Here is a 57,671-nt window from a genome sequence, read left to right as displayed (position 1 = left end):
CAACACAGCCTGCACATCAGGAGCATTTAATCTTCCAGTGCCTGTCTTAAATCTTCAATAATGTCATCCGCATCCTCAATTCCAACGCTGAGCCGGATCAGGGACGGATCAACTCCCGCCTCCACGAGCTGCTCATCGGTAAGCTGACGGTGGGTATGGCTTGCCGGATGGAGAATACAGGTTCTCGCATCGGCAACATGTGTGACGATGGCAACGAATTTCAATTTATCCATGAACTCTCCTGCCGCCCGTCTTCCTCCCTTTAATCCAAAAGAGATCACGCCGCAGCTTCCGTCCGGCATATATTTTTCAGCCAGAGCATGGTACTTATTCTCCTTTAAGCCCGGATAGTTGACCCAGGCCACGTCCTCTCTCGCAAGCAGCCACTCCGCAACCTTCTGGGCGTTCTCGCAGTGCTTCGGCATTCTGAGGTGCAGGGTCTCAAGACCAACATTTAAAAGGAAGGAGTTCATCGGGGACGGGATCGAACCCAGATCACGCATAAGCTGCGCGGTCACCTTTGTGATATAGGCTTTCTTACCGAAACGCTCGGTATACACGATTCCGTGATAGGAGTCATCCGGTGTGGTAAGTCCCGGGAATTTATCCGCATGAGCATTCCAGTCGAAGTTTCCGCTGTCAACGATGCAGCCGCCGACAGTCATCGCATGTCCGTCCATATATTTTGTGGTAGAATGGGTCACGATATCCGCGCCCCACTCGAACGGCCGGCAGTTGATCGGTGTCGCAAACGTGTTATCCACGATAAGCGGCACCCCATGTCTGTGGGCAAGCCGCGCAAATTTCTCAATATCGAGAACGACAAGAGCCGGGTTCGCGATCGTCTCACCGAATACCATTTTTGTATTCGGACGGAACGCCTTCTCGATCTCCTCCTCCGGTGCGTCCGGATCCACCAGAGTCACATCAATCCCCTGTTTTTTCATTGTCACTGTAAACAGGTTGGATGTTCCGCCGTAGATCGTCGCTGCGCTGATAATATGGTCACCCGCATTGCAGATATTGAAGGCCGCATAGTAGTTCGCCGCCTGTCCGGAAGATGTGAGCATCGCAGCCACTCCGCCTTCCAGCTCACAGATCTTTTCCGCTACCGCATCATTCGTCGGGTTCGCAAGTCTTGTATAGAAATACCCATCTTCCTCCAGATCGAACAGTCTTCCCATCTGTTCGCTCGTCTCATATTTAAAAGTTGTGCTCTGATAAATCGGAAGAACTCTCGGCTCTCCGTTCTTTGGTTTCCATCCGCTCTGGATGCAGATCGTTGCCGGTTTTCTCTTTTCTCCCATGATCGTTTCCTCCATTATGTCTGACATATGGACTGCGCAGGAAGCGCAGACCTGCTGAATGCTTCTATCATAGCACACTTTATCTTTCGCATCAACCTACTAAAGTCCTATAATTGTTCTGCGTTTACTGTACGCGGGCAGGAATTTTCTGAACTGAAAATTCCGTATGATACCGTTATGAACTTTGTTTTTTCCGCTGTTTCATGAATCTGGTGTTAGAAATTGACTTTTCCTTCTAAAAAGATTAAAATAAAGATAATATATCGCCGCCTTTTAAGGCGGTCATACCAATCTACTTTTGAAAGGAGTCTATTGCTATGGCATTTTTTACAGATATGAAACGCAGCCTCACCGAAACCGGGAAACAGGTTGCCCAGAAGACAAAGGAGCTTTCTGACACGGTCCAGTTAAAGACGCAGCTCTCAAGGGAGAAGGAGGCGCTGAACCGCCAGTATGCACAGATCGGCAAAAAGGTATTTGAAGCCGCAAATGGAGCGGACGAGGAGACCTACACCGCAGAATTCACCCTGATCCGTGAAAGTTTAAAGACCATCGACGAACTTCAGGACAAGCTCTCTACCTTAGAAGGATTTATCCACTGTCCGGAATGCGGTGCAAAGATTGAAAAAGCTTCTGCCTTCTGCAGCAAGTGCGGCGCAAAGATCGCGGAGACAAAACCGGAGGATGACGATATCGATGTTGTCGATACAGCCGAAGCGTCCGAAACCACCGGAGAAGAAAAAGCTGATGGGACCTGCACTTGCGAGGCCGTACCGGATGAGAGCTTTGAGACCGGATCTGCTGAGACGACCGGGAACATTACAGAGGACCGGGAATAAGCCATTTTCGCAATGGCGGAATCAGTCCTGTGGGACCGAAACTAAATAAGCAATGCAAAAAGACCGTCTGTGGGCATACGATATCTTTCCTATCGTTTCCCGCAGACGGTCTTTTTTATTTACCGCTCGCCCACAAATACCGTAATGAAAGCCCCGGCAGCCATGAGGACGATTCCAAATAAGATCTCCCACAGTGACAGGGAGCCGAGCTTCGATACAAGTCCCGTGTTGATAAAGATTGCGATCGGGGACGAGATCACGAGGCCTAAGATCGCGCAGAATGTCTGCACGCCGTACTTTTCAAAGAGGAACGTGATCAGCTTTGCGATCAGAAAGATTCCCAAAACCACGCCGATCCCGAACGGCGCCAGGAGCAGGATCCCCTCCTTCATGCCCGCAAGGTCAAAGGCGCGGAGATTGTCAAGGAATGTCTTGATCGTATTAATGATCGCGTAATAATAGCCGAAGATCATCAGCATCATGGAGCCGGAAACACCCGGAATTACCATTGTGGCAGAAGCCACAATACCGAGGATAAATAAGATCACCATATTCCCCGGAGTCACCGCGATCACCGTGAGGGCGTCCTTGCTTTCCTTCAAAAGTGGCATGCCGCCGGAGATCGCAAAGGCGATCACAAAGGCAAGGATTCCAAAGACACCGATCCCGCCCGAAGATACCTTTGCCCTCATGGACGAAAAGATCGCCGGAAGTCCGCCGAGGATCAGGCCCACAAATGCCATACAGGTAACGAAGGTATGCTTATCGAGCAGGTATTCGATGGCGTAGGTAAAACCCACAATGCCGATTCCGGCGCCGATAATGATCGGGATCAGAAACAGGATACTCTTTTTGAATTCCCGAAACAGGCCGGAGATCGAGCCGATGAGCCGGTCATAGATACCGAGAGACACCGCCATTGTTCCTCCGGAAACGCCCGGAATGATGTTCGCAATGCCGATCATGATCCCCTTTATGATATTTCCAAAAAATTCCATGATAAACCTCCGATTTCTCTATCCATATTTCAGATTCAGGAAACGGCAAAACCCGGCAGTTCCCTGCCAGGTTTTTCCTCTCCTATTCAGACTTGTTCGATTATACATGATATTCGTTGATCTATCAATCGTTTTTCATCACTCCGATGCCTTTTCTAACATATTTTGTACTGATTTTACTGTAATTTAACGCTTTCTCAATACACTCCGGAACCGTATCTCCCATGATCCGGTAGACCCGTTCATCCACAGTTCCATTTCCGAAGGAAAAGGCGCTGTCGGGTTTTATGGACACATCGATCTCGATTCCCATCTCATAGGTGCAGAGGCGGTTTCTGTCAAGCATGATCTCCGGCGCACTGGCGGAAAGAATCTCCTCGATCTTCCTTCGGTTCTCCTCCGACCCGTCATTTACGATGGTGAGCATCTTCTGACCGCCATAAGAAACAGCCTTCAATTCCGTTTCTGCCGTCACTCCCCCGCTTTTTTCGCTGATCGGGACGTCCTCTCCTGTGACCGCATTCTCCCCGGCTGCAGTACTCTCATACTCCGTCGGATACAGGATCTTTACCTGTGTGACATCATCCGCAGAGAGCTTCGCTGTCACATCCGTGCCCGCCTGCTTTAAGAGGGCAATCGTCTTTGTAAAGGACGGATAGACCGGAACAAAGTTCACTATCTGCATATCTTCCATCTGGAATCCCTGGGAAGTATAGCCTCTCTGGCTGCTGATCGCGCCGAGATACTCATTCTCCGCCTTTGTGAGAAATCTCAGTGCTGCCACCGGAACCTCGACGGCTCTCTCATTGATGGTGAGCCCTGCCAATTCCTCCTGATACGCCGCGAGGATCTCCGCGCGAAGTGTGTCATCCGCACTCACTTCAAGGATACCACGGTCTGACAGCCAGTAGATCCCCGTGATATTCTCCGGCTGATAGGACATCACCGGATATGTGCCGTCCTTGTACTCCTTCGTCGCATAGATCTCATCCAGGGTACTGCCAAGAACGGAACGGGTGATCCGGTAAGAACGATAAACCGTCTTTCCGTTTTTCTGCCGGTAGCCTGCCTTAACATAGATCATATAGCCGCCGTCATCGCGGTAGCTGTAGGAGCCGTCGCCTTTTATCTGCTGGTTTCTCTGCTGCTTCGCGTTCTCTACCGCCTTTTCCGCAAAGGCACGGACAACAGCGTAATCGGTAAGCTTCATATTTGCGTCCGCGTAATCACTTGAATTCATATAGCGCCAATTATAAGAATCACCGCTCCGGTACGGAAGCCCGCAGTCCGGCTCATTGTCAAGGTTCAGGTCGATGGATGCGGATACGAAGTCCTTTTCGTCCGGAATATAGGAATCATATCCAAAAACGTCCATCCAGAAGGCCCCCACCACCAGAATAGCTATGGCACCTCCGATCACCGTCTGGACCGGATTTGCAAAAAGCTTCGTGAAATCAAAATGATAAATGATCTCGATGAGGCAGCTCGTAAGTACAAGTCCAAGTACAAAGCCGACCGCTGCCCATACGCCGCTGTAGTAGATGCTCCATAAGAATACTGTCGTGGTCACGGTCATCGGAATGAGAAGCAGAATCTTGATCGGCGCCTGAGTCTTCTTAAATGACATGGCCTTTCCCGCCGCCTCCGACGGTCGGATCCTATAGAGGACCAGTGCGATCCCGGTGAGGATCACCGCCGCAAAGATCCCGAGCCCGCAAAGCTTTAAGAGCTCTGCGCCGCTGTCAGCGGTACTCTGCAGCTCCATCTGGATCCTGGAAAATCCATAGTCGATATCGTCATAAAACTGGTCTGAGTGGAACGCATCAAGCCCCGCGCCTGCCAGTTTTGTGAAATAGCCGATGGGGGAACCGTATTTTGCAAGCCAATACACATCGCCTTCTCTTCCCCGTGTCACAAAGAACAGGGATTTTAAGCCCTCGATCAGCAGGGAGACCGCCGGCAAATATCCGTACAGGACGCCTGCGCCGAGGATCGAGATAAAGAGATTCCCTGTGAGAAGCACCGCGATCACCATCACCACATAGATCAGGAGAAATCCGATCATATTGACCGCGAAGGAAGCAAACATCACCTTGAAAAGATCGCCCGCCGCGATCCCGTTTCCGCAGAAAACTCCAAACGCCGCAAACATATTGATCAGGTAAGCGGCCAGGATGATCAGAAATCCGTCAAAGAATTTCACGGTAAACAGCATCTCCCTCTTCACAGGGAGGCTGTTGTAAAAATCGATCTGTTTCTTTGAGTGGAGATACAAAAATCCTGTGAGTCCGAGAATCATCGCCGCGGCTCCGACCACCATGAAGAGGGCATAATTTTCAAAACCCAGGATCTCACCGGCAAGCCGCAGGATCTTCGTCTGACGCAGTGCCTCCGGCACCATATTCTCGTATCCGGTTCCGGAGATCAGCCATTGCTTGTACTGGTTTCCGATCTCTCCGATCCCCATGGCTGCCGCCATCGGCATCGCAAAAAACAGCGCCAGAACCGAAAAACCAATGGCCCAGAGTCGCCGCTTCAGGTCCTCCTTCATAAGTTTAAAAAATAAGTTTCTTGATGTCATATCCTGCCACCTCCGTTTCACTGATAAAGATCTCCTCCAAAGACAGCGGGATCAGCTCGAAGAACAGCGGTTCGCACGCCGCCATCTGCCGTTCTACATTCTCCCTCGAACCGCGGACGGTGATCGTCGCAAGACTTCCCCTGTATTCTGTCTTTAAGATATCAAGCTCCGTAAGATCTTCCACTTTTATGCCGGGTTTTAAGACACACTGGATCTTGTGAATGTTTAACTTCATATCGTCCAGATCCTTAGAGAGCAGGATCCCGCCTTTGTGTAAAAGGCCGACATGATCACAGATATCCTCCAGCTCTCTCAGGTTGTGGGAGGCGATGATCGGAGTCAGATTCCGCTCCGCCATATCGCTCGCGAACAGGCTCTTTACCGCCTGACGCATCACCGGATCCAGACCGTCAAAGGTCTCGTCGCAGAAGATATAGTCCGTTCCCGCGCAGATTCCGTAAATGATGGAAAGCTGTTTTTTCATTCCCTTTGAGAATGTGGAGATCTTTCTCTTTTTGTCCAGATCAAAGGACTGTAAGAGATGGAAAAATCTTGGCTCATCAAAAGCCGGGTAGATAGACTTATAAAATTTCATAAGCTCCAACGGGGTTCCGTTGGCGAAAAAATACTGGTCATCTGAGATATAAAAGAATCTCGATTTCACCGCCGGGTTCTCGTACACGTTTTCACCATCGATCAGCACTGCTCCCTCATCCGGTTTTAAGATTCCGCTGACCATGCGCAGAAATGTACTTTTTCCGGCACCGTTCGTTCCGATCAGTCCGAACACACTGCCGTCCCTGATCTTCGCGCTGATGTGATCGACCGCCAGAATATCATCAAACCGTTTTGTCAATCCACTTGTCTCAATCATGCTTCTCCACCTCCGTTCCTCTTTGCCGCTTTATACTGGATCTCTACCATATTTTTGATCTCATCGCCGGGAATTCCCACCCGGATCGCCTCATCGATCATGTCACTCACCTGAAGGAGAACTTCCTTCTTCCTGTTTTCCTTCATCACTGTATTATCTGCCACAAAACTTCCCTTCCCCTTCACTGTGTAAATATACCCCTGCCGCTCCAGTTCCACATAGGCGCGCTGGATCGTATTCGGGTTGATGGACAGGTCCATCGCAAGAGCCCGCACCGATGGCAGCGGTTCATTCTCTTTCATGACACCGAGCAGCATCAGCTCCTCGAGCTTTGAAACCACCTGTTCGTAGATCGGGCGGCGGTCTTTGTAATCTAATAGAATCATAGGCATCCTCCTTTCTATGCAGCTTGCGACTTTGATGTGCAGCCCTGTACAAAAAGCGCTTATGCAAGCAAGCTTACAGCACACTTTTTCGCACATGTCCGTTCATGTCTCAACTGTATGAATACTCTTAATACACTTAATATAGTAAAAAAGACCCGTAATGTCAATGAACATCACCGGTCTTTTCTCTTACGGAATTCTTACGATACAGTACAGTCTCGTACATGCACAAATTTTCACCAGCTGCCCACCGGCAGTTTCTTCCGGGCACACCGCAGCGCAAAAAGACCCCGGCCACAGCTGAAGCTGTTCCGGGGTCTTTCATGATTCTGTTAATTATTTCTCATCGTAGAGTGTAACTAACTTCTCAAGGTAAGCGTACTTATCCTTAGCATTCTGCTCTGCCTTAGCAAACAGCTTCTCAGCTCTTGCCGGGTTCTTAAGTGCGAGGGATGTGTAACGAACCTCACCCTTGATGAACTCCTGGTAGTCAACGGTAGCCGGCTTGCAGTCAAGGCTGAACTTCTTGCCCTCAGCTGCCGGGTTGAATCTGAAGAGGTTCCAGTAACCGGACTGAACAGCAAGCTTCTCCTCTGTCTGAGCCTTTGCCATACCCTTCTTGATACCATGGTTGATACACGGAGCGTATGCAATGATCAGGGACGGTCCCGGATATGCCTCAGCCTCAGCGATTGCCTTGATGGTCTGGTTCATATCAGCGCCCATGGAGATCTGTGCAACGTATACATAGCCGTAGCTCATAGCGATTGCAGCAAGGTCTTTCTGCTTAACTTCTTTACCGCCTGCAGCGAACTGAGCAACAGCACCTGTCGGAGTAGCCTTGGAGGACTGTCCGCCTGTGTTGGAGTAAACCTCAGTGTTGAATACCATGATGTTGATATCCTTGCCGCTTGCAAGTACGTGGTCAACGCCGTTGAATCCGATATCGTAAGCCCAACCGTCACCACCGAAGATCCACTGGGACTTCTTAGCCAGGAAATCTTTGTTCTTGACGATGTCCTTGCATGTCGGGCAGTCAACGTTCTCAAGAGCAGCTACGAGTTTGTCAGTTGCAGCACCGTTTGTAGCACCGACACCGAATGTGTCTAACCACTCCTGGCATGCAGCTTTTACTTCTGCTGTTGCGTTCTCGTTTGCAGCAACTTCCTCAACTTTAGCCTTTAAGCCATCGCGGATTGCCTGCTGAGCGAGTAACATACCATAACCGAACTCAGCGTTATCCTCGAACAGGGAGTTAGACCAAGCCGGTCCTTTGCCTGCCTTGTTTGCTGTGTAAGGTGTAGACGGTGAAGAGTTACCCCAGATAGAAGTACATCCTGTTGCGTTTGCGATGTACATTCTGTCACCGAATAACTGTGTGATCAGTTTTGCGTACGGCGGCTCACCACAGCCTGCGCATGCGCCGGAGAACTCAAGGAGCGGCTGTTTGAACTGGCTGCCCTTTACAGTTGTCTCTTTGAATTTATCGATTACATCCTGCTTGATGTCAAGTGTCTGGCCGTAGTTGAATACTTCCTGCTCTGCAGCGTTTCCTTCAAGCGGAACCATGGTAAGAGCCTTCTCACCCTTCTTGCCCGGGCATACGTTCGCACAGGAACCACAACCGGTACAGTCAAGAGCGGAAATTGTCATAGCGAACTTGTACTCCGGCATACCAGTCATCGGGATTGTCTTTGTGCCAGCCGGTGCCTTAGCAGCCTCTTCCTCTGTCATAGCTACCGGACGGATAACTGCGTGCGGGCAGACATAGGAACAGAAGTTACACTGGATACAGTTGTCCGGATTCCAAACCGGTACGTTAACTGCGATACCACGTTTCTCGTATGCAGCGGAACCGGACGGAGTTGTACCGTCAACGTAATCCTTGAACGCGGATACCGGGAGGTTGTTACCTTCCTGAGCGTTTACAGCAGCCTGGATGTTGTTAACGAAGTTGATAACATCCTCGCGGCCCTCTGTAGCGTGAACCATGTCAAGGCCTTCGTCTTCACAGTTCTTCCAGCTCTCCGGAACCTGAACCTCTACGAGTCCCTTAGCGCCGGCATCGATCGCTGCCCAGTTCTTCATAACAACGTCTTCACCCTTACGGCCGTAAGTAGCCTTTGCAGCTGCTTTCATAAGCTCGTTAGCCTTATCAGCCGGGATGATCTTTGTTAACTCGAAGAATGCGGACTGAAGGATCGTGTTGATACGGGTCGGACCCATACCTGTCTCGATACCAAGTTTAACACCGTCGATGGTGTAGAATTTGATGTTGTGATCAGCGATGAACTTCTTAACCTGTCCCGGTAAGTGTTTCTCAAGGCCCTCAGCATCCCACGGGCAGTTGAGAAGGAATGTACCGCCGTCAACAAGCTCCTGAACCATGTTGTACTTGCGGATGTATGCCGGGTTGTGGCATGCAACGAAGTTTGCTTTGTGGATCAGGTATGTGGACTTGATCGGAGTATGTCCGAAACGTAAATGGGACATTGTAACACCGCCGGACTTCTTGGAGTCATAATCGAAGTAAGCCTGAGCGTACATGTCTGTGTTGTCACCGATGATCTTGATGGAGTTCTTGTTAGCACCTACAGTACCGTCTGCGCCAAGACCCCAGAACTTACAGTTTGTAGTTCCTTCCGGAGTTGTAACAAGCGGAGCGCCTAACTGTAAGGAAAGGTATGTCACATCATCGTTGATACCGATTGTGAATCTCTTCTTCTCTGTGTTCTCGTATACAGCAACGATCTGTGCCGGTGTTGTATCCTTGGAACCAAGACCATAACGGCCTGTGAATACCGGAACCTTATCGAACTTGGAGCCCTTTAATGCTGCAACAACATCAAGGTATAACGGCTCGCCGATGGAACCCGGCTCTTTTGTTCTGTCGAGTACGGAAATCTGCTTAACAGTATCCGGAATTGCCTCGATCAGGGCTTCTGTGCAGAACGGTCTGTACAGACGAACTTTGACAACGCCGACCTTCTTGCCCTGTTTTGCAAGGTAGTCGATTGTCTCCTCGATTGTATCGTTAACGGAACCCATAGCGATGATAACATGCTCAGCGTCAGCAGCTCCGTAGTAGTTGAACAGCTTGTAATCTGTGCCGATCTTAGCATTTACTTTATCCATGTACTCCTGTACGATTGCCGGAAGAGCATCGTAGTACGGGTTACATGCCTCTCTTGCCTGGAAGAAGATATCCGGGTTCTGAGCGGAACCTCTCTGTACCGGATGGTTCGGGTTCAGAGCGTTCTTACGGAATGCATCAATGGCGTCCATATCAGCCATTTCTTTTAAATCCTCGTAATCCCATGTCTCGATCTTCTGGATCTCGTGGGAAGTACGGAAACCGTCGAAGAAGTTGATGAACGGAACTTTACCCTTTAATGCTGCAAGGTGTGCAACCGGTGTTAAGTCCATAACCTCCTGTACGCTGGATTCGCAGAGCATTGCGCATCCGGTCTGACGACAGGCGTAAACGTCGGAGTGGTCACCGAAGATATTTAAAGCGTGAGTTGCTACACAACGAGCGGATACGTTGAATACGCCCGGAAGCTGCTCACCAGCGATCTTATAGAGATCCGGGATCATAAGAAGAAGACCCTGAGAAGCTGTATAAGTTGTTGTTAATGCACCTGCTGCAAGGGAGCCATGTACGGCGCCGGCAGCACCTGCCTCGGACTGCATCTCGGTGATCTGTACCGGCTGTCCGAACATGTTTGTTCTTCCATCAGTTGCCCATTCATCGGTAGCTTCCGCCATCGGAGAAGAAGGGGTAATCGGGTAGATGGCTGCTACATCCGTAAATGCATAGGAAGCATGAGCGGCTGCATGGTTACCATCCATGGTTTTCATTTTTCTTGCCATAGTTGATTTCCTCCTGTAAAGTGTATAAATATGTAAATATTTATTTAACTAGCTTGTGTCCTGCATACACAGAACATCTATAGATTATTATAGCAATTTTTCCCTAAAATGCAAATCAAAAACACTGGAATCATGTACCAAATCATAAACAATATTAAAATTTCCGTATCATCTTTCCACATTATGGAATATTATCCGCATTGTGAGAATAGTTATTTGGTTAGTTCTAAGAAACTAATATTTCAGCTCCGAGTTAGCTTTGGCAAACCAATACATCAATAAAGACCTTTCATTTTGATATGTATTTCCTTTAAATAAAAAGTGGCGATCCAGGAAATGTATTTTATTCCTGTTCACCACTTTTTTATATAAAGTAAGGATTTAATTTTCCATGCACTCAGCTGACCAGTTTTTTCAGCCACGGATAATCCGTTCTATGTGACAGACTCGATCTCTTACCGGCAAGTGAAATCCTCTTCTGTCTCTTACTGCCCATTCGGAGAAATCAGCCCCATGTCAGATGGTGCCTGGTTCGTCTCCGCCGCAGCCGCCGTCGTGGCCTCGTTCACATATCCTGGACCATAATTCTCGCCCAGGGATGGCACTGCCGTTGTCGGCGGAGCTGTTGTCTCCAGTGCCGTCGTCGCCGCTGCTGTTGTCTCTGCAGGTGCTGCTGCCGTTGTCTCTCCCGCTGCCTCAGAGGACGCAGCCGATGCATCGGCAGATGCAGATTCTGTCGCTGCCACAGTACCGGAAGTGTTGCGCTTGATGGTCGCCGCCTTTCCGGTGTAGGTGCTGTTGTGGAGAAGCACATCGCTCACAACCTGTCCGTTCTTCTTCGTGATCAGCTTTGTCTGCCATCTGCTGCCCGGAGTTGCCGCTTTCGCAACGACCTCTACACCCGGCTCCAGTGTTGGATCCTCGACGTAGGTCGGTGTCGGCGGATCCAGCTCCTTAATCTTCTCAGAATGCATGGAAACAGTCACGCCGTCCTCCAGAATCGGATTTCCATAGATGGATACCGTCAGTGTCTGGTTGGAGTATGCCGCCTTGATTCCCACTGCAGTCTTTGAGTTGTTTACAAACCGCAGATCCGGACCGGCATAGCCGTCGTAGCTGACCATTGCATCCTCACCGGGAGTTACATAGGACGGCTCGTAGGTATGGGCATGGCGCTCAGTGGTCTTGAGACCTGCGAATACGACCGCATTGTAAAGAGTCGAGGACACCTGGCAGACACCGCCGCCCGGTTCCTGTACCACAACGCCGTTTGAGTAGGCGCCCGCCGGTTTGTAACCTTTTTCCGTTGTACGGTTTCCCGTCATCTTATTGAAGGAGAATTCCTCGCCAGGCTTAATGATCGTTCCGTTGATCGCCACGCAGGCAAGACGGATATTCTCATTTCTGTCCTTGTTTGTCGTTGTCTTTGTCGTGTAGGTTCCGATGCGCTTAAAATTTTCCCGCGCCTGGGCCTCCGTGATCTCCGGCTGGACCTCGTCTGCTGTCGCCGTGATCGTCTTATTGTACTCTCCCGCCTTCATAGCAGAGAGAATATCGGATGTGAGTTTCTCCTGATCGATCTTCTTTCCGGTCTGGGCACCGGCAAATGTGAATTTATCGGATGCCTTATCATAAGTAGAGATCGATCCATTCTTCGGCTCCACATCCCATTTTGCGGCAAGCGCTTTTACTTCCACCTGAACCGCGTCATCGAGACCGTCAGTCTCCACGGTATAATCCCCGGATTCCTTCTTCGCAAATGCTTTTTCGATTACAGCGTCCACATTCGCTTCCATCAGGTTCGGGAGATCCGCGGTCTCATCGCCGAAGGAGACCTTCATCTCCCAGCCCATATCTTCCAGGACCTTCTTGATCGCCTCTGTTTTTGTCAGACCATGGACCTGGACTCCGTTCACAGTGATCTCCGCTGCCATCTCTGTCTCAGGCTCTGTCGTCTCTGTCTCCGATTCACTTTCCACGCTGGTTTTATCGTCTTCGGACCGCGCGCAGCTCTGAAAGCCCACCGCCGCACAGATCAGTAAGATCAGAACTCCGGTCACGATCAGTACGATCTTTGCCATATCCGGTCCCTGGCGTCTTCCGCGCCGTCTTCCGGAACCTCCTCTTCTGGATCCGGTTCCCCGGCTTCTCGCATTCTGGACTGCCATGATGCGGTCCGCGCTGCTTGACTGGCGGGAACGTCTTCCGCCCGCTCTGCTGTTTCTGTATGTGTCACTCATTTCTTCTCACCTTTTATCTTAAACCATTGATGTTCTCTGCTCCGTCAGTTCAGTATTTCAAGGGTGCAGATATGCAGGTACTAGTATAGCATAATTTATAGAAAATGGAATAACAGAAATCTTAAATTTTATTCACAATTTTGTCTCAAATATGTTAAACTAGGTAACAGTTGGAAATTATTTCGGAAAGGATATTATTATGAAATTAATAGATCTTCACATACACTCCACTGCCTCCGACGGCTCCTTAACTCCCACGGAGGTCGTAAACCGCGCCAACGATCTCGGTCTCACCGCAATGGCCCTCACGGACCATGATACCGTCGCAGGAATCGACGAGGCCCTTGAGGCCGCAAAAGATCTTGACATGGAGGTCATCCCGGGAATTGAGGTCTCCTGTATCTATAAAGGAAAAGAGATCCATATCCTGGGGCTCTACATTGATCATAAGGATCCGAAGCTGCTCTCCTTTCTAAAGGAAGCGTCCAGAAAACGCTATGACCGCAATATGGAAATGTTGGCCGCATTTAATAAGGATGGATTTGAGATCACTGAGGAAGATCTCCTCTGCGGAAATCCCGGAACCGTCATCACCCGTGCTCATTTTGCGAGAGCGCTCTTAAAGAACGGATATGTAACTTCCGTTGACCAGGCTTTTAAAAAATATTTAAACCCGGACCGCCCATATTACCGCTCCAGGGAACTTATCACCCCGGAGGAAGTTCTCGCGACACTTCTCGGCTCCGGCGGTTTCCCGGTTCTCGCCCATCCGCTCCAGTATAAGCTCGGCTGGGCCGGCACGGAGGAACTCGTCTCCATGCTCACTGACCATGGTCTCCGCGGTCTCGAGTGTTTCCACTCTTCCAATAACCAGGATGAGAGCGGAAAGCTCCGCAAACTCGCAAAAAAATACTCCCTCGCCCTCACTGGCGGCTCTGACTTTCACGGTGCCGCAAAACCCGATATCGAGATCGGTTCCGGCCGCGGTGGGCTTCGGGTTTCGGCGCTTTACCTAGATGATATCAAACTTTCTATGTTCATGGCTGGAATGGGCAGAAGCTAAACAGCTATTGTTCTCAATATTTGCCGTACCGCCGCAGAGATCTTCGCCGCCAGCCTATGATCTCCCCCGCCGGAAGTTATTCCGACAACCGTATCGCCGTCTTTCGCGATTCCCGGAAAATAAAAATCACATTGATCCCGGTTTGACGCATTGTTTACCGGGATCTTTTTTTTGCGGCAGTCACAGACTATCTTTTCATTTACCTCCGGGGCTGTTGCTGCAAGAACAAATATAAATCGAGAAGCTTCTCCCACATTTCCCAGACTTTCAAGGTCCGTCTCATCATATCGTTTTTTCTTCCAGAGAACCTTTTCCCGCAGTTCCTCACATACTTCCGGAGATACAACAGTGATCTCGCACCCGAACTCCAAAAGCGTCCGCACCCTCCTCATCGCGATCTTTCCGCCGCCGACTACAAGCACTTGCCGCCCCTCAAGGTCCACAAACAATGGAAAATATGCCATTTTTTTCGATCCTTTCCCAGTTTTTGGTACATTTTCGACAGTCCTCCCTGCCTCCGCCAGATCTTTCCCATAAATTCCATAAAAATCCAGTTTAGATTGTTAAAATTTTATCTATTCCGTCGATTGTTTTTTCCTTACCCATCTGGTAGAATTCAAATCGTTAAAAGAAAAACGAAGTGACAAAGCAAAACAAGCGTAACTGGAATGAAAACAGGATTCGTAACAGCTGCCATGTATCCGCCCGGAGAACTGTCGGAGACAGCTTTCACAGGCAATGGCACTAAGAAGTTACAGCCAGTTACAATCACCTTTTAAGGAGGTAACGAATTATGAAATTAAAAATGAGAAACATTTCCAATCTTGATACATTTTTCAAAGTCATCAACCAGTGTGACGGCGCTGTTGAGTTAAGTCTTCCGGAGGGCGGAAGCGTAAACTTAAAATCCAAGCTCAGCCAGTACTTCTCAATGGCTACCGTATTTTCTAACGGCAGTATCAAGGAGTTAAGCCTCACCACTCACAACGATGAAGATTCCAAGCGCCTGATCCAGTACATGGTTCAGGGCTGCTAAGCAGATCACAATAAAGCTGTCCCCACCGCGCCAAAAGGCAGCGGCAGGTTTAGCCCGCCGCTAGTCGGCCATAACAAACCCTCTGGCGGCCAGACTGGAGAGCAATTCTTCCTTCCTTGCGAAGAAAGTTCCCTGTGCCATCTGGCTGCTGCCCCCGCCTCTCCCGGAGAGTTCCCCATTTAATTCCTTCGAGAGAGTGCGCATATCCTCGCTCTGGCTCCCCAGAACATAAGAGAATCCCCCATTCACACTTTCTGACAGAGCGAGGACAATCCCCCCCTTCTTACCTTCCAGCGCGAAATTCACAAAATGGCGGAGTTCCGTCATATCGAGTCCGTCTTCTATCCAGCAGATCTTGCTATTTCCACCGTTTAACTGATCCGCATAGATCTTCATGAGTTTTCTTGACATCTCCGAGCACTTTGCCTGCGTCATCGTCAGCTCATTTTTTACCTTTTCCACAGCATCCGCAGTCTTTCCAGCCTTTGCGGATAAAAGAACAGAGATCTTCTGAAGCTCTTCTCTCTTTTTCTCATAATCCATAACTGCAGCCTCACCACAGAGCAGGGAAATTCTCACGCCGCCCTTGTAGTGGATCATGGTCAGGAACTTTACAAGTCCGATCTCCCCCGTCGTCTTCACATGGGTACCACAGCAGGCACAGGTATCACCGCCAGGGATGCTGACAATACGGATAGCACCGGTGAGTTCTTTTTTGCTCCGGTAATCCATATGGGCAAGTTCCTCAGCAGACGGGAATCCCGCATAGATCTCCCGGTCCTCCCAGATAATTCTGTTTGCCTTCTTCTCAATCTCCATGAGATCTTCCCACTCTAACAGGCCATTGAGATCGATGGTGATCTCCTCAGTCCCCATATGGAATCCCACATTGTCATACCCATACTTCGCGTGAATCAGCCCGGACACAAGATGTTCGCCGGAATGTCCCTGCATATTCTGGAATCTTCTGTCCCAGTTGATCTCACCTGTCACAGTCTCACCGACCGCAAGCGGCGCATCCGTATAGTGGACGATCTCTCCCTTTACATCATGGACTGCCGTTACATGCGCTCCGCCAAGAATTCCTGTATCATATGGCTGTCCGCCGCCTTCCGGATAGAATGCGGTCTGGTCCAGAGCCACCTCATATCCTTTTTTCCCTTTTTCGCAGGAAAGTACTTTCGCCTCGAATGTGCGGATATATGCGGAATCATAGAATAGTTTTTTCATAATTCGTTTCTCCTCTTATATTTCTGCTAGTGTACCCAGGCGCCGCTGCCGTCCACACGATATCCATCTGGAGCCACCGTGTTGGTCAGCAGGCTGCCATTTTCATCTGAAAAGTACCACTGGTCTCCAATTTCAAACCATCCTGTCGCCGCATAGCCGTCCGCGTTCTGATAGCTCCAGCCGGCACTGTCCGATCCTTTCCATTTATATAGACAGAAAGCTGCTGGATCTTCGCGGCCGCCAGTGACGGAAACGCAGAAGCTCCAATGCCAAGAAGTGCAGCTGCACCGATCATTCGTATCTTCATCGTGTTTTTCATACTTTCTTCCCATCTCTTATAAAAATTGCTGCGGGTATCTTTGCTGACTTTTCACTTTCCCATCATACCACATGAAGCAGCAAAAGTACACTCACGTTCGGTCCATATAGAATTTTTCCTTCAGCAACTGCTTCTGCCGGGAATGAACTGCAACATTTTTCATCTTCAGAGTGAAAGTCTGACATGCCATGATGCATATACTGGAAGTGTAAAGATAATTCCGGAGGAATTAACATGAGTGATTTAGCTGCTACAAACTGTGGATGTGGATGCGATGCTCCGGCATCAGGATGCGGCGGATGCGGCAACAACATGATCTGGATCATCCTGCTCCTGTGCTGCTGCGGCGGATACGGACATAACGGCGGTGGATGCGGATGCGGCAACGGCTGCGACAACAGCTGTATCTGGATCATTCTCCTTCTCTGCTGCTGCGGCGGATGGGGAAATGGATGCGGTTTCGGCTGCTGACCGAACCGGCATCTCAAAAGACTGCGGGGCGGCTAACGGCCGCCCTTTCTGTTCGTTCTCTCTGCATTTTCTCCTTTCTGAGGTCTGTTTTCCTTTTTTCTCCTCTCGCACTCCTCATCGATCTCGTAGACAGCATTTCCATCTATGACAAGTCTTCCCACGTTTTCTCCTCCCTGGGCTGGAGCCCCTTTCCCTATATTTTATTCCCCTGTCCTCTTTTCCGTGCATTTTTCGCATGAATCCGCCGGTCCTCTCATATATTGTCACATGCAGGAGGTCCCAATATGAGTGAAAAAGATTTAAAGCTGACCGACCTGGACTATGCCACAGGTGATCATCACTTACAGATGATGAAGGCCGCTCTTCCCTATCTGGATATCAGACGGCAGCGGTCTCTCTCCATGTTCATCCGTGCCAGGGAGATGATGCACACCATGGAATTTTTCCGGGAGAACGATGACGGGATGATGAGCGTATGTTCCCTGGAGTCCCCGAACCCATCCGTCGAAGATATGCTGAGTGCAGTCCGCCCATATGCAAATAAGGCGGAACAGGATACCATCGATATGATCTCTCGCTTTCTTGCCAGCCGCCGCGGACGATCCGGTTCCGGGCTCACTCCGGAACAGCTGTTTTCCATTCTTCCCCCGGATATGCAGGCACAATACGAAACCCTGCAGTTAGTCATGCAGAGTTTTGCCCCAGGAGGATCTGCCCATGGAACAACATGATCAGGAAAGATCCTGGAAATCAGATCCGCGGCTCCATCACATGGATGCGAAAAAGATCGCTTTACTGGCTTCCTTCGCCGATGAACTGGCCGCAGCCCCAGAAGCTCAAAGAATGAATCTATTTTTAGATCTGCACAGGAAGATGCGGCAGTCCAATCTGGTTTTTTCCAGCGAGGAGCGGGATCTGCTCTTTTCCATCCTGACAGAAAATCTGTCGCCGGATGGCAGAAAGAAGGCAGAAATGATCCGTCGCCTTGCCGGACAGTTCCCGCCAAAATAAGGTGTATTCTGTCCTGCAAGATTTAGAGATGTCTGCTGCAGGCAAAACCATCAGGTGCGTATAGTCAAAAAGATCCCTGGAATTTCGCCACCAGTGTGAGCGATTCCAGGGATCTCTTTACTTTTACATTCCTTCCAGTTCTTCCACCTCACCGGCGATCATGATTCTCGTTCCGGAATCCATAGACTGAATCAGCATTCTCACATAGGACTGGGCAAGCTGAATCCCGCAGAAAGACTTATTCTTTGCGCCGGATTGCTGGCAGTTGACCACAAGAGCCGGGTATCCTTCAGAACCTTCCTCCGGTTTCAGGATCATGCCAAAGTTTGAGAACGCTCGCATCTCCTCCAGATTCACATACTGGTTCGACAACAAGCCAGACGGCTTCTTTGCGGTGATAACACCGAATCCATCCGCTTCCGGATCTGTGATCCAGTAATCGTCCGATGTCAGTTTATGATACGGGACGAGACTTCCCGGATCATTTTCGTTTCCAAAGGTGCTCTCCAGGCGGTAAACGCCGTAAATATCGGAATCTTCTCCCTGTGCGCCGGAAATATAACAGTTGACAGAGAAATTCTCCTGCCAAACCCCGTTTTCCGTTCTGGAGAGGTAGAGCATTCTCGAATTCCCCGGCAGCTGTTTTCTTTTCACTTTTACAACTTTATCGCTGGAACCATTTCCTGTATTTGTCTTTACCGTGTCAGTATCATTTTCTATATTATTTATGATCAGAACCAGGCTGTTCACATCATCTGCGATTCCCATCTTGTCGATCCAGCGTCCCTTGTCCTGCTGAGTCTTCCATCCAAGATCCACCGCAACCTCGTCATCTGCCGTCTGTGTCTCCAATGTGATTGTATCTACCTGGGTAGTTTTTGCCGCACCAAACACCGTTCCGCCGGAAATTCCGATCGCCGCTGTCAGCGCAAGAAATATCGCATATAAGCGTTTTCGCATGCAAAAATCTCCTTTTAAAATCAAATTCCGCACATAGGTCAAAAAGACCCACGCTTATATGTATAGTACCATACTTTACACCGCTTGTCACCGAAAAATGCATACTGACGAAATTTTGCCACAAAAATCCCCCGGTCAGCCGCATTTCTGCTGCCAGCCGGGGAACTTCTTATATCTTCAGTCTGCAGGTGCTGCCGCGCCCTGCCTTCTCTTTACTTCAAATACTTCTCAAACCACTCCATCATCTCCGTCATTCTGCGGATCCTGTGTTTCGGCTTGCCGCTTCTTGAAAGTTCGTGGTTCTCGCCATGGAAGAGGCACATGCGGGCTTCAACGCCGAAGTATTTTAACGCGGAGAACATCTGGATCGCATCGCCCATCCAGCAGCGGTAGTCTTCGTCCGACTGGATAAAGAGGGTCGGAGTCTTTGCCATGTTAACGTATTTTAACGGGGAGTGCTGCCACATCTTTTCCGGGCTGTTCCACGGATCCGCCTTGATCTGGTCCATATTGAAGTAATATCCGATATCGGTGGTCATGCACTTGGATACCCAGTTGGAGATACTTCTCTGGGAGCAGGCCGCCGCGAATCGTGTGGTGTTTCCGATCACCCAGTTTGTCATAAATCCGCCGTAGCTTCCACCCATAACACCCAGGTGCTTCTCATCAACCTGCGGATAGCGCTTCAATACCTCGTCTGTGAGTGCCATACAGCATTCAAAGTCGATTCCGCCATGCTTTCCTGTAATATCCGCGAACTCATTTCCACGTCCGTCACTTCCAAGCGGGTTTGTGAAGAATACGAAATATCCGGCATTTGCGAATACCTCGCTCTCGTGGAAAAAGGTCGGACCGAAGGTCGCGCGCGGACCGCCGTGGATCGTTAAGATACCAGGGTACGTCTTATCAGGATCAAAGTTTACCGGTTTGATCACATATCCGTCCAGTTCAAGGTCCTTGTATGTAAAGGTAAACTCCTCTACCGGGCATACGCTTCTCTCTGCCATCACTGCGTCGTTAAAGGAAGTGAGCTTCGTCTCCCCGTTTCCGTCAAACGCGTAGCACTCGGTGAGTCCCATATCGCGCATACCGGTAAAGTATACGGTATTGCCGGACTTCGCCAGTGTGTGGACACTGCCCTGGCGGTCCAGAATCGTCTCCATATTGCCCTCAGCGTCGAAGGTCCGGATCACGCTCTGTTTTCTTAAAGTCGCGATAAAGTAGATCTTATCTTCATCATGGATCGCAGAAGCTCCGTCCGCGAACTTGCAGTCACAACAGATCGTGTTGCGGATACTGTCATCATAATCGGACAGAAGTTCCACTTTCCCGTCCTCTACTGTATACAGTTTGTCATTCTCGTTGAACCCGTATTCCTTCATATAGGAACCGAAGAAGGTCACTTTTCCTTTGAGGATGCACGCGTAATCGATGCTCATATTCTTCTGCTCCACAAGCGTCTCAAGCTCACCGGTGGAGACCGTATACTGCTTTAATCCCTGGTAAACATCCTTCTTGTCGGTATAAAGACTGGAAACATAGAGGATTGTATCGTCTCCCTCTACCCAGGAAGCCTCAACATTCTCATAATCCGGAGTCACGATCTCGCAGGAGCCGCTTTCCAGATCATAGACCGCCAGTCTCGTTCTCTTCTTGTTTACGATTCCCTGACCGTTCGCCCAGAACGGAAGCTCGTCGAATACCTCGTAGTCCTTCTCTTCCTTCCAGGCCTTGAGAGCGGCCTTCTTCTCCTCGTCCTCTTCCATATGGGAGAGATCCGGCTTATTGTAATCATATTTCACCGTGAGGACAAGTTTCTTTCCGGCTTTTTTCATCTTCACTGCCTTATACGGAACAGCGAAAGCGAACTGTGCCTCGCCACCGTGGATATTCAGGGTGTAGAAGCAGGTCCAGTCTTCCTCGTTCTTCGCCTTTTCCTGATAAGTCTTCTCACGGTCCGCAATAAAGAGGACCGTCTCGGAATCCATCCAGATAAACGTGCGCTCTTTCTTTCCGCTCGTCAGTCTGGACGTTTTCTTTGTCTCCATATCATAGAGCCATAAGCAGGACTCATAGCAGTTGTCCTTCTCGTTGGCATCCACCACCGCCATCACCGCGTGCTTTCCATCCGGTGCCGGGGTAAAGATCGTAGGATAATGATAATTTGTAAAGTCTCTGATATCGATCTGTTTCATGGTTCCAGGTCCTCTCTTTCCTATTTATATATGTAGTTTTATCGCAGGAGCATTTCCCTGTCAAATTTAATATACTTACGTATCTGTTCGATACCATCACAGCCCTGCACAGCATAAACCACGTCAGCTCTGTCGGCAGTTCCGATTGCAGAGCAAACAATCATTTAAAACAGTATACCCCCGCCAGATACCGGCGGGGGCATATGAATGTCTCCTTATTTGCCTTCCGTCAGATGGCATGCCACGAAATGATTCGGTTCGATCTCGCGGAGTACCGGTTCCTCGCTTCTGCAGCGGTCTGTCGCATACGGACAGCGGGCAGCAAAACGGCAACCGGGCTTCGGGTTGATCGGGGAAGTGATCTCGCCCTTTAAGATGATGCGCTCTCTCTTCTTTTTCAGGCTTGGTACCGGAATTGCGGAGAGCAGAGCCTGTGTATACGGATGGGTCGGCTTATCGAAAAGCAGCTCAGACGGAGCTTTCTCGATGAGCTGTCCAAGATACATAACTGCAATATCATCCGCAAAGTGGTTGACAACGGAAAGGTCGTGTGTGATAAAGATATAGGTTAATCCCATCTGTTCCTGAAGATCCTGCATCAGGTTTAAGATCTGCGCCTGAATGGATACGTCAAGGGCAGAAACCGGCTCGTCGCAGACGATCAGCTTCGGTTTCATCGCAAGCGCTCTCGCGATACCGATACGCTGGCGGCGGCCACCGTCAAGCTCATGCGGGTATGTATTGATCAGGCGGTCTGCAAGACCTACGACCTGCATCAGCTCACGCACTCGGTCCATACGGGCTTTCGGGTCCGTAATAAGCTTCTGGAGCTTTAACGGCTCAGCAATGATCTCACTGACTGTCTTTCTCGGGTCAAGGGACGCGTACGGGTCCTGGAAGATCAACTGCATGTCACGTCTTAAGAGACGGAGCTCATTTTTATTCTTTTTACATACATCCTCACCATCGAAGATGACCTCACCGGAGGTCGGCTCGATGAGACGTAAAATCGAACGTCCTGTGGTGGACTTACCGCATCCGGACTCACCTACGATACCGAGGGTTTTTCCACGTTCCAGAGTGAAGTTCACGTCATCGACCGCATGGAGCAGTCCCTTTGGAGTGTTGAAATATTTTTTCAAGTGTTTTACTTCAAGGATCGTATCTGCCATTACTGCTCACTCCTTTCAATGGAAAATCCCGGCTCTTCGTAGCGGACGCAGCGCACATAGTGCGTATCGCTCGCCCACTTCTTTTCCGGTCTGTCTTTTTTGCACGCTTCTGTGCAGTACTTACATCTCGGGGAGAACGGGCAGCCCTTCGGAAGGTTTGTCGGATCCGGCATCAGGCCCGGAATCGGCTGAAGTCTCGCCTTGCGGTCCTCAATGTTCGGAAGAGAACCGAAAAGACCTTCTGTGTATGGGTGCATGGTGTGGTTGAAGATATCTTCCAGAGTTCCATGCTCAACGATCTGTCCAGCATATACAACGGAGACCTCATCACAGACCTCTGCGATAATTCCCAGATCATGGGTGATCATGATCATCGCGGATCCAAATTTCTTTCTTAAATCCTTCATCGTCTCGAGAACCTGTGCCTGAATTGTCACATCGAGAGCGGTTGTCGGCTCATCGGCAAGAAGGAGCTTCGGGTTGCAGGCAAGAGCCATAGCGATCACGACACGCTGCTTCATACCACCGGAGAACTGGTGCGGATACTCACCGAAACGTTCTCTCGGGATACCCACGACTTCCAGCATATCGCCAGCCTTCTGCTCAGCCTCTTTCTCACTGATCTTATCATGGAGCTTGATAACCTCGGCGATCTGGTCACCGACAGTGAGCACCGGGTTTAAGGATGTCATCGGATCCTGGAAGATCATGGAAACGGTATTTCCACGGATCGCCTCCAGCTCCTTCTGCGGCATATTTAAGATATCTTTTCCGTCAAGAAGGATGGAACCGTTTTTAATAACTCCCGGCGGGTCCGGAACAAGACGCAGGATCGAAAGAGCGGTTGTTGTCTTTCCGGATCCGGTCTCTCCTACCAGTCCTAAGGTTTTTCCGTGCTCTAACTGGATATCGATGCCGTTTACCGCCTCTACAACGCCGTCATCGGTCTCATAATGGATCACAAGATCCTTAATATCAAGAATTAAGTTTTTGTTATCTTCCAATATTTTGTCCTCCCTACTTCTTCAGTTTCGGGTCTAATGCATCACGAAGACCATCGCCTAACAGGTTCAGGGAAAGGATCGTAATGATAATCGCAATACCCGGGAATATGGTCAGGTGCGGAGCGTTTCTTAAGTAAGCACGTCCGCCGGAAAGCATTGCGCCCCACTCCGGTGTCGGAGCCTTTACGCCAAGGCCCAGGAAGCTTAAGCCGGATGTGGAAAGGATCGCGGATGCAACCTTTAAAGATACCTGAACGATGATCGGTGCCATACAGTTCGGGAGAATATGGGAGGAAATGATCTCGAAGTTGTTTGCTCCGATGCATTTCGCCGCCTCTACGAATTCCTGATCCTTTACGGTAAGGACGGAAGCCCGGACGATTCGCGCGTAGCCAGGCACGGAAGAGATCGCGATGGCGAGCATTAAGTTGAAGATGCTCGGTCCAAGTGCGGATACGATCGTGATGGAAAGAAGAAGGCTCGGCACTGCAAGGAAGATATCCATGATACGCATGATCACGTTATCGATCTTTCCGCCGTAGAAGCCTGCGATCGCTCCTAAGGATCCGCCGATCAGAAGTGCGATGGATACGGCTACAACGCCGACGCTTAAGGATACTCTTGATCCGTGAACGAGACGTGCCAGAATATCACGTCCGAACTCATCTGTTCCGAGCCAGTGAGCCGCGCTCGGGGTCTGGAGACGGATAGCTGTGTTCTGTTTGATAACAACGGTATTGTAATCGAACAGGAAATCCGCAAAGATAGAGATCAGTACGAGGAGAGCGACGATTCCAAGACCGATCATTGCCATTTTATTCTTTTTTAAGCGGCGCCAGATCTCTTTAAACTGACCGCGCTTCTTTACAGCCGCGCCGGATGCCGCTTCCTGATTCTTTGATGTTCCCATACGCTTTCCTCCTTATTTTTTCTTATACTGCGCTTTGATACGCGGATCAATGAAAGCGTAGAGAATGTCCACGCAAAGGTTTACGATACTGAAGGTAATGGTCATCATGATAACGCCGCCGAGGACTAACGGGGCATCTTTACTCTTGATGGAGTCTACCAGGAGACGGCCAACGCCAGGCCATGCAAATACGGTCTCGGTAAGAGTCGCGCCGCCAAGAAGGGAACCGAACTGAAGGCCGATAACGGTAACGACCGGGATCAGTGCATTCTTTAATGCGTGTTTCCGGATCACCATTTTCTCCGGCACACCCTTCGCTCTCGCGGTACGGATATAATCCTGACGGATGACCTCAAGCATGGAGGAACGCGTCATACGGCAGATCAGCGCTGCGTCGCCGGTACCAAGGGTGATCGCCGGCATAATGTAGTTCTTCCAGGATCCCATACCGCCGGATGGAAGCCATCCAAGGTTTAAGGAGAATACGATAATGAGCATCAGGCCCAGCCAGAAGTTTGGCGTCGCGACACCCAATAGGGCGGCGACCATTCCGACATTATCGATCGCGCTGTACTGCCTCGTCGCACTGATGATACCGATTGGGAGTGCGATGGCTACTGCTACCAGGATCGACCAGAATGCAAGCTTTGCTGTGTTCGGGAAAGCTGCCATGATCGTCGGGAAAACGTCACGTTTTGTCTTGTAGGATTTACCCATATCGCCGTGAAGAAGGTTCAACATATATTTTCCGTACTGAACGATAACCGGCTGGTCAAGTCCGAGGTCTTTTCTTGTCGCTTCGATCGTCTCTGCGTCTGCCGACTCACCTGCGATCATCGCTGCTGTATCACCTGGCGAAAGGCTTAAGATGAAATAAACCATGAATGTCACGCCGATCAATACCGGGATCAGCATCGCAAGTCTCTTTAACACATATTTGCTCATGCACACCATCCAATCTACCGCGTCCCGCGGCTGTTTTTTTGTGTTTCCGAAACCCGTCTGTCGGGGCCGAAGTTCCGGATCCTTGTCTCAGGGTTTCTGGAATGTTTTCCGGGCTTTCACCGGATTCTGGAAATGGGTACGGATCCCTTTTCGTGACCCGTACCCTGTTTTTGCATGGACTCTGTCCTCTTTGCGGATCAGATATTATTTTTCGTAATGGCAGTTGCCAAGGTAATGCTGTGCGCCTTTGTGAAGCTTGAAGCCCTTTAAGTCTGCACGGACACCGACGTTATCGTATTTGTAGTATAACGGGCACCACGGGGAGATCTCGTGGAGACGATCCTGAAGCTCCTTGTAGAGTCCCATACGCTTGGTATCATCGCTTTCCTTCTGAGCGGCGATGATAAGTTCGTCGACCTTCTCATCTGTTAAGAATGCACGGTTGCCGGTCGCACCATGGTTCTCAGAGTAGAATAACTGGTAGGTGCTTCCGTCTGCGTCAAAGCTTGTGTTGGACCATCCGAGGATGAACATCTCGTGATCACCTGCATTTAAGGAATCCAGCAATGCGCCCCACTCATATGTAGAAATATCAACGGTGATTCCAACTTCAGCGAGCTGTGCCTGAACGATCTGCGCGGAACGTGTACGAACGTCACCGTTTACATAGAGGCTGCACTCAAATCCATTCGGATAACCTGCTTCCGCAAGGAGCTCTTTTGCCTTTTCCGGATCGTACGGATAAGCCTCCTCCTCTTCAGACCAGCCCGGGATCGTGGAGTTGATATAGCTGTTTGCCACAGTACCGCGTCCCTCAATGATCGTATCAACGAAGGTCTGTTTATCCAGCGCGTAGTTGACTGCCTGACGGACTCTCTCATCGGAGAACTTCTCTTTTGTCGTATTCATTCCAAGGTACTCGATGGAAGAAGACGGCTGGGAAAGAAGCGCTACGTCGGAGTTTGCTTCCACGTTCGCACAGTCTGTCGGGTCAACGTTCCATACAAGATCGACCTCTCCTGCCTCAAGAGCGATCGTTCTTGCACTTCCCTCCGGGATTACGCGGACGGTGATGGAAGTTGCGATCGGTTCTGTACCCCAGTATTTTTCGTTCTTTGTCAGGGTGTAGTGATCGTTCGGAACCCACTCCGTAACCGTGAACTCACCGGATCCGAGTACATTCTCCACATCGCCGTAAGCATCGCCTGCTGCTGTAACAGCTGCCTCAGAAACGATACTTAAGTTTGTCTGGGTAGTGATCGTCTTGAACGCTGCGTATGGCTGTGTGAGCTTGAAGGTTACGTGGTAATCATCGTCCGCGATAACCTCTGCGATCTTTGAGGTGTTGGACTTTGTCTTCGGCATATCCTTCGCGCGGTCATACGTAAACTTGACATCCTTCGCTGTTACCGGTGTTCCGTCTGAGAAGCATGCATCCTCACGGAGCTTGAAGGTATACTCTGTATCACTCTTCATCTCATAGCTCTCAGCGAGGTCCGGAACAAGGTTTCCTTCCTCATCGATATCCATCAGAGTGCTGTATACGTGATGGATCAGTACTCCGGATGTGGTATCCTGCTGTCCTGCCGGATCCAGTGTGACAACGTCTGCGCCCATAGCCACAACGATATCTGTCTTTGTGATCTCGCCGCTTCCGCCGTTATCGGTAGCTGTCTGTGCGCTGCCGCCCGCCGGTGCGTTTGTAGACTGATCAGTGTTTCCACCTCCGCAGGCTGTAAGGATCATAGCTGCTGCCATTGCCATTGCTGTTGTTCTTGCAATACCCCTTCTTTTCATTCACAAATTCCTCCTGTTATTTTCTTCCGCTCCCCACAGCGGTCGCACTTCATAACGGTAATATGTGTCAGTATTCACTATACCCGTCATGTAGTACTTAGTTCGATCTCATGAACCAATGATAACAGTTTTGAACAAATTTGTCAATAATTTTCAATTTGCACGGGGTTATTTTAGCAATTTTCATAAATTATTGTGATCTTTTTTGTATTGTATTTACTATACTCCTATCACACTGATGGGTTGACCCCTTTCCGAAGATCCGCCCTATAAACCGTCTTTAACGAAGTCGGTGCTGCCGATTGCACTTCTCACTTCCGAGAGGCGTCCACGGCGTTTATTCGTCTCCTCCGGATTATCCATGGCAGAGAAATATATCAGGGCGTTCGCCACAGACATATATCCCATCACGGAATTATAAAAGAACAGGTCGTGGTTATTGCAGGTAAAGACGGTCGTTCCGTAGGACGCGATCGGTGAAGTTCTCTGATCCGTGATGGCAATCTGCGGGATCTTCTTCTTATCGAGATATCTTGCGGTATTCACGATATGTTTCGCGTATCCGGGTGCGGAAAAGATGATCGCGCAGTCCTCCGGCGTAGCGTGGGCCAGGTAATTATTGTAGAGAGCCCGGCTCAGATTCGAGAGATCGAGCGCCTCCAGCCCCAATGTCAGGAGTCTTCTCGTCGTGTAGGCACAGAGTCCGGTCACCAGCTCGCTTCCCACCACATAGATCGTCCGGGACTGTCTGATGATCGCCACTGCGGAGAGGATATCCTTTAAGGAGACCTGTTCAAAGGTCTTCGCGATCACATTTTTCTCGTTCGCGACGAACTCCTGGAACATTTTTTCCTTATCGTGGTCACCGAACCGGATCCCACCCACATGATCCGCGATCCTGTTTAAACCGTCCCCATGGACCAGTCTCGTCTGCAAATGCTCCCGAAGACGGTTCTTCATCTCCACGAAGCTCTGGGCCCCAATCTTCTTTGTGAACCTTAATATGGTCACCTCCGTCACACCCAGTGTCTCTGAAAGCTCTTTCAAGGAGTAAAAGCAGACCTGATCCGGATATTTGAAGATAAAATCCGCGATCCTTTTCTGAACCGGGCTGAGTTTTTCATAGCTCGCATTTACTTCTTCGAGAATTCCCATGCTCATCTCCTCCTGTTTTACTATTCAGCCCTATCCCTATTTTATCAGCGAATTCTCTGAATAGTTATAATTCACTATACATCGCACTATACATGATAGTGACATTATAACCGAATATCTCATGCAATTCCAGTATTTTTTGTGTAATTTTTAAAAATGTATCCTGACACCTTCAGGCGGCCAGCGCGGCCGCTTGCGGCGATCTGCATCTTCGCACGGTTGCGTGTCGTTGAAAAGGGGGCAGACACCTTCATGTCTGCCCCCGTCTTTCACATTTTAAATATTATCAATCTTCATAGTGGCAGTTGCCAAGGTAGTGCGTTGCGCCCTTGTGAAGCTTGAATCCCTTTAAGTCTGCGCGGACACCGACATTGTCATTTTTGTAGTATAACGGACACCACGGGGAGATCTCATGGAGATATACCTGAAGCTCTTTGTATAACTCCATACGCTTGGTGTCGTCACTCTCTTTCTGCGCGTTGATGATCAGCTCATCGACTTTATCATCAGTTAAGAATGCACGGTTACCGGTTGCTCCATGGTTTCCGGAATAGAATAACTGGTAAGTACTTCCATCCGCGTCGAAGCTTGAATTCGACCATCCGAGGAGGAACATCTCATGCTCACCTGCATTTAAGGAATCGAGAAGAGCGCCCCACTCATAGGTAGAGATATCAACCGTGATTCCAACCTCTGCAAGCTGGGCCTGAATGATCTGGGCGGAACGGGTACGAACGTCGCCGTTTACATAGATCTTGCATTCGAATCCGTTCGGATAGCCGGCTTCCGCAAGAAGCTCCTTCGCCTTCGCCGGATCATACGGATAAGCTTCCACCTCGTCGGTCCAGCCCGGGATCATCGAGTTGATGTAGCTGTTTGCTACAGTTCCACGACCCTCAATGATCGTATCAACAAATGTCTGTTTATCCAGCGCGTAATTGATCGCCTGTCTGACTCTCACATCCTTGAATTTCTCTTTTGTCGTATTCATACCGAGATATTCGATGGAAGAAGACGTCTGGCTCAACAGCGTCACATCCGGATTTGCCTCGATGTTCGCACAGTCTGTCGCGTCAACGTTCCATACAAGATCGACCTCTCCTGCCTCAAGGGCAATGGCGCGGGCGCTTCCCTCCGGGATCACGCGGCAGGTGATCGTTGTAGCGATCGGCATCTCACCCCAGTATTTTTCGTTTCTTGCAAGGGTGTAGTGGTCGTTCGGAACCCACTCGGTAACCGTGAACCCTCCGGATCCGAGAATATTACCAACATCACCGTAGGACTCTCCCGCCGCTGTGACCGCTGCCTCGGAGACGATGCTTAAGTTGCTGTTTGTAATGATCGTCTTAAAAGCTGCATACGGCTGCGTCAGCTTGAAGGTAACATGGTGATCGTCATCCGCGATAACCTCCTCGATCTTGGAGGTATTGGATTTCGTCTTCGGCATATCCTTCGCGCGGTCAAATGTAAACTTTACATCCTTCGCTGTAACCGGCGTGCCATCGGAGAAGCATGCGTCCTGTCTCAGGGTGAAGGTATATTCCGTATCACTCTTCATCTCGTAGCTCTCTGCCAGATCCGGAACAAGGTTGCCATCATCATCGATATCCATCAAGGTACTGTACACATGTTTCATAAGTACAGATGATGTGGTATCCTGCTGTCCTGCCGGATCCAGGGTCACGACGTCAGAGGCCTGGGCAAAGACGATATCTGTCTTTGTGATATTTCCGCCGCCGGAGCTTTCCGCTGTCGCCTGAGTCTCACTGCCGTCTGCCGCCGCGGTCGTTGCCGCCGCATTGTTTCCGCCTCCGCATGCTGTCAGCACCATCGCTGCTCCGACAACGGCTGCCATCGATCTCGCTGCTGTTCTTTTTCTCATTCACATGCCCTCCTTCAAATTATTTCTGTTTCGTCAGAGTGTTGTTGGTAATCGTTGAATGTAAATATTTACTATACCCATATATACACTCTTTTCTGAATTTCATGATTAAAGAATATCATTTTCTAACATTTTTGTCAATAAAGTTTTCCTTTCTGCGCATTTTTTGTTTAATTTGTTTATTTTATTTGGTTTCAGCAATTCTATAGCCATAATCTGTTTACAATTTGTTCAAAATTAACAAAGAGGGATTTCTGCTATGTATAGTAAACGCTAACACTTTCCGGTTCTCAGATCTCCAGATGGATCATTTTCCCCTCTATTTTCTCAAAAGGGCGGGATCAAAAAGATCCCGCCCCAAATTTCTCCGAATATTTATATTATCAGAAATTTATTAAACGATTTGAATGCTCCTGATTTCGCTGTATCTATTCTTCGTAATGGCAGTTACCAAGATAATGCTGTGCGCCTGCATGAAGAGTAAATCCCTTTAAGTCTGCGCGCACACCAACGTTATTCTCTTTGTAGTATAACGGACACCACGGAGATTCATCATGAAGTACAAACTGGAGTTCTTTGTAAAGTTCCATACGTTTTGACTCTTCGCTCTCCCGCTGTGCAGAAAGGATCAGTTCATCAACCTTGTCATTTGAGAAGAATGCGCGGTTTCCGGTTGCACCATGATTTCCGGAATAGAATAACTGATAGGTACTTCCGTCCGGATCAAAGCTCGTGTTGGACCAGCCAAGAAGAAACATTTCGTGTTCGCCTGCATTTAAAGTATCAAGAAGGGCACCCCACTCATATGTGGAAATGTCAACCTTGATTCCTACATCCGCAAGCTGAGCCTGTAGAATCTGTGCAGAACGGGTACGGAGATCGCCATTTACAAAAATCGAGCATTCAAATCCATCCGGGTATCCGGCTTCCGCTAACAATTCTTTCGCTTTTTCCGGATCATACGGATAAGCTTCCACTTCATCGGTCCATCCCGGGATTGCTGCATTGATATAGCTGTTTGCTACAAGACCGCGTCCTTCAATGATCGTGTCAACGAAGGTCTGCTTATCAAGGGCGTAGTTGATAGCCTGACGGACTCTCTTATCAGAAAACTTTTCTTTCTGGGTGTTCATTCCCACGTAGTCAATACCTGTTGACGGCTGCGAAAGAAGTTTTACGTCAGGATTTGACTCTACATTTGCGCAGTCTGTCGGATCTACGCTCCAGACAACATCAATCTCTCCTGCTTCAAGAGCGATCGTGCGGGCACTTCCCTCCGGGATCACACGACAGGTAATAGAGGTTGCGATCGGCATCTCCCCCCAATAATTATCGTTTCTTACAAGAGTATAATGATCGTTTGGCACCCACTCTGTTACCTTAAATGGCCCTGATCCGAGAAGATTATCCACATCACCATACGAATCTCCCGCTTCCGTCACGGCTTTCTCTGAAAGGATACTCAGGTTGTGCTGTGTTACGATTGTTTTAAATGCTGCATACGGCTCTGTCAGTTTAATCGTTACCTCATGATCCCCATTTACGGTAACCTCCTCGATCTTTGAGGTATTCGACTTTGTCTTCGGCATTCCCTTCGCGCGATCCAGAGAAAATTTAACATCCTGAGCTGTCACCGGAGTGCCGTCCCAGAAGCAGGCATCTTCGCGGAGTTTAAACACATACTCCGTGTCGCTCTTCATCTCATAGCTTTCTGCCAGATCCGGAACCACCTTTCCTTCATTATCAACGTCCAAAAGCGTACTGTACGCATGTTTCATCAGCACACCCGAAGTCGTATCCTGTTGTCCCGCAGGATCAAGCGTAACAATATCCGACGCCTGACCGACAACGATATCTGTTTTTGTGATCTTCCCGCTTTCTGCACTCTCAGAAGCTGTCTGAGTCTCTCCTCCGGAAGAAGCACCTGTCGTAGGAGCTGTAGTGTTTCCACCTCCACAGGCTGTGAGCACCATTGCTGCTCCCATAAGTGCCGCCATCGACCTCGCTGCTGTTCTTTTTTTCATTCGCATATCCTCCCTCTTATTTTCAGACAGGTATCTCATCTGCACTGTCCTTCTTAAAATTTATAAAATAAGAATATCACCATTTGTTACTTATTGTCAATTAAATTTGTTATTTCACGATTATTTTGTTTATTTTGTATAATTTATTTTCTGTTTTTTGACATTATGTACATGCACGAGGAACATATGTCTTTATTGACTCACAGAAGCAAAAAAGGCACTGAAAGCCGTTTCTGCTTAGAAAGCGACTTTCAATGCCTCAATCTGACGCAGCAGGTCCCAGTCTCTATCACATGTCTGAACTGCTGCTCTTATTTATCGTAACTGTTCACTGCATTCAAGCTTATGCTTTACTGCAATCAACGCAGCAGATGCGCAGACCTGCTGAATCATTACTTCTTATTTTACAACAAGGTTTACAATCTTCTTCGGAACATAGATCTCTTTCACGATATTTCCAGTGATCTTTCCTTCTACCGCAGCTTTACCTGCAGCAATCGCATCCTCTTTTGCGATATCAGCCGGAACCATGATGACCGCTTTTACCTTACCGTTTACCTGTACAGCAACCTCGATCTCATCGTCCTTCATCGCTTCCTCATCGCACTCCGGCCATGTTGCGTGGAATACGCTGTCTGTGCCGCCAAGCTCTCTCCAGAGCTCCTCGCCAAGGTGCGGAGTAAACGGAGCCAGTAAGATCACGAAGGTCTTTAAGGTCTCCTTGTCGATTCCGCCTTCCTTCTTTGCGACGTCTGTGAGCTTATTGCAGTACTCCATGAATCCGGATACGACCGTATTCAGGCTGAACTGGTTGAAACGTGTCTCGATATCGTAGACAAGCTTGTGGCGGAGCTTCACCATCTCCTTTGTCTCCTTGATATCCTTGTCCTTGCTGTCCATCACAAGGTTGTAGAAACGATTCAAGAATCTGGCAACGCCCTCGATTCCTCTGTCGTCCCACTCGGCATCCAGCTCCGGCGGTCCAACGAAGAGCTCGTACATTCTTAACGCATCACAACCGTAATCTCTTACAAGATCATCCGGGGAGACAACATTTCCTTTGGACTTACTCATCTTGATACCATTCTTGCCGGTGATCATACCCTGGTTGAACAGCTTCTTAAACGGCTCGTCAAAATCTACCACTCCGATATCATATAAGAACTTCGTGTAAAATCTGGAGTACAGGAGGTGAAGGACAGCATGCTCAACACCGCCGATATACATATCTACCGGAAGGTACTTGTCTGCTTTCTCCTTGGATACAAGCTCCTTGTCGTTCTTGTTGTCCACATAACGTAAGAAGTACCAGGAGGAACCGGCCCACTGTGGCATGGTGTTTGTCTCACGTTTTGCCGGAGCGCCACAGCACGGGCATGTCGTGTTGACCCAGGAATCGATCGCCGCAAGCGGGGACTCACCGGTACCGGTCGGCTGATAGCTCTCAACCTCCGGAAGTTTTAACGGAAGCTGATCCTCCGGGACCGGAACATTGCCGCACTTCGGGCAGTGAACGATCGGGATCGGCTCGCCCCAGTAACGCTGGCGGGAGAATACCCAGTCACGCAGCTTGTAGTTAACGGTCTTCTTTCCGATACCCATCTTCTCGATGATGTGCGGAGCTTCTTTCTTTAAGACGGAAGACTCCATGCCGTTCCACTCGCCGGAGTTGATCATGGTTCCCTTTGCGTCTGTGTAAGCCTCTGTCATGTTTTCGATCTCTTTGCCGTCCTGGGCGATGACCTGGATGATCGGAAGACCGAATTTCTTTGCGAACTCGAAGTCACGGTCGTCGTGTGCCGGTACGCACATGATCGCTCCGGTACCGTAGTCAGCGAGAACATAATCAGACAGCCAGATCGGAACTTCCTTACCGTTTAACGGGTTGATCGCATAGGATCCTGTGAAGACGCCTGTCTTTTCCTTGCCCTGGAGACGGTCTACGTTGGACTTCATGGATGCGTCGAAGATGTACTTCTCAACAGCCTCTCTCGTCTCATCCGTTGCAAGCTCTTTCGCAAGCTTATGCTCCGGGGAGAGTACCATGAAGGTTGCGCCGTGAAGCGTATCCGGTCTTGTTGTGTAGACAGTGATCTTCTCGTCGCGTCCCTTTACCGGGAACTCAACTTCTGCACCGTAGGATTTGCCGATCCAGTCTGTCTGCATCTTTTTAACCTTCTCCGGCCAGTCAAGCTTGTCAAGATCATCCAGAAGACGGTCTGCGTATGCTGTGATCTTTAACATCCACTGACGGAGATTCTTCTTTGTAACCGGTGTGCCGCAGCGCTCGCAGCAGCCGTTTACAACTTCCTCGTTCGCGAGGCCTGTCTTACAGGACGGACACCAGTTGATCGGGAATTCCTTCTCATATGCGAGTCCTTTTTTGAACATCTGTACGAAGATCCACTGGGTCCATTTGTAGAAGGACGGATCTGTCGTGTTTACTTCCATATCCCAGTCATAAAGTGCTGCGATCTGGTTGATCTGGCGTTTGATATTTTTGATATTTGACGCTGTGGAGATCGCCGGATGAACCCCCATCTTGATCGCATAGTTCTCAGCCGGAAGGCCGAACGCGTCCCAGCCCATCGGGTGGATCACATATTTTCCCTTTAATAACTGATAACGACTCCATACATCGGAGATTACATAACCTCTCCAGTGACCTACATGAAGTCCACTGCCGGACGGATACGGGAACATATCCAGACAGTAATACTTCTCTTTCTTTCCATCATTGACATTGATCGGATTCTTTTCCCAGTTCTCACGCCACTTGCTCTCAATGGCGGTGTGGTTGTACTGTGCCATGACGCTTTTCTCCTCCATTTCATATCGTTGAAGGCGGTGCAAAATACGCTCCGCGGATTTCGCCCGCCGCCGCTGCATTTACCGGAATCCGGGAACTCCCAGACCCTGTTCGATTGCCTGACCGCTTTTCCGGTTTCCGGGCAACAAAAAAGTCCCTCTATCTCTATCATAATTTTATAGAGACGTGGGGGACTTAGATTCTCACGCGGTACCACTCTATTTCATACAGGGCTTTCACCCGTATGCACTCATTTTCCGATAACGGCGGAAACCGGCAATGCCTATCTGAGGATATCCGCAGACAGCGTTTCGTTTTCCCGCTGCTCTGCCTGCTCTTTCAGCATGCTGCTCCGAGGCGAGTTCGGAAAGCTTCTGGACTCTGCCTCGCACCGCCCGGCAGTTCTCTGTACCCCGTCTTCTCTCTTACTGTTCCTCTTCGACGCATTTTAACTCAATAAATTTACCATAGAATCCCGGTTCTGTCAAGGTGTCTTGTACGGTTCAATTCTGCCAGAAATGCGTTCATCGCACCGACAGGCAGGCTGCAGTGTGCAGCGCAAAGAAGCGCTCCTGCCGGAAAACCGATTGACTTTTTGAGAGTTCTTATATAGTATGGAAGGACAGGTCTCAACCTGAATTTTATCAGAAAAAGCGGCATTGCAGCATTTTTTCATCTGCCCGCCGCAAAAATACAAGGGGGATATCCATGGAATACATCCATAATCTGATCTGGCTCTGCCCGCTCCTCTTCATTGCGGGATTTATCGACTCTATCGCCGGAGGAGGCGGCCTGATCGCGCTTCCGGCTTATATGATGTGCGGAATGCCGATCTACTATGTTTACGGCTGCAACAAGTTCCAGTGCGCCTTCGGAAGCACCGTGGCGGCATGGAAATACTTTAAAAACGGCTGTCTCGACCTTAAGATCACGCTGATCAGCGCAGTGACCTCGTTCCTCTGCTCCATGCTCGGAACAAGGATCATCTTTTACCTCAAAGAGGAACAGATCCGCTCGATGTTAATGGTACTGCTTCCACTCACCGCGGTCCTCGTGATCTTTATGAAGAACGCCTGGAACTATACCGATACAAAAAAGCCGCTGATCCTGCCGAATGTACTCCGCGCCCTCTTTATCGGAATGACCATCGGCCTTTACGACAGCCTCTACGGACCGGGCGGCGGCACAATCGCCATGCTGCTCTTCACGTTTCTTTTAAAATACGATGTCCGCACTGCCTCCGGAAACGCGAAGCTCACGTTGATCGTTTCCAACTACACAGCGCTCCTCTCCTATATCCTTTCCGGAAATGTGTTCTACATGATCGCGATCCCGTGTGCCGTAAGCAACGTTCTCGGAAACTATATCGGTGCCGGCTTCGCCATCAAAAACGGCGCGAAGATCATCCGGCCGGTGATGATCTGCGTAGTGACGGTGCTGATCGTGAAAATTGTTCTTGGAAAGTAAAACAAGTGAAAACACGTTTCGCGAGTTTCCCCTTGTCATCGCAATAGTCGCCACGGTCTCACGCATGCGCGGACTTTGGATCGTTGTTCGCGTAAATTATACGAGCGTGCTTATTTTACATAGGCACGCTCGTTTACTATCATCAATTCAGCCGTATCTTTTTCCCCTCTGTTTCCTTCTTACCACACCGGAAACTACCTGCTCTTTCCGTACCGGTTTCCGTCCTCTGTCACAAACCAGCCGTCCGGAGTCCTGCGGTTTGCGTAGAGGATGCCTTTTGTTCCGTCCGGGATCGGGTTGAAGTAGTACCACTTTCCATTGATCTCGATCCATCTCCCGGCATTTAGTTAAATCCGAAAAACTTCTGCGCGATCTTATATCCCGCGATGGAGAGGGATCTTCCGCCTTTTCCTGGAAGGTTCATGCCCTGTCCCAGGAAGCCCCAGCGGAGTCGCAGATAGAGCGCCGGATTGGATTTTTTCAGTTCTTCCCACAACGCTTTTTTCTTTGCCATATTCTCCTCGCTGCCGGACTTGATCGCAAGGATCGAGCAGATGACCATCATAATCTCCAGATAGCGGACCATATAGTGGCGGAGCTTCCGGTTCTGGATCTTTGTCACATCGTAGTAGCCAAGCATCAGCTTCGTCACACGGATCTGCTGGTCGATCCTTCCGATCATGACCTGTTCGTTGACAGACTGGTCCGAGCGGCCGATAAAGTAGCGGTAGAAGTTCACATCAAGATAGTACATCGTATGTACATGCGGGAGCGGCTCGTAGACAAAGATATTGTCCACATAGAACGTGTGCTCCGGGAGTTCCAGCTTACAGTCCCTTAAGAGCTCGGTGCGGTAGATCACGGAATGCATCAGGATATACTGTCCTGCTACGAACACCTTCACATCGTTCCAGCTAAAGAGCTCATCTTTCGGAAGCGCCAGCTTGTAGCTCATGACCTTCTTGTGTCTTGCGCCCTGTTTCTCATAGACAAAGTTTGTGATCAGCATATCGAGGGTGTCTTTTCCGTAGACGAAGCGGCGCAGGGTGTCAAGCACCTGTCTGTATGCCTGCTCATTGACCCAGTCATCACTGTCCACGACCTTAAAATAGATCCCGGTAGCGGCCTTTAATCCCGCGTTTACCGCAGCGCCATGTCCGCCGTTCTCCTGATGGATCGCTTTGCAGATCCCCGGATATTCTTTCTCGTAGCGGTCAGCGATCTCGGCCGTATTGTCTTTTGTGGAACCGTCGTCCACGATCAGGATCTCCACCTCATTTCCGCCCGGAAGCAGAGACTTGATACAATTTTCCATATACGCCGCTGAATTGTAGCACGGAATTGCTATCGATAACAGCTTCAAAATTGTTTCCTCCTTAAATTCCCCCTGTCGGGGATCTTTCGTTCCTGTCTGTGCCAGGCACAGACAGGAACGTTTTTCGACTCAGTTGTTCTCATTTTATCATAAATTATCTGAAAAAGCAAAAAATTATTTCTTTCGATTCTCTTTCGTTCCAGTACAGGATTCATTCGCTAATCTTCTGCTTCCGAAGAACCCTGCGAAATTTTCAGTTCAAAATTTTTCTACCTGGGTCCCATCATAAAACTTCGAGTTTTTTCTTCCATAATCACTTAAAATATGGTAAAATATCTGAAAATACATAAATGCAGGCCGCTTTCTACCGGTCCGCGGAGAAAACTTATCCGCGGCTCCCCTTTAAGCAGATCTGCCCCAACGATATCGGTATGTAATAGAAATGAGGGATTCGATATGGCAAAGAAAAGACTTGTTTTAGCACTTGGACATGATGCTCTCGGAACAAACCTTCCGGAGCAGAAAAACGCCGTTACAAAGACGGCGAAAGCCATCGCCGATTTTATTCAGGACGGCTGGCAGGTTGTGATCACCCACGGAAATACTCCGCAGCTCGGTATGATCCACACCGCGTTAAATGAATTTGCGAAAAATCATGAAGGTTACACTCCGGCTCCGATGTCCGTCTGCTCCGCAATGAGCCAGGGATATATCGGCTACGATCTCCAGAACGCTCTCCGCTCCGAGCTTATCAAACGTGGCATTTACAAAGCTGTATCTACGATCTTAACACAGGTTACAGTTGACCCGTACGATGAGTCCTCCTACACTCCGCTGAAGGTGGTTGGACGTGTGATGAACGCCGAGGAGGCAAAAGAGGAAGAGGCAAAGGGTAACTTCGTTGTGAAGGAAGGCGACGGCTACCGCCGTATCGTTGCGGCTCCGAAGCCGGTCGCAATCGTTGAGATCGACGCGATCCGCGCTCTCGCTGATGCTGACCAGCCGGTGATCGCTGCAGGCGGCGGCGGAATCCCGGTTATGGAACAGGGCTCCCACTTAAAGGGTGCCAGCGCTGTGATCGAGAAAGACCGCGCAGCCGGACTTCTCGCGAAGGAACTTGACGCTGATGTCCTGATGTTCATCACAGGTGTTCCGAATGTCGTATTAAATTACGGCAGTGATCACCCGATCAACATCGATAAGATGACAACGGCTGACGCAGCCCGCTATGCCGAGGAAGGCCATTTTAAGACAGGTTCCATGCTGCCGAAGGTTGAAAGCTCCATCGACTTCATCAACGCAGGAAAAGGACGGCGCGCGATCATCACTTCCCTTGACGGTGCAAAGAGCGCTTTAGCCGGTAAAGGCGGCACAACGATCCAGTAGGCAATATATTCTGATTTGACCCCGGTCAATCTGATTTAAACCCAGAACAAACAAAAGCATAATCCCAGGGAATTCTATATGAGAACTTCTCTGGGATCTTTTTTCAAATACTCCTCTCCCAACTGTCCTGATCATACAAATCTCTTTAGCGAAAATAATAAAGAATGCGCCAAGGTGCAGTCTCCTACGACAATCTACATCTTCACGCGAGTGTGTATCATTGGCTCGTTAGTGCCTTTTGTGTAATAGGAAATTCCGCGTAATCTCCTATTACACAAAAAAAGACCCGCCGGAAAGCATTTCTGCCTTCCGCGGGTCTTTTCTATATGTTGTTACCCAATCAGATAATAACATGTGCCGGGCACTTCGCCGCGCACTTGCCGCAGCCGGTACACTTTGTGTAATCGATCACAGCAACGTTGTTATCCATATGAATCGCATCGAATTCACACTGCTTTGTGCAGAGCGTACATCCGATACAGCCTGCCTCGCAGACCTTCTTGACAGCCGGTCCTTTGTCGTGGGAGCTGCACTGTACAAGGTGGTTTGCCTTGTACGGAACGAGCTCGATCAGGTGACGCGGACAAGCCTCTGCGCACTTACCACAGGCAACGCACTTCTCCTTGTCGACAACGGCAACACCGTTTACAACATGGATCGCGTCAAACTGACATTCCTTTACACAGCTTCCGGAACCGAGACATCCAAAGGTACATCCCTTGGAGCCGCCGCCCGGAACTGCATCTGCGATCTTGTGGCAGTCGTCAATACCATAATAGTTGTATTTCACAGTTGCCTTATCGCAGGTACCTTTACATTTTACGAATGCAACTTTCTTCTCAGCGGAACCAGCTTCAACGCCCATGATCGCAGCGATCTTTTCTCCTACCGGAGCGCCGCCGACCGGACACTGGTCAACCTTTGCCTTGCCCTCTGCAATTGCTTTTGCAAGAGCGTCACAGCCTGCGTAACCGCAGCCGCCGCAGTTGTTGCCCGGAAGCTCTGCACGAACCAGAATTTCCTTCTCGTCTACTTCTACTTTAAACTTCTCGCTGGCGATTCCAAGGAGTACGCCGATGACGATACCGACGATACCGACAACCGCAGCAGCGATGATAATGCCTGTCATGTTCATCTCTCGTTCCTCCTTAAATCATTCCGGAAAATCCGAAGAGAGCGATCGACATTAAGCTTGCTGTGATCAGAACGATCGGAGATCCCTGAAAAGCGTGCGGCACATCATTGTGCTCGATCTTCTCACGGATACCTGCAAGCAGGACGATGGCGATCAGGAATCCAACGGAAATACCGATACCGTTTACGACACTCTGAATGAAGTTGTAGCTCTTCTGTACGTTTGTCAGCGCAACACCGAGAACCGCACAGTTTGTTGTAATTAACGGAAGGTATACGCCGAGTGCCTCATAAAGGCTTACCATGTTCTTCTTTAAGAACATCTCAACGAACTGAACCAGAGCCGCGATTACAAGGATAAATACGATCGTCTGTAAATACTCGATATGGAGCTTTACGAGAACGAAATCATAAACAAGGCTTGTGCAGGCAGACGCGATCGTAATAACGAATACGACTGCAGCGCCCATACCAGCTGCTGTCTCTGTTTTCTTGGATACACCAAGGAACGGGCAAAGACCGAGGAACTGGCTTAAAACAACGTTATTCACCAGGGCAGAACCGATGGCGATCAATAAAAGTTCTTTCATTTCTCCATTTCCTCCTTAATTTTCTTTGCCGGCGTCTGCTGCTTCAGTCTTAGCTGCCTCTGCCGCTTTTGCAGCCTCAGCTGCCTTCTTAGCTGCGAGAGCCTTCTCTGCCGCTGCCTTCTTTGCTGCCGCTGCAGCTGCCGCTTCCTCTGCCTTCTTCTCAGCGAGAGCAGCATGGTTTGTCATGCTGACACAGCCCGCACAGCTTGCGCAGTTACCACCGCATACAAGGTCAGACTTCGGTGCGTCGCCGTTTGTCGCGCATGGAAGACGGAGCTTGTTCTGGATCGCGGAAAGCATAGCCAGAGTGAACAGAGCACCCGGTGCAAGGATGATGATGGAAATGTGGTAAGCTTCCGGAATAACGGTGTGTCCGAAGATCGCACCTGCACCGAAGAGCTCACGGCACATACCGATGACGGTAAGGGAAAGAGAGAATCCAAGTCCCATACCAAGACCATCGAAGAAAGATTCAACCGGACCGTTCTTGCAGGCATATGACTCTGCACGGCCAAGGATGATACAGTTAACAACGATAAGCGGGATATAAATACCCAAAGATGCATACAGGGACGGAACGTAGCCCTGCATTAAGAGCTGTACGACTGTAACCAGGCTGGCTACGACTACGATGAAGGCCGGAATACGGACTCTGTCCGGAATGATCTTACGCAGTGCAGAGATCAGCAGGTTGGAAAACATCAGTACGGCTGTTGTGGAAAGTCCCATGCCGAGACCGTTGATGGCAGATGTTGTCGTCGCAAGAGTCGGACACATACCTAACATCAGGATGAAGGTTGGGTTTTCCTTGATAATACCGTTATATAAACGTTCTACGCATTTATTCATGAATGCCCACCTCCTAGTTTAAGCAGTTATGCAGATAGTATAAAGCTGCATTGACTGCGTTTGTTGTAGCGTTTGATGTGATGGTGGCACCGCTGATGGCATTGATCTCAGTGTCGGACGCGGAACCGGACTTTGTTACGCTTAAGCTCTCGCAGTTCTTGCCAACGTACTGATTTCTGTAGTCATCATCTTTCGCCTTTAAGCCAAGACCAGGAGTATCGCTTGTCTCACGGATACCAACACCTGTGATGGCGCCGTCCGCATCAAAGCCGATAGAGAGCTTGACAGCTCCGCCATAGGAGTCGTTAGACAGGGAGTTGATCACATGTCCTACGACTGCTCCGCTCGCGTCCTTTGCCTCGAGAACGGACTCGATCGCAACGCCGCCGAAGCCGAGATTTGCGATCTCGTCTGCTGTCTCAGCGATCTTTTCTGTGGAACCTTCCACATCATCGAAGCTCTCTGCCTCCGGAAGGACCTGTTTGTAGGTTGCGTTGTTGGCTGCGATGGTAGCCGCCTCGATCGGAGCTTTTGTCACATCATAGACAACGCCGAGACATAAACCGGAAACCAGGGTGATCGCACAAAGGATCAGGGCATCTTTCATAAATCCAGACTTACTTGCTGCCATTTTTCTTACCCCCTTTTCCGAATGCTGTCGGGAGAGTTACCTTCTCAATCAACGGAACAAGCATGTTGCAGAAGATGATCGCGTAAGAAACGCCCTCTGCACCGCTTCCGAAGATACGGAACAGTCCTGTTAAAATACCAAGGCAGATACCAAATACGATCTGTCCTTTTGCAGTGATCGGGCTTGTTACATAGTCGGTAGCCATGAAGAATGCACCGAAGATCAGTCCGCCGCCGCAGATCTCAGCAAGCACGTAGTTGATATTGTGCTGGCCAAAGATAAATGCGAATACTGCAAAGGAAAGGATATATGCTGCCGGGATGCGGATCGTAATTACTTTCTTAACGAGCAGGTATGCCGCACCGATTAAAAGGGCAATTACGGAAACCTCACCGATAGTTCCCGGGATCTTACCGATAAACATTGCTGCAAGATCATATGTATCACCGGCTTTGATCGCCGCAAGAGGAGTTGCGCTTGCAACTGCGTCTGTTACCGGGTCTGTGAACTTTGTCATAGCCTGTGCAAAGGAGATCAGCATAAAGCATCTTGCTGCCAGAGCCGGGTTCATCCAGTTCTGACCAAGTCCGCCGTAAAGCTGTTTTACGACAATGATCGCGAATACACCGCCAAGGATCGGCATCCATAACGGAATTGCCGGCGGCATATTTAAGCCTAAGATCATACCTGTAACAAGAGCACTGCCGTCACTGATGGTAACCGGCTTGTGCATCAATGTCTCAAAAAGATATTCACTGAGTACACAGGAAAGAACCGTTGCAACAACAACGATAAGGGAATAGATACCGAACTGCATCACGCCCCAGATCGTAGCCGGAAGCATTGCGATCGCCACATCGTACATTAAGTTCTTTGTGGAAACACCGCAGCGTACGTGAGGGGATGATGATACGTTTAATAATTTACTCATTTGTCACACCTCCTACGCTTTCTTTCTTCTGGCTGCCATGACAGCTTTACGCATCTCTTTGAATGCCTGTGTCAGCGGTCTGTGTGCAGGGCAGATGAAAGTACAGGAGCCGCATTCGCAGCACTCCATACCATTTAATTTTTCGAACAGGGCAAGATCATTTCTTTCTGCTGCCGCCATCATCATCTGCGGGACAACATGACCAGGACATACCTCGATACAGCGTCCACAGCGAATACACGGAGATTCCAGATTTGCCGCAACCGGATCTTTTATGAAGCAGGTCAGGGCAGAAGAGTTCTTCATGACCGGAATATCCAGAGAGAATAATGCCTGTCCCATCATCGGACCACCGGAGATCATCTTTTCCGGCTCTTCCTTAAATCCACCTGCAGCCTCGAGGATCTCCCGGTAGCACATACCGAGCGGAACCTGGAAGTTCTGCGGATTCTTAACCGCATCACCGGTAACAGTAATGATCTTACGAATTAACGGTGTGCTCTCACAGACTGCATTGTAAATAGAGATAACGGTATCTACGTTATCAACGATACATCCTGCATCCGCCGGAAGCATCGTGGAGTTGATCTCACGTCCGCCCGTAACCGCATAGATCAGGAAACGCTCGCCGCCCTGCGGATATTTTGTCTTTAACGGACATACCGTGATCTTCGGCTCGTCTTTTACGAGACCTTCCAGAAGCTTGATCGCCTCCGGCTTGTTCTCCTCGATTCCGATCACGCCCTTCGCGTTCGGGAACATGCTTAACATGACTTTGATGCCGCCGATCAGTCTCTCCGGCTGCTCCATCATCAGGCGATAGTCACTTGTCAGATACGGCTCACACTCAGCCGCATTTACGATAATGTGATCGATCGCGTTGTCATCCTTCGGTGCAAGTTTTACGTTGGTCGGGAAACCTGCGCCGCCGAGACCTACGATACCGGCTTCTTTTACGATATTCCGGATCTCTTCCTTGGAAAGTTTTGTGTAATCGCGTTTTTCGCCAAAACCTTCGATTGCTGTGTACTCGTTATCGTTCTCAACGATAATGGACTGTACGATTGCTCCGTTCGCAACCAGACGCGGTTCGATTCCCTTTACTGTACCGGATACGGAACAGATAACATTTGCGGAAATGAAGCCGCCTGCTTCAGCGATCTTCTGGCCAACCAGGACCTTGTCACCCTTGGCAACAAGCGGTTTCGCCGGAGCACCGATATGCTGGGAGAGAGGATAAACCAGCTCACCCTTCGGCTGGATCACCTGAATCGGCTTATCTGCGGACAGTTCTTTTCCCTCATAAGGATGAACGCCGCCTATAAATGTGCTCAGACCCATTTAACAAACCTTCTTTCTATAAAATTTCATAGTACCCATCACATCGTAGTATAGCATATTTGGAATTTTTCTACAATTGGAAATCGGTTAACTTTTTAACGGAAATGGCCGTTTTCAGCGTTTGTATCAAAAAAAGAACAAAAACAGACATCTGATTTCTTTAAAAAATGAAGTTTTTACCAACTAACTCCCGCTCTTTTCTGCTGTCTCTTATGGAATTGCTACAAAATTTGAAAAAGCCTGTCTGGGTGCGTATGATCGATACGCAGTGCCTTTTTATGTAACAGGAAATTCCCCGGAATTTCCTGTTACATAAAAAAACGGGCAGATTTCTTCATCTGCCCGTTTTTTCTTCTGTGATCGTCCTAACTCAGCTCCGCCATTCCCGTATATAACCGGTAATAACGTCCTTTTTCTTTCAGGAGGTCCTCATGATCACCGCGCTCAATGATCTCTCCGTTCTCCAGAACCATAATGGCGTTGGCGTTCCGCACTGTGGAAAGACGGTGGGCGATCACGAAAGTGGTCCGTTCTGCCATCAGCGCATCCATGCCCTGCTCGATATGCTTTTCCGTTCTCGTATCGACGGAGCTCGTCGCCTCATCAAGGATCAGGATCGGCGCCTTGGATACCGCCGCTCTTGCGATATTAAGAAGCTGTCTCTGGCCCTGGCTTAAGTTCGCGCCATCGCTCTCAAGAACGGTGTCATAGCCCTTTGGAAGCCGCATGATAAAGGAATGGGCCGATGCCATCTTTGCCGCCTGAACGACCTCCTCGTCGGTGGCATCAAGCCGTCCGTACCGGATATTTTCCATAACTGTTCCCGTAAACAGATGCGTATCCTGAAGCACCATGGCAATGTGGCGGCGCAGCTCGTCCCGCTTAATATGGCAGATATCAACGCCGTCGATGGTGATGGTCCCGCTCTGGATATCGTAGAAGCGGTTGATGAGGTTCGTGATCGTCGTTTTCCCGGCTCCCGTGGAACCCACGAAAGCGATCTTCTGTCCCGGCTTCGCGTAGAGGCTGATATCCTTTAAGATGACCTTGTCCGGATTGTAGCCGAAGGTCACATGATCTAACACCACTTCCCCGCGCATGCCGTCCATGGACACTGCGTCCTTATCAGCCGCCGCCTCCGGCTCCTCATCCATCACGGAGAAAACGCGCTCCGCTCCGGCGAGAGCTGAGAACACGTTGGAGACCTGCATGGAGATCTCGTTGATCGGCCTTGAGAACTGTCTCGAAAAGTTCAGGAATACCGTGAGCCCGCCGACATCGAAGTTTTTCACCACACAGAGGATCCCGCCGATGCACGCCGTCAGGGAATAGTTTACCTGACTTAAGTTGTTCATCACAGGTCCCATCATGCCCCCAAGGAATTGGGCGCGGATCTGTTTTTCGCGGAGATCCCTGTTTAATATATCAAATTCTTCCTCCGCGATCTCCTCATGACAGAAGACTTTTACCACCTTCTGTCCGGTGATGGTCTCCTCGATGTATCCGTTTAAAGCACCGAGAGCCGACTGCTGGGCACTGAAATATTTCTGGCTCCGCTTCGCGACCTCTCCACCGGCCCGCAGCATGAGCGGGATCATGATCAGGGTCACGGCTGTCAGCCAGATGTTCGTGTAGAGCATGAGGAACAAGGTCCCGATGATGCTTAAGGTTCCGGAAAAGAGCTGCACAAGAGTACTGCTCAGCATATTTCCGATGGTGTCCACATCGTTTGTGAAGCGGCTCATCAGATCCCCATTGGAATTTGTATCGTAAAATCTCACCGGAAGCTTCTGCATTTTTGTAAAAAGGTCTGTCCGGATCCGCACAAGGGCGCTCTGGGCAACCTCCAGCATCAGTCTTGACTGGAGATAATTTGCGATAACCCCCAGAAGATAGACGCATGCCATCATGGTCAGCCCTTTAAAAAGTCCTGCCACATTGCCGGGACTTCCGTCCGGCGGTGCAATAAACCGGTTGATGATCGGGCGCAGCATATAGGAACCGGTCAGTGTCGCCACCGTATTTACAATGACACAGAAAAATGCGATCCCCATCCGGAGCCTGTCCGCTTCCAGATAGGACAGCAGGCGCTTTAAGGCCGTTCCCGTGCTCTTTGGGCGTCCTCCGCCTCTCGGAGCCCCCGGTCCTCTCCCCATCCCTCTCCTTTTCGGTGCGGCTGCCACGCGTCCGGCATATCGTTTTTTCAGACTCGCTTCGCGGTCTGCTCTCGTGACGCTCATACTGCCGCCTCCTCTCCTGCCCTGATGGACTGATTTCCGATCTGGGTCGTATAGATCTCGCTGTATGCCTCACAGGTCTTTAAAAGTTCCTCGTGGGTTCCGTGACCAATGATCTTTCCGTCCTCCAGTACCAGAATCTGATCCGCCTCCTGAACGGAGGAGATCCTTTGGGCGATGATGATCTTTGTGGTATCCTTGAGATCATGGTAAAGACTCTCCCGGATTTTCGCCTCCGTTGCCGTGTCAACAGCACTGGTGGAGTCATCCAGGATCAGAATCTTCGGGCGCTTTAAAAGTGCTCTCGCAATACAGAGACGCTGCTTCTGGCCTCCTGAGACGTTGACGCCGCCCTGCCCCATCTCGGTATCATATCCGTTTTTGAAGGTCTTAACGAAGGGATCTGCCTGGGCGCTCTCCGAGAACCGGATGACATCCTCCATCGGCGCGTCCTCATTTCCCCATCGGAGATTTTCCTCGATCGTTCCCGAGAAGAGGATATTTTTCTGGAGAACCATGCCGACGCCATCACGCAGGTGTTTTAAAGAGTACTCTTTGACGTTCACGCCGTCGACAAGGACTTCTCCTCCGGTCACATCATAGAGTCTCGGGATCAGCTGCACGAGGGAGGTCTTTCCGCTTCCCGTGGAGCCGATGATCCCGATGGTCTGTCCCGGTTCTGCCGTAAAGGAGATCCCTTCCAGAACGAGATCCTTTCTCCCGTTCTCTCCGCTGTAGCCAAAGCTTACATTCTTAAACTCCACACGGCCTTCCGTGACTTTTTTATCCTTATTTTCCGCGTTGTCATCATTTAAGCCGATCTCTGTGTCGAAGATCTCATTGATCCGCTTCATGGACGCGCTGGCGCGGGAGCTCTGTAAGAATACCATGGAAAGCATCATGAGGGACATCAGGATCTGCACGATATACGTCGTAAACGCGGTGAGATCCCCCACCGGCATCTTTCCGGCAATGATGATATTTCCTCCATACCAGACGACAGCCAGTGTCGTCACGTTCATGGCAAACATCATCACCGGCATCGTGGCGATCACGATCCGGAGCGCACGGAGGCTGCTCTCCTTTAAGTCGTCATTTAATTTACTGAATTTTTCGATCTCATGGTCCTCCCGGACGAAGGATTTCACTACCCGGACATTCGTCAGGGATTCCTGAATTCCGGAATTCAAACGATCCAGTCTCCTCTGCATCTCCCCAAAGCGCGGGAATGCGGTCTTTAAGATCAGAAGGATCGCCGCGAGAAGAAGTGGGATCACGATGAGGATGATGACCGCAAGCTGACGATTCATCATGAACGCCATGATCAGGGCACCGAGGAACATTCCGGGCGCTCTAAGCGCCATACGGAGCCCCATCATCAGGACATTCTGAACCTGCTGGACATCGTTCGTGAGCCTCGTGACGAGAGAACCGGTGCTGTAGTCGTCGATATTCTCAAAGGAGAACTGCTGGACCTTCCTGAAGAGGTCGTTTCTCATGTCACTGGTAAAGGAGATGGACGCCTTCGCGGAAAAGTAGGCACCGAGGATCCCACCCACCGCCATAAAAAGGACAGTCAGGACCATCAGCGTCCCCATCTTTCCGATATAGGCAACATTTCGACTTGCGACACCGTTGTTGATGATCATGGACATAAATTTCGGGAGCATGACCTCTCCCGCCACCTCGGTGAGCATCATCAGCGGACCGATCACGAAAGCACTGAGATACGGGATGATGTATTTTTTGTATCGTTTCAATTCTATTGTTTCCTTTCTGATCAGATCTGCAGTCGTTGGATTCTTCCGTTGCTGTTTATCACGCATCTTCCCTCGGAAGTTTTCTCCTCACGATATAGAAGCAGATCATATGGGCCGTCGCCGTGACGATCCAGGTAAACGGATAGGATAAGTATAACACTGTCAGGTTATGGTATACCTGAAACACCGTAAAGATCCAGACGATCCGGAGTCCACACGCTCCCAGAAGGGAGACGCACATCGGCATAACGGAGTATCCGAGACCGCGGATGCTGCCCACCATCGTATCCATGATCCCACAGAGGAAATATGTCGTTCCAAAGACCACAAGTCTTCTCATTCCGTATACAATGACCTCCGGGTCTGAGGAATAGATCCGGATCAGGGCATGTCCGCAAAGATAAGCCGGGATTCCCATCCCGAGTCCCACTGCCGTCACAACGCCGAGGCAGGTAACCATGATCCGGTTGATCCTCGAATACTTTTTGCCGCCGAAGTTCTGGCTCGTGAAGCTTAAGTTTGCCTGATAAACCGCATTCATGGCGTTATAGATGAATCCCTCAATATTCTGGGATGTCGTATTTCCCGCCATCGCGACAGAACCGAAGGAATTGACAGAGGACTGGATCAGAACATTGGAAATAGAAAATACTGCGCCCTGCATCCCCGCCGGAAGGCCTACCTGAATGATCTGACGGAATTTTGAGCGGTGGATCTTCAGAGCTTTTAAATGAAGCTTCAGACCGCCCTCGCTCTCCATCAGGCAAAGGATCACCAGACACGCCGAGATCGCCTGAGAGATCGCGGTCGCCAGAGCAACTCCCGCCACATCCATCCGGAACATGATCACAAAAAAGAGGTTTAAGACCACATTGATCACGCCCGCCGCCGTAAGGAAATACAGCGGGCGCTTCGTGTCTCCCACCGCGCGGAGAATCGCGCTTCCGAAGTTGTAGATCATATTCGCAGGCATGCCGATAAAGATGATCCGCATATAAATCGTAGATTTATCGATTACATCGTCCGGAGTTCCCATGAGTTCCAGCATTGGCCTCGAGAGAAGCTGACCCACAACGATCAGAAAAAGACCGCTGACGATGCTGAGTGCCATGGCCGTATGGATCGTATCCTGCACGTCTTTTTCCCGCTTCGCTCCGTAATATCTCGCCACGATGACATTGACACCCACGGACAGTCCGATAAAGATATTGATCATCAGGTTGATCAGCGCCGTTGTGGAACCCACCGCCGCCAGAGACTGGCTGCCCGCGAAACGTCCCACAACGATCACATCCGCTGCGTTGAACAGAAGCTGCAGGATTCCGGAAAAGATCAGCGGAATCGTAAAGGTGAGCAGTTTTCCGAGGATCGGGCCACTGCACATGTCCATTTCGTAATTTTTCTTCATAATACTCCTTTTTCCCGTATCTGTATCTTCTTTCCGGCAGCATCCGGAAAGAAAAGCAGACTGGCATTTCCCGCCCCTGTCCGTCTGCTCATTCTATCCACGGCTGCTCCCGGTGCCGGAATGCGTAAGGCACATTCCTTTTATCTGTTACGCAGATTATAGACGATTTTTACAAATAATGCAATCCTGCCGCAACACGCTTCAGTCCTCGAGGACATACGCCCGGAAGAGGCCGGACCACGGATTTCCGATAATATAGCAGGTGTAGGCTCTTCCCGCACGGACGTTGACGTTGAAGGTGAGAAGCGGATTCGACACGGTGCAGGTCGGACAGGAAACGCCGACGATGGAGGAAAGGACAAGGACCGGAAGCTCGCCTAAGGCCGAAACTGCATACTGGGAACCTGTCACAAAGAAGGTATAGGTTCCGCTGGATGTCTGTTTATAGCTCGTCACTTCCTTGTATCCGACCCCCGCAAATGCTGTCTGGTTGTTGAAGGTCCGCACATCGTAGCTGGATCCCGCGTAGGACATGTTCGCGACACGGAGACAGCCGTAACCTGCCGGAACGTTCGTACAGCCCATGTCGGAGACACGGGTCAGGGACACTCCGGAAACCGTGTCTAAGATCACCATCGTGAGTCTCTCACCGGACACAAAGGCAATCGTCTGCTGATAATAGATCTGACCGTTGGTCCTGCGCACAGTGACGGTGTGGAATCCGTCCGTCACGCGGATATAAGAAGAAATCGTGGCAAATTCGGAACCGGAAAAGACATTCCGGCCATCGATATAGACATCCAGAGTCTGGCCTGATGTGCTGGCATTTAAAAACCGGACTCTGCTGTAGTAATTTCCTCCTGAGACCGTCGGATATGTGACCGGAAAAGAAATCGTCGGAAAGCCCGGGCGTCCGATGGTATTGTCAGGATAGACAGGGCGTCCGCCAGACGGCGCGACCGGTGTCGTTGGGATTCCGGCGAGATCGTCATCTCCCGGATAAACAGGTCTTCCGCCCGGTGAAGCGATGGGCGGCACAGGGATCCCCGCAAGATCATCGTCTCCCGGATAAACAAAAACTCCTCCTAATGGCTCGGCCGGTGTCTCCGGTACATTTGCGTCATTCTTCCCTGCCACAACCTCCGCCGTATTCTCTCCCGACGGTTCCGGCATTGATGTTGGATTCTCTGGCATATTAACACCTCAATATCTTTTTTACTACAAAATATGAAAGCAGAACGGAAAGTGTTCCCTGCACGTGTTTGAACGCAGATAAGCATTCCCCCGCTTCAAGTGCGCGGAGCACTAAGCGGTGGGTGAGTGGGATGCTTATGTCAGTGGGAGTTGAAAGCTCCCACTGACAGATCGCGAAGCGACTGCGTTCATGAGCAAGTAGCGAAGTGGATTGCGAATGTCCGCTTTACCCTCCATGGGCTTTCCGAGGAATTGATCTTTTTGTATGAAAAATTTATTCAAATTTTTTTGTTTTTATCGTTGACAAACCTGTTGATCCATGATACTATATTGGAGGTTCGAAAAACACAGTAAATGTGTTCGCTGCCTTGGCTCAGCTGGTAGAGCGTCGCCTTGGTAAGGCGGAGGTCGGCAGTTCAAATCTGCTAGGCAGCTTAAACCATGAGGCTTTCCGGAATATCCGGGAAGCCTTTTTTCGTGTTACAGGAAATTCCTGTTACGAAAAAGACGTGAACGCGACAATGATGCTCACTCACTCAGGACGACCGGGCTGACCGGAACAAATGTTTATTATGAAGGAAATCCTCCTCGAATAAAAAAGACCTACGGAACTCCTCTCCGCAGGTCTTTTTATCATAAGTAAAATTATAAATCCTATGCCTTCGCCAGTCTCTGTCTCACGATCTCATACGCGAGAACACCTGTCGCAACGGACGCGTTCAGGGAATCGATATCGCCCTTCATCGGGATCGACGCGATCATATCGCATTTCTCCTTCACGAGACGACTCACGCCCTCCCCCTCATTTCCAATCACAAGACCGATCGGTCCGGTGAGGTTTAAACGGTACATGCTCTCTCCGCCCATATCGGCGCAGACGAACCAGATGCCGCGTTTCTTTAAATCCTCGATCGTTGCCGCCATGTTGGTGACCTTTGCGACCGGCGTATAGTTTAACGCACCTGCGGAGGTTCTCGCAACCGTCGCGGTAAGTCCCACCGCGCGGCGTTTCGGAATGATCACTCCGTGAGCGCCCGCAAGGTTCGCGGTACGGATGATCGCTCCAAGGTTGTGCGGATCCTCAATTCCGTCAAGCAGGAATAAAAACGGCGGCTCGCCCTTCTCTTCCGCGATCTTTAAGATATCTTCCACCTCCGCGTACTCGTAAGCAGCGGCATACGCCATCACACCCTGATGATGTCCCGTCTCAGACATGGAATCCAGGCGTTCCTTCGGGACAAAATTTACGATCGTATCATGCTTTTTCGCCTCTCTCACGATCGTGCGCACCGGACCGTCCTGGCAGCCGTCAAGGACAAACAGCCGGTCGATGGTCTTTCCGGAGCGGAACGCCTCCAAAACAGCGTTGCGCCCTTCTATCGTCAGTTCTTCATATCTCATCGGAGTTCTCCTCTTTCTGTTTTTCCGTATCTCCGGACACTGCTTTTCCGGTCTTTGTCATCGCCAGTGCCACAAGATCCACCATTCGCTCCGTTCTTCCGGACAGGTAAAGATATCCCATCAGAGCCTCAAAGCCTGTCGCCATCCGGTAGTCCTTCATCGTTGCATTCTTGGCCATAGAGAAAGACTTCGCGTTTCTTCCCCGTTTGTAGACCGCATGCTCCTCCTCGGTAAGGTCACCCTCAATGGCCATCAGGAATTCTGCCTGGGCTGCAGCCTTCACAAGAGCCGAAGACTTCCTGTGAAGCTTATTCACCTGCATATTTCCCTCGCTGACCACGATGGTACGGATCAGGATCTCGTAAGCCGCATCACCGAGATAGGCGAGCACAAGCGGAGAGTACTGACCTGCATCCGTATCCTTTAAGTGGAATTTTTCCTTTAAAAGCATTAAGCTCTCTTCCATTTTACGCCCTCTCTTGTGTCCTCGAGGACGATTCCCATGTCGAGAAGTTTTCCTCTGATCTCATCGGCAAGGGCAAAGTTCTTTGCCTTTCTCGCTGCCTGTCTCTGGGCGATCAGGTCCTCCACCTCAGAGTCAAGGACTTCCGCCTTCTTTTCTGTAATAATCCCCATTACGTCGCAGAGTCTCTGGATCTCATTCTTCATCCAGGAAACATACTCCTTTGTGCTTGCCCCGGAGACTGTGGAGTTGGAGAGCTTGATGAGCTCGAAGATCGCGGAGATCGCGTCCGCGGTGTTGAAATCATCATCCATCGCCGCCTCATACTTTGCGACAAGCTCCATTGCCTTCTTCTGGTTTTCCAGTTCTTCCGCTGTCATTGTGCCGCCGGTTGCCTTTGCCTCCGCCTCACGGAGCTTTTCCATACCGGTGAGGATTCTCTCAAGACCGTTCTTGGAGGCTTCCATTAGGTCCGCACTGAAGTTTAACGGACTTCTGTAATGTGCGCTCAGCATAAAGAAACGGAGCACCTGAAGATCGTATTTTTCGCTGATCTCACGGACGGTAAAGAAGTTTCCGAGAGATTTTGACATTTTCTTATTATCAATATTTAAGAACGCGTTGTGCATCCAGTATTTCGCGAAAGGCTTTCCGTTTGCAGCCTCACTCTGGGCGATCTCGTTCTCATGATGCGGGAAAATTAAGTCCTCACCGCCTGCATGAATATCGATCTCGTCGCCGAGGTATCTCTTTGCCATTACGGAGCACTCGATATGCCAGCCCGGACGGCCCTCGCACCACGGAGACTCCCAGTACGGCTCTCCCTCTTTTTTCGGTTTCCAGAGAACGAAGTCGTTCGGATCCTGCTTGCCCTCCTCACCGGTTACCTTGATCTCACGGAATCCGGACTGGAGATCGTCAAGATTCTTATGGGAAAGCTTTCCGTAATCTTTAAATTTCCGGACACTGTAATAAACCGTTCCGTCAGCAGCCACATAGGCGTAACCTTTTTCGATCAGAGTGCTGATCATATTCAGCATGCCGCAGATCTCTTCCGTCGCGAGCGGATTCTTTGTTGCCGGCTCGATATTCATGCCTTCCATATCCTTTTTGCACTCGGCGATGTAGCGCTTGGAGATCGTCTCTGCATCAACGCCCTCCTCGATGGCTTTTTTGATGATCTTATCATCGACATCCGTAAAGTTGGATACATAATTTACATCGTATCCTTTATATTCAAAGTACCGTCTTACCGTATCAAATACGATCATCGGTCTCGCGTTTCCGATGTGGATAAAGTTGTAGACGGTCGGTCCGCACACGTACATTTTTACTTTTCCCGGCTCTACCGGAACGAACTCTTCTTTTCTCTTTGTGAGTGTATTGTAGATCTTCATAACTTAAGCTCCTTCATATATCTTTCTGTCCGAATTTTTCTGCCATGCAGCTTTGCGTAATGCACTTTTACTATCAACAGGCGCTTACTTCCGCATTCATTTATTGCTGCTGTCTACAGCCCGGACAGCCCCCGCATCCACCGGAAATAATTCCAACGCGGTCCTCCGGCGCGTAATCCGCCACCGAACTTAAAAGGGCGATCGCCTGAGCGGAGATCCCCTCCCCGGTACCGGTAAATCCAAGCCCTTCTTCCGTCGTTGCTTTCACGCTTACCTGTTCTTTTTCGATTCCTAACGCCGCCGCGATATTTTCCGCCATCTGCGGGCGGTACGGCAAAAGCTTCGGCCTCTGGGCGATCACGGTAGAATCGATATTTTCGATCATATATCCGTTTTCCTGCAGGATCTTCCCGACTTCCTTTAAAAGCGCGATACTGGAAATCCCTTTATATCTCTCGTCCGAATCCGGGAAGTGCTGGCCGATATCGCCGAGGGCGGCGGCCCCCAAAAGTGCGTCCATCACAGCATGAAGAAGGACATCTGCGTCAGAATGACCCAAAAGTCCTTTTTCATAGGGAATGTCCACGCCTCCAATAATCAGCTTTCTTCCTTCTACGAGACGATGCACATCATATCCCTGTCCGATTCTCATAGAATCTCCTCCTATATTTCTTATGAGCCGATCACGCGCATCCGTTTCGGGATACAGCGCACCGCCAGATTCTCCTGACACATACAGCTCTCACCGTCCACGTGGACCGCCAACGGGCGCGCAAGGTGGATCTCCGCCTCGCTGCACTCAAAGACACGGATCCCCCGCTCTTTTCTCCGGACCCCCATCACAAGGTCTCTTAAGATCGGGATCATCTTCGTCTTTCTCGCACTGTTTCCAACGTAAACGGTCATTTTTCCGTCATCATTTAAAATCCCGCCGTTCTTCTTTTTCTTCTCTTCCCGGCGTACCATAAACGTGATGAAATATATATGATTAAACTCCACTTTCTGCGTCCCGTCAAGCAAAATATATCCTTTTGTCGGCTTTGCAAGAAAAAGCTGCTTTAATCCGATCCCAAAACGAAGGATTTTTGTCAGATGAAGTCTCGTCATCTGGTTTCTCACGGGGCAGCACAAAAGATTGTGGCACAACGCCGCGTCGAGTCCGATCCCACAACGTCCGGCAAATCTGCGGCTCACGATCTCCTCGTTTCCGAACGTGATAACGCCATAGTCCAGCATCCGGTAATATTTCGGGTGAAGGATCCGCCTCGCCTGACGGTCCACCTTCCAGAAAGACTGGAATCCCTTCGAGAGTGCATTCCGGAATCCCGCCGGGACATAGCCGAAGGTCAGGAGTCCCCTAAAGGAGACACCGTTTAAGACCTCATTGTAGGTACCTTCGCCGCCGACGATCACGATCACCTTCGCTTCATCCTTTTCCGCCGTCAGTACTCTCGCGATCTCCGCCGCATCCCCTTGATGTTCCGTAAAAAAGACACGGTATTCCCGACTGTTCATTTCCAGCTGATGTTCCAGTCGTTTCCAGATCCGGTATCCTCTTCCAGCACCGGCACCGGGATTTACGATAAACTGATACATAACGTCCTCCGAATCTTATATGTTCAGAATTTTCCGTGCAGCCATATGCATTCTGACCATGTCAGTGCCATATGGCATACGATATAGATTATAGTATATCACATAACCGCTAAAAAAAGGCTAAATTTTTTCTAAACTTCATGCATGTGCACTGCGATACATTCCTGTTCATGCCATGCGCAGACAACAGCTGATTTTGCCGATGCTTCGCATTCCAAATCAGCAAAATCCCTACCCGTGTACCGGACACATCCGCGCCAAAACGTAAGAAAATAGTAAACATCTCTTTCTTGTCAGACAATATTGGGATCAATTATAATAAAAGCAGATACAAATGGCAAAGATAATTGATTTTTATGAATCCAAGCTCTGAAAGGAGGTTCCTGGTATGAAAAAAAGAATGTATGTCGGGCTTTTCATGCTGCTGTTCTGCATGATCTTTGCAGTCACAGCACTTCCGATCACCGCGAAAGCTGATATGGGTCCAAAGCCCTCGGTGCGCATCCAGTTCAAAAATATGAGCGATGATCTGTGCTATGGCACACTGCTTTCAAAGGAGAAATGTACAGGACCTGCACAAGTCTGGGACGGCACCGCCAGAAATGAGCAGCTCTATGATCTTGACCGGAACATCTGGAAAGCTTTTGTAGATTACAAGGATCCTGACGGATATTATTTCCTTCAGAGGGGCTGGACGGTAAGCGAAACCGGTGAGATCGCCTGGACCTATTATCCACCGGAGGATTTTAAGATCCTCCTGTATTATCCGGAAACCGGGACCTTTGTATCAAGCGGAAGCTATGAGCGTTATGCATTTGATACTTATTACACCGTTGACATGGAGGGCGTCCGGATCGGATCCGTGGAATACAATGAGGACCTGAGCACAAACGAGCGGATCAACGCGTATCGTTCCTATAATTATCGAATGGAGCTTTTATCGCTCGCGGTCCGTATCCTTCTTACGATCGCAATTGAAATGGTCGTCGGGCTGTTATTCGGCTTCCGGCAGAAAAAGCAGCTGCAGATCCTTGCGCTTGTAAATATCACGACGCAGCTTCTCTTAAATCTGCTTCTCAATATCATTCATTACAATGCCGGTCCGTTGGCCTTTATCACAAGCTATGTCTTTTTCGAGGTCATAGTCTTTGCGCTGGAGGCAGGTCTGTATTGCAGGTTTTTGAAGAGAGTGTCCCCCAAAAAGGAAAACGGTGACTTCGTTCTCTATTCGTTTATCGCGAATTCAGCATCATTCTGGGTCGGATATTATCTTGCGACAGTATTACCGGGAATCTTTTAAGTGAAAATCCAGACACCAACAGAGCCTTTCATATGTTTGCAGGATCATTGCAGATGTTCTTTTCTATTTGGTACAGCAGAATATTTCAGAAAAACTATTATAATCGAAAAAATCCCGGGAACCTTCTCAGATTCCCGGGATTTTCAATCGTAGCGGAAGGGAGATTTGAACTCTCGACACCACGGGTATG

At 49.7% G+C, this 57,671-nt stretch carries 47 protein-coding genes, 1 tRNA gene and 1 other annotated feature; of the genes, 10 read left to right on the top strand and 38 right to left on the bottom strand.

The window, feature by feature from the left end:
• Positions 1-26 precede the first annotated feature (26 nt).
• Positions 27-1,307 (bottom strand): O-acetylhomoserine aminocarboxypropyltransferase/cysteine synthase family protein, encoded by a 1,281-nt coding sequence (locus DW677_RS04665; RefSeq protein ID WP_117566564.1) that lies wholly within the window; start codon positions 1,305-1,307, stop codon positions 27-29.
• Between the two features lie 317 nt (positions 1,308-1,624).
• On the opposite strand from DW677_RS04665, the gene DW677_RS04660 reads away from it, so the two are divergent.
• The gene (locus DW677_RS04660; protein WP_117566563.1) at positions 1,625-2,146 is read left to right on the top strand and encodes a zinc ribbon domain-containing protein; all 522 of its coding nucleotides are present in this window, start codon (positions 1,625-1,627) and stop codon (positions 2,144-2,146) included.
• A gap of 119 nt (positions 2,147-2,265) precedes the next feature.
• Here the strand turns inward: DW677_RS04660 and DW677_RS04655 are convergent, their stop codons facing one another.
• From DW677_RS04655 to DW677_RS04630, 6 genes are all read right to left on the bottom strand, one after another.
• Positions 2,266-3,144, bottom strand: coding sequence for a DUF368 domain-containing protein (locus DW677_RS04655; RefSeq protein WP_117566562.1), 879 nt, complete (start codon positions 3,142-3,144; stop codon positions 2,266-2,268).
• A gap of 124 nt (positions 3,145-3,268) precedes the next feature.
• A complete protein-coding gene (locus tag DW677_RS04650) occupies positions 3,269-5,725 on the bottom strand; it encodes a DUF6449 domain-containing protein (RefSeq protein WP_117566561.1) in 2,457 nt (818 codons plus the stop codon).
• Positions 5,700-6,599, bottom strand: coding sequence for an ABC transporter ATP-binding protein (locus DW677_RS04645; RefSeq protein WP_117552403.1), 900 nt, complete (start codon positions 6,597-6,599; stop codon positions 5,700-5,702). Before DW677_RS04645 ends, DW677_RS04650 begins: the two co-directional genes overlap by 26 nt.
• Positions 6,596-6,985 (bottom strand): GntR family transcriptional regulator, encoded by a 390-nt coding sequence (locus DW677_RS04640; RefSeq protein ID WP_117552402.1) that lies wholly within the window; start codon positions 6,983-6,985, stop codon positions 6,596-6,598. The genes DW677_RS04645 and DW677_RS04640 overlap by 4 nt, the downstream gene beginning before the upstream one ends.
• Positions 6,986-7,321: 336 nt before the next feature.
• Positions 7,322-10,858: a pyruvate:ferredoxin (flavodoxin) oxidoreductase gene (nifJ, locus tag DW677_RS04635; protein ID WP_015554637.1), complete on the bottom strand. Its 3,537-nt coding sequence runs from the start codon at positions 10,856-10,858 to the stop codon at positions 7,322-7,324.
• Between the two features lie 485 nt (positions 10,859-11,343).
• Entirely contained in the window at positions 11,344-13,098 is a 1,755-nt protein-coding gene (locus DW677_RS04630; RefSeq protein ID WP_117566560.1) for a VanW family protein, read from the bottom strand.
• Between the two features lie 199 nt (positions 13,099-13,297).
• On the opposite strand from DW677_RS04630, the gene DW677_RS04625 reads away from it, so the two are divergent.
• Positions 13,298-14,161, top strand: coding sequence for a PHP domain-containing protein (locus DW677_RS04625; RefSeq protein ID WP_117566559.1), 864 nt, complete (start codon positions 13,298-13,300; stop codon positions 14,159-14,161).
• Here the strand turns inward: DW677_RS04625 and DW677_RS04620 are convergent.
• Complete coding sequence (locus DW677_RS04620; protein WP_117566558.1) at positions 14,158-14,625, bottom strand: bifunctional precorrin-2 dehydrogenase/sirohydrochlorin ferrochelatase; 468 nt, start codon at positions 14,623-14,625, stop codon at positions 14,158-14,160. The genes DW677_RS04625 and DW677_RS04620 overlap by 4 nt on opposite strands.
• A gap of 329 nt (positions 14,626-14,954) precedes the next feature.
• On the opposite strand from DW677_RS04620, the gene DW677_RS04615 reads away from it, so the two are divergent.
• Positions 14,955-15,197 (top strand): hypothetical protein, encoded by a 243-nt coding sequence (locus tag DW677_RS04615; protein ID WP_015554641.1) that lies wholly within the window; start codon positions 14,955-14,957, stop codon positions 15,195-15,197.
• 60 nt (positions 15,198-15,257) lie between these two features.
• On the opposite strand, the gene DW677_RS04610 is transcribed toward DW677_RS04615, so the two are convergent.
• On the bottom strand, positions 15,258-16,427 hold the full coding sequence (locus tag DW677_RS04610; protein WP_117566557.1) for an alanyl-tRNA editing protein: 1,170 nt from the start codon (positions 16,425-16,427) through the stop codon (positions 15,258-15,260).
• Between the two features lie 26 nt (positions 16,428-16,453).
• Complete coding sequence (locus tag DW677_RS04605) at positions 16,454-16,759, bottom strand: hypothetical protein (RefSeq protein ID WP_117566556.1); 306 nt, start codon at positions 16,757-16,759, stop codon at positions 16,454-16,456.
• A 221-nt stretch (positions 16,760-16,980) separates the two neighbouring features.
• On the opposite strand from DW677_RS04605, the gene DW677_RS04600 reads away from it, so the two are divergent.
• Positions 16,981-17,217 carry a chorion class high-cysteine HCB protein 13 gene (locus tag DW677_RS04600; protein ID WP_117469690.1) on the top strand — a complete coding sequence of 79 codons (237 nt, stop codon included), beginning with the start codon at positions 16,981-16,983 and terminating at the stop codon, positions 17,215-17,217.
• A 32-nt stretch (positions 17,218-17,249) separates the two neighbouring features.
• On the opposite strand, the gene DW677_RS19060 is transcribed toward DW677_RS04600, so the two are convergent.
• Positions 17,250-17,378, bottom strand: a complete 129-nt coding sequence (locus DW677_RS19060; protein ID WP_278286989.1) for a hypothetical protein — start codon at positions 17,376-17,378, stop codon at positions 17,250-17,252.
• Between the two features lie 123 nt (positions 17,379-17,501).
• Here DW677_RS19060 and DW677_RS04595 point away from each other — a divergent pair, with 123 nt between their 5' ends.
• Both DW677_RS04595 and DW677_RS04590 read left to right on the top strand, forming a co-directional pair.
• On the top strand, positions 17,502-17,948 hold the full coding sequence (locus DW677_RS04595; RefSeq protein WP_015554644.1) for a hypothetical protein: 447 nt from the start codon (positions 17,502-17,504) through the stop codon (positions 17,946-17,948).
• Positions 17,935-18,228, top strand: a complete 294-nt coding sequence (locus tag DW677_RS04590) for a hypothetical protein (protein ID WP_117469691.1) — start codon at positions 17,935-17,937, stop codon at positions 18,226-18,228. Before DW677_RS04595 ends, DW677_RS04590 begins: the two co-directional genes overlap by 14 nt.
• A 123-nt stretch (positions 18,229-18,351) precedes the next feature.
• On the opposite strand, the gene DW677_RS04585 is transcribed toward DW677_RS04590, so the two are convergent.
• The 11 genes from DW677_RS04585 to leuS all read right to left on the bottom strand — a co-directional run bounded on the left by DW677_RS04585 (position 18,352) and on the right by leuS (position 35,083).
• A complete protein-coding gene (locus DW677_RS04585; RefSeq protein ID WP_117469692.1) occupies positions 18,352-19,188 on the bottom strand; it encodes a hypothetical protein in 837 nt (278 codons plus the stop codon).
• A gap of 212 nt (positions 19,189-19,400) precedes the next feature.
• Positions 19,401-21,383 carry a S9 family peptidase gene (locus DW677_RS04580; RefSeq protein ID WP_117566555.1) on the bottom strand — a complete coding sequence of 661 codons (1,983 nt, stop codon included), beginning with the start codon at positions 21,381-21,383 and terminating at the stop codon, positions 19,401-19,403.
• A gap of 215 nt (positions 21,384-21,598) precedes the next feature.
• Positions 21,599-22,555 (bottom strand): oligopeptide/dipeptide ABC transporter ATP-binding protein, encoded by a 957-nt coding sequence (locus tag DW677_RS04575; protein WP_117469694.1) that lies wholly within the window; start codon positions 22,553-22,555, stop codon positions 21,599-21,601.
• Positions 22,555-23,559 carry an ABC transporter ATP-binding protein gene (locus DW677_RS04570; protein WP_117469695.1) on the bottom strand — a complete coding sequence of 335 codons (1,005 nt, stop codon included), beginning with the start codon at positions 23,557-23,559 and terminating at the stop codon, positions 22,555-22,557. The genes DW677_RS04575 and DW677_RS04570 overlap by 1 nt, the downstream gene beginning before the upstream one ends.
• Positions 23,560-23,572: 13 nt before the next feature.
• The gene (locus DW677_RS04565) at positions 23,573-24,469 is read right to left on the bottom strand and encodes an ABC transporter permease (protein WP_117469696.1); all 897 of its coding nucleotides are present in this window, start codon (positions 24,467-24,469) and stop codon (positions 23,573-23,575) included.
• Between the two features lie 12 nt (positions 24,470-24,481).
• Positions 24,482-25,414 (bottom strand): ABC transporter permease, encoded by a 933-nt coding sequence (locus DW677_RS04560; protein WP_117469697.1) that lies wholly within the window; start codon positions 25,412-25,414, stop codon positions 24,482-24,484.
• Between the two features lie 204 nt (positions 25,415-25,618).
• Positions 25,619-27,211 carry an ABC transporter substrate-binding protein gene (locus DW677_RS04555; RefSeq protein ID WP_117566554.1) on the bottom strand — a complete coding sequence of 531 codons (1,593 nt, stop codon included), beginning with the start codon at positions 27,209-27,211 and terminating at the stop codon, positions 25,619-25,621.
• Between the two features lie 267 nt (positions 27,212-27,478).
• Entirely contained in the window at positions 27,479-28,366 is an 888-nt protein-coding gene (locus tag DW677_RS04550) for a MurR/RpiR family transcriptional regulator (RefSeq protein WP_181968295.1), read from the bottom strand.
• Positions 28,367-28,652: 286 nt separating this feature from the next.
• Positions 28,653-30,248, bottom strand: a complete 1,596-nt coding sequence (locus DW677_RS04545; protein ID WP_117566552.1) for an ABC transporter substrate-binding protein — start codon at positions 30,246-30,248, stop codon at positions 28,653-28,655.
• A gap of 428 nt (positions 30,249-30,676) precedes the next feature.
• Positions 30,677-32,272 carry an ABC transporter substrate-binding protein gene (locus tag DW677_RS04540; RefSeq protein WP_158553059.1) on the bottom strand — a complete coding sequence of 532 codons (1,596 nt, stop codon included), beginning with the start codon at positions 32,270-32,272 and terminating at the stop codon, positions 30,677-30,679.
• 399 nt (positions 32,273-32,671) lie between these two features.
• Entirely contained in the window at positions 32,672-35,083 is a 2,412-nt protein-coding gene (gene leuS, locus DW677_RS04535) for a leucine--tRNA ligase (RefSeq protein WP_117483701.1), read from the bottom strand.
• A gap of 175 nt (positions 35,084-35,258) precedes the next feature.
• Positions 35,259-35,532 (bottom strand) — a binding site (T-box leader).
• A 257-nt stretch (positions 35,533-35,789) separates the two neighbouring features.
• Between leuS and DW677_RS04530 the strand changes: the two genes are divergently transcribed.
• A complete protein-coding gene (locus DW677_RS04530; protein ID WP_015554655.1) occupies positions 35,790-36,548 on the top strand; it encodes a sulfite exporter TauE/SafE family protein in 759 nt (252 codons plus the stop codon).
• Between the two features lie 343 nt (positions 36,549-36,891).
• Here DW677_RS04530 and DW677_RS04520 read toward each other — a convergent pair whose 3' ends face one another.
• A complete protein-coding gene (locus DW677_RS04520) occupies positions 36,892-37,911 on the bottom strand; it encodes a glycosyltransferase family 2 protein (protein ID WP_117566551.1) in 1,020 nt (339 codons plus the stop codon).
• Positions 37,912-38,319: 408 nt separating this feature from the next.
• Here DW677_RS04520 and arcC point away from each other — a divergent pair, with 408 nt between their 5' ends.
• Positions 38,320-39,249, top strand: a complete 930-nt coding sequence (gene arcC, locus DW677_RS04515; protein ID WP_117566550.1) for a carbamate kinase — start codon at positions 38,320-38,322, stop codon at positions 39,247-39,249.
• 340 nt (positions 39,250-39,589) lie between these two features.
• Here arcC and DW677_RS04510 read toward each other — a convergent pair whose 3' ends face one another.
• The 10 genes from DW677_RS04510 to DW677_RS04465 form a co-directional block, all read right to left on the bottom strand.
• A complete protein-coding gene (locus tag DW677_RS04510) occupies positions 39,590-40,384 on the bottom strand; it encodes an RnfABCDGE type electron transport complex subunit B (RefSeq protein WP_117566549.1) in 795 nt (264 codons plus the stop codon).
• 13 nt (positions 40,385-40,397) lie between these two features.
• Positions 40,398-40,973 carry an electron transport complex subunit RsxA gene (rsxA, locus tag DW677_RS04505; RefSeq protein ID WP_117469707.1) on the bottom strand — a complete coding sequence of 192 codons (576 nt, stop codon included), beginning with the start codon at positions 40,971-40,973 and terminating at the stop codon, positions 40,398-40,400.
• Positions 40,974-40,988: 15 nt separating this feature from the next.
• Positions 40,989-41,822 carry an electron transport complex subunit E gene (locus tag DW677_RS04500; protein WP_117469708.1) on the bottom strand — a complete coding sequence of 278 codons (834 nt, stop codon included), beginning with the start codon at positions 41,820-41,822 and terminating at the stop codon, positions 40,989-40,991.
• 13 nt (positions 41,823-41,835) lie between these two features.
• Entirely contained in the window at positions 41,836-42,453 is a 618-nt protein-coding gene (locus DW677_RS04495) for an RnfABCDGE type electron transport complex subunit G (protein WP_117469709.1), read from the bottom strand.
• On the bottom strand, positions 42,440-43,384 hold the full coding sequence (locus tag DW677_RS04490) for an RnfABCDGE type electron transport complex subunit D (protein WP_117566548.1): 945 nt from the start codon (positions 43,382-43,384) through the stop codon (positions 42,440-42,442). The genes DW677_RS04495 and DW677_RS04490 overlap by 14 nt, the downstream gene beginning before the upstream one ends.
• Positions 43,385-43,396: 12 nt before the next feature.
• Complete coding sequence (gene rsxC, locus DW677_RS04485) at positions 43,397-44,725, bottom strand: electron transport complex subunit RsxC (RefSeq protein WP_117469711.1); 1,329 nt, start codon at positions 44,723-44,725, stop codon at positions 43,397-43,399.
• A gap of 365 nt (positions 44,726-45,090) precedes the next feature.
• A complete protein-coding gene (locus DW677_RS04480; RefSeq protein ID WP_117566547.1) occupies positions 45,091-46,965 on the bottom strand; it encodes an ABC transporter ATP-binding protein in 1,875 nt (624 codons plus the stop codon).
• Positions 46,962-48,722, bottom strand: coding sequence for an ABC transporter ATP-binding protein (locus DW677_RS04475; RefSeq protein ID WP_117566601.1), 1,761 nt, complete (start codon positions 48,720-48,722; stop codon positions 46,962-46,964). Before DW677_RS04475 ends, DW677_RS04480 begins: the two co-directional genes overlap by 4 nt.
• 58 nt (positions 48,723-48,780) lie before the next feature.
• A complete protein-coding gene (locus DW677_RS04470) occupies positions 48,781-50,130 on the bottom strand; it encodes an MATE family efflux transporter (RefSeq protein WP_117566546.1) in 1,350 nt (449 codons plus the stop codon).
• Positions 50,131-50,331: 201 nt separating this feature from the next.
• Positions 50,332-51,324: a DUF4397 domain-containing protein gene (locus tag DW677_RS04465; RefSeq protein ID WP_117469714.1), complete on the bottom strand. Its 993-nt coding sequence runs from the start codon at positions 51,322-51,324 to the stop codon at positions 50,332-50,334.
• Between the two features lie 362 nt (positions 51,325-51,686).
• On the opposite strand from DW677_RS04465, the gene DW677_RS04460 reads away from it, so the two are divergent.
• Positions 51,687-51,759: transfer RNA gene (locus DW677_RS04460), tRNA-Thr, on the top strand.
• A 219-nt stretch (positions 51,760-51,978) separates the two neighbouring features.
• Here the strand turns inward: DW677_RS04460 and rlmB are convergent.
• From rlmB to DW677_RS04435, 5 genes are all read right to left on the bottom strand, one after another.
• A complete protein-coding gene (gene rlmB / locus DW677_RS04455) occupies positions 51,979-52,725 on the bottom strand; it encodes a 23S rRNA (guanosine(2251)-2'-O)-methyltransferase RlmB (RefSeq protein WP_015554667.1) in 747 nt (248 codons plus the stop codon).
• The gene (locus DW677_RS04450; RefSeq protein ID WP_117503976.1) at positions 52,715-53,191 is read right to left on the bottom strand and encodes a ribonuclease III domain-containing protein; all 477 of its coding nucleotides are present in this window, start codon (positions 53,189-53,191) and stop codon (positions 52,715-52,717) included. Before DW677_RS04450 ends, rlmB begins: the two co-directional genes overlap by 11 nt.
• Positions 53,176-54,585: a cysteine--tRNA ligase gene (cysS, locus tag DW677_RS04445; protein WP_117566545.1), complete on the bottom strand. Its 1,410-nt coding sequence runs from the start codon at positions 54,583-54,585 to the stop codon at positions 53,176-53,178. The genes DW677_RS04450 and cysS overlap by 16 nt, the downstream gene beginning before the upstream one ends.
• 100 nt (positions 54,586-54,685) lie before the next feature.
• Positions 54,686-55,237 carry a 2-C-methyl-D-erythritol 2,4-cyclodiphosphate synthase gene (gene ispF / locus DW677_RS04440; protein WP_117469717.1) on the bottom strand — a complete coding sequence of 184 codons (552 nt, stop codon included), beginning with the start codon at positions 55,235-55,237 and terminating at the stop codon, positions 54,686-54,688.
• Between the two features lie 20 nt (positions 55,238-55,257).
• Positions 55,258-56,181, bottom strand: a complete 924-nt coding sequence (locus DW677_RS04435) for a diacylglycerol kinase family protein (RefSeq protein ID WP_117566544.1) — start codon at positions 56,179-56,181, stop codon at positions 55,258-55,260.
• Between the two features lie 388 nt (positions 56,182-56,569).
• On the opposite strand from DW677_RS04435, the gene DW677_RS04430 reads away from it, so the two are divergent.
• Entirely contained in the window at positions 56,570-57,481 is a 912-nt protein-coding gene (locus tag DW677_RS04430; protein WP_117469719.1) for a hypothetical protein, read from the top strand.
• Positions 57,482-57,671: the final 190 nt, after the last annotated feature.

Origin of the sequence: Clostridium sp. AM25-23AC, assembly GCF_003435125.1 — a bacterium.
Lineage (GTDB): Bacteria > Bacillota > Clostridia > Lachnospirales > Lachnospiraceae > Pilosibacter > Pilosibacter fragilis.
Note: the sequence above shows the minus strand (reverse complement) of the source record. Positions and strands in the feature narration are given on the sequence as shown.

Excerpts from the sequence above, each read along its gene's own strand:
- DW677_RS04665 (WP_117566564.1), bottom strand. The coding sequence starts at position 1,307 with ATGGGAGAAAAGAGAAAACCGGCAACGATCTGCATCCAGAGCGGATGG.
- DW677_RS04660 (WP_117566563.1), top strand. The coding sequence starts at position 1,625 with ATGGCATTTTTTACAGATATGAAACGCAGCCTCACCGAAACCGGGAAA.
- DW677_RS04655 (WP_117566562.1), bottom strand. The coding sequence starts at position 3,144 with ATGGAATTTTTTGGAAATATCATAAAGGGGATCATGATCGGCATTGCG.
- DW677_RS04650 (WP_117566561.1), bottom strand. The coding sequence starts at position 5,725 with ATGACATCAAGAAACTTATTTTTTAAACTTATGAAGGAGGACCTGAAG.
- DW677_RS04645 (WP_117552403.1), bottom strand. The coding sequence starts at position 6,599 with ATGATTGAGACAAGTGGATTGACAAAACGGTTTGATGATATTCTGGCG.
- DW677_RS04640 (WP_117552402.1), bottom strand. The coding sequence starts at position 6,985 with ATGATTCTATTAGATTACAAAGACCGCCGCCCGATCTACGAACAGGTG.
- nifJ (WP_015554637.1), bottom strand. The coding sequence starts at position 10,858 with ATGGCAAGAAAAATGAAAACCATGGATGGTAACCATGCAGCCGCTCAT.
- DW677_RS04630 (WP_117566560.1), bottom strand. The coding sequence starts at position 13,098 with ATGAGTGACACATACAGAAACAGCAGAGCGGGCGGAAGACGTTCCCGC.
- DW677_RS04625 (WP_117566559.1), top strand. The coding sequence starts at position 13,298 with ATGAAATTAATAGATCTTCACATACACTCCACTGCCTCCGACGGCTCC.
- DW677_RS04620 (WP_117566558.1), bottom strand. The coding sequence starts at position 14,625 with ATGGCATATTTTCCATTGTTTGTGGACCTTGAGGGGCGGCAAGTGCTT.
- DW677_RS04615 (WP_015554641.1), top strand. The coding sequence starts at position 14,955 with ATGAAATTAAAAATGAGAAACATTTCCAATCTTGATACATTTTTCAAA.
- DW677_RS04610 (WP_117566557.1), bottom strand. The coding sequence starts at position 16,427 with ATGAAAAAACTATTCTATGATTCCGCATATATCCGCACATTCGAGGCG.
- DW677_RS04605 (WP_117566556.1), bottom strand. The coding sequence starts at position 16,759 with ATGGGAAGAAAGTATGAAAAACACGATGAAGATACGAATGATCGGTGC.
- DW677_RS04600 (WP_117469690.1), top strand. The coding sequence starts at position 16,981 with ATGAGTGATTTAGCTGCTACAAACTGTGGATGTGGATGCGATGCTCCG.
- DW677_RS04595 (WP_015554644.1), top strand. The coding sequence starts at position 17,502 with ATGAGTGAAAAAGATTTAAAGCTGACCGACCTGGACTATGCCACAGGT.
- DW677_RS04590 (WP_117469691.1), top strand. The coding sequence starts at position 17,935 with ATGGAACAACATGATCAGGAAAGATCCTGGAAATCAGATCCGCGGCTC.
- DW677_RS04585 (WP_117469692.1), bottom strand. The coding sequence starts at position 19,188 with ATGCGAAAACGCTTATATGCGATATTTCTTGCGCTGACAGCGGCGATC.
- DW677_RS04580 (WP_117566555.1), bottom strand. The coding sequence starts at position 21,383 with ATGAAACAGATCGATATCAGAGACTTTACAAATTATCATTATCCTACG.
- DW677_RS04575 (WP_117469694.1), bottom strand. The coding sequence starts at position 22,555 with ATGGCAGATACGATCCTTGAAGTAAAACACTTGAAAAAATATTTCAAC.
- DW677_RS04565 (WP_117469696.1), bottom strand. The coding sequence starts at position 24,469 with ATGGGAACATCAAAGAATCAGGAAGCGGCATCCGGCGCGGCTGTAAAG.
- DW677_RS04560 (WP_117469697.1), bottom strand. The coding sequence starts at position 25,414 with ATGAGCAAATATGTGTTAAAGAGACTTGCGATGCTGATCCCGGTATTG.
- DW677_RS04555 (WP_117566554.1), bottom strand. The coding sequence starts at position 27,211 with ATGAAAAGAAGGGGTATTGCAAGAACAACAGCAATGGCAATGGCAGCA.
- DW677_RS04550 (WP_181968295.1), bottom strand. The coding sequence starts at position 28,366 with ATGGGAATTCTCGAAGAAGTAAATGCGAGCTATGAAAAACTCAGCCCG.
- DW677_RS04545 (WP_117566552.1), bottom strand. The coding sequence starts at position 30,248 with ATGAGAAAAAGAACAGCAGCGAGATCGATGGCAGCCGTTGTCGGAGCA.
- DW677_RS04540 (WP_158553059.1), bottom strand. The coding sequence starts at position 32,272 with ATGAAAAAAAGAACAGCAGCGAGGTCGATGGCGGCACTTATGGGAGCA.
- leuS (WP_117483701.1), bottom strand. The coding sequence starts at position 35,083 with ATGGCACAGTACAACCACACCGCCATTGAGAGCAAGTGGCGTGAGAAC.
- DW677_RS04530 (WP_015554655.1), top strand. The coding sequence starts at position 35,790 with ATGGAATACATCCATAATCTGATCTGGCTCTGCCCGCTCCTCTTCATT.
- arcC (WP_117566550.1), top strand. The coding sequence starts at position 38,320 with ATGGCAAAGAAAAGACTTGTTTTAGCACTTGGACATGATGCTCTCGGA.
- DW677_RS04510 (WP_117566549.1), bottom strand. The coding sequence starts at position 40,384 with ATGAACATGACAGGCATTATCATCGCTGCTGCGGTTGTCGGTATCGTC.
- rsxA (WP_117469707.1), bottom strand. The coding sequence starts at position 40,973 with ATGAAAGAACTTTTATTGATCGCCATCGGTTCTGCCCTGGTGAATAAC.
- DW677_RS04500 (WP_117469708.1), bottom strand. The coding sequence starts at position 41,822 with ATGAATAAATGCGTAGAACGTTTATATAACGGTATTATCAAGGAAAAC.
- DW677_RS04495 (WP_117469709.1), bottom strand. The coding sequence starts at position 42,453 with ATGGCAGCAAGTAAGTCTGGATTTATGAAAGATGCCCTGATCCTTTGT.
- DW677_RS04490 (WP_117566548.1), bottom strand. The coding sequence starts at position 43,384 with ATGAGTAAATTATTAAACGTATCATCATCCCCTCACGTACGCTGCGGT.
- rsxC (WP_117469711.1), bottom strand. The coding sequence starts at position 44,725 with ATGGGTCTGAGCACATTTATAGGCGGCGTTCATCCTTATGAGGGAAAA.
- DW677_RS04480 (WP_117566547.1), bottom strand. The coding sequence starts at position 46,965 with ATGAGCGTCACGAGAGCAGACCGCGAAGCGAGTCTGAAAAAACGATAT.
- DW677_RS04470 (WP_117566546.1), bottom strand. The coding sequence starts at position 50,130 with ATGAAGAAAAATTACGAAATGGACATGTGCAGTGGCCCGATCCTCGGA.
- DW677_RS04465 (WP_117469714.1), bottom strand. The coding sequence starts at position 51,324 with ATGCCAGAGAATCCAACATCAATGCCGGAACCGTCGGGAGAGAATACG.
- rlmB (WP_015554667.1), bottom strand. The coding sequence starts at position 52,725 with ATGAGATATGAAGAACTGACGATAGAAGGGCGCAACGCTGTTTTGGAG.
- DW677_RS04450 (WP_117503976.1), bottom strand. The coding sequence starts at position 53,191 with ATGGAAGAGAGCTTAATGCTTTTAAAGGAAAAATTCCACTTAAAGGAT.
- cysS (WP_117566545.1), bottom strand. The coding sequence starts at position 54,585 with ATGAAGATCTACAATACACTCACAAAGAGAAAAGAAGAGTTCGTTCCG.
- ispF (WP_117469717.1), bottom strand. The coding sequence starts at position 55,237 with ATGAGAATCGGACAGGGATATGATGTGCATCGTCTCGTAGAAGGAAGA.
- DW677_RS04435 (WP_117566544.1), bottom strand. The coding sequence starts at position 56,181 with ATGTATCAGTTTATCGTAAATCCCGGTGCCGGTGCTGGAAGAGGATAC.
- DW677_RS04430 (WP_117469719.1), top strand. The coding sequence starts at position 56,570 with ATGAAAAAAAGAATGTATGTCGGGCTTTTCATGCTGCTGTTCTGCATG.